55 protein-coding genes, 2 tRNA genes and 1 other RNA gene (1 of these 58 running past the window's edge) are annotated in these 57,139 nt (G+C 49.6%); 33 read left to right on the forward strand and 25 right to left on the reverse strand.

Features of this window, described 5'->3' with window-relative positions:
- Positions 1-63 precede the first annotated feature (63 nt).
- The 4 genes from ACN0R8_RS06670 to ACN0R8_RS06685 all read left to right on the forward strand — a co-directional run bounded on the left by ACN0R8_RS06670 (position 64) and on the right by ACN0R8_RS06685 (position 2,173).
- Positions 64-381 carry a DUF6482 family protein gene (locus tag ACN0R8_RS06670; RefSeq protein WP_417596288.1) on the forward strand — a complete coding sequence of 106 codons (318 nt, stop codon included), beginning with the start codon at positions 64-66 and terminating at the stop codon, positions 379-381.
- A gap of 66 nt (positions 382-447) precedes the next feature.
- On the forward strand, positions 448-1,365 hold the full coding sequence (locus ACN0R8_RS06675; protein ID WP_417596290.1) for a ketopantoate reductase family protein: 918 nt from the start codon (positions 448-450) through the stop codon (positions 1,363-1,365).
- 345 nt (positions 1,366-1,710) lie between these two features.
- On the forward strand, positions 1,711-1,878 hold the full coding sequence (locus ACN0R8_RS06680; RefSeq protein ID WP_417596292.1) for a hypothetical protein: 168 nt from the start codon (positions 1,711-1,713) through the stop codon (positions 1,876-1,878).
- 67 nt (positions 1,879-1,945) lie between these two features.
- The gene (locus ACN0R8_RS06685) at positions 1,946-2,173 is read left to right on the forward strand and encodes a hypothetical protein (protein WP_417596294.1); all 228 of its coding nucleotides are present in this window, start codon (positions 1,946-1,948) and stop codon (positions 2,171-2,173) included.
- 296 nt (positions 2,174-2,469) lie between these two features.
- On the opposite strand, the gene ACN0R8_RS06690 is transcribed toward ACN0R8_RS06685, so the two are convergent.
- From ACN0R8_RS06690 to smpB, 3 genes are all read right to left on the reverse strand, one after another.
- A complete protein-coding gene (locus tag ACN0R8_RS06690) occupies positions 2,470-3,312 on the reverse strand; it encodes a hypothetical protein (RefSeq protein WP_417596296.1) in 843 nt (280 codons plus the stop codon).
- A gap of 243 nt (positions 3,313-3,555) precedes the next feature.
- Positions 3,556-3,914, reverse strand: a transfer-messenger RNA (tmRNA) gene (gene ssrA, locus ACN0R8_RS06695).
- A 57-nt stretch (positions 3,915-3,971) separates the two neighbouring features.
- Complete coding sequence (smpB, locus tag ACN0R8_RS06700) at positions 3,972-4,454, reverse strand: SsrA-binding protein SmpB (protein ID WP_078320553.1); 483 nt, start codon at positions 4,452-4,454, stop codon at positions 3,972-3,974.
- A gap of 190 nt (positions 4,455-4,644) precedes the next feature.
- On the opposite strand from smpB, the gene ACN0R8_RS06705 reads away from it, so the two are divergent.
- Positions 4,645-5,079, forward strand: a complete 435-nt coding sequence (locus ACN0R8_RS06705) for a type II toxin-antitoxin system RatA family toxin (protein ID WP_417596298.1) — start codon at positions 4,645-4,647, stop codon at positions 5,077-5,079.
- A complete protein-coding gene (locus ACN0R8_RS06710; protein WP_417596300.1) occupies positions 5,069-5,380 on the forward strand; it encodes an RnfH family protein in 312 nt (103 codons plus the stop codon). Before ACN0R8_RS06705 ends, ACN0R8_RS06710 begins: the two co-directional genes overlap by 11 nt.
- Positions 5,381-5,481: 101 nt before the next feature.
- Here the strand turns inward: ACN0R8_RS06710 and ACN0R8_RS06715 are convergent, their stop codons facing one another.
- A complete protein-coding gene (locus ACN0R8_RS06715; RefSeq protein ID WP_160055243.1) occupies positions 5,482-5,796 on the reverse strand; it encodes an outer membrane protein assembly factor BamE in 315 nt (104 codons plus the stop codon).
- 82 nt (positions 5,797-5,878) lie between these two features.
- On the opposite strand from ACN0R8_RS06715, the gene fur reads away from it, so the two are divergent.
- Positions 5,879-6,289 (forward strand): ferric iron uptake transcriptional regulator, encoded by a 411-nt coding sequence (gene fur / locus ACN0R8_RS06720; protein ID WP_078320557.1) that lies wholly within the window; start codon positions 5,879-5,881, stop codon positions 6,287-6,289.
- Between the two features lie 88 nt (positions 6,290-6,377).
- On the opposite strand, the gene ACN0R8_RS06725 is transcribed toward fur, so the two are convergent.
- Both ACN0R8_RS06725 and ACN0R8_RS06730 read right to left on the reverse strand, forming a co-directional pair.
- Entirely contained in the window at positions 6,378-6,692 is a 315-nt protein-coding gene (locus ACN0R8_RS06725) for a hypothetical protein (RefSeq protein ID WP_417596303.1), read from the reverse strand.
- Positions 6,693-6,703: 11 nt separating this feature from the next.
- Positions 6,704-8,032, reverse strand: a complete 1,329-nt coding sequence (locus tag ACN0R8_RS06730) for an NAD(P)/FAD-dependent oxidoreductase (protein ID WP_417596305.1) — start codon at positions 8,030-8,032, stop codon at positions 6,704-6,706.
- 172 nt (positions 8,033-8,204) lie between these two features.
- Here ACN0R8_RS06730 and ACN0R8_RS06735 point away from each other — a divergent pair, with 172 nt between their 5' ends.
- Positions 8,205-8,771 carry a rhodanese-like domain-containing protein gene (locus ACN0R8_RS06735; protein ID WP_417596307.1) on the forward strand — a complete coding sequence of 189 codons (567 nt, stop codon included), beginning with the start codon at positions 8,205-8,207 and terminating at the stop codon, positions 8,769-8,771.
- Between the two features lie 37 nt (positions 8,772-8,808).
- Here ACN0R8_RS06735 and recN read toward each other — a convergent pair whose 3' ends face one another.
- A complete protein-coding gene (recN, locus tag ACN0R8_RS06740) occupies positions 8,809-10,494 on the reverse strand; it encodes a DNA repair protein RecN (RefSeq protein ID WP_417596309.1) in 1,686 nt (561 codons plus the stop codon).
- 321 nt (positions 10,495-10,815) lie between these two features.
- Between recN and grpE the strand changes: the two genes are divergently transcribed.
- From grpE to greA, 8 genes are all read left to right on the forward strand, one after another.
- Positions 10,816-11,403, forward strand: coding sequence for a nucleotide exchange factor GrpE (grpE, locus tag ACN0R8_RS06745; protein WP_417596311.1), 588 nt, complete (start codon positions 10,816-10,818; stop codon positions 11,401-11,403).
- 148 nt (positions 11,404-11,551) lie between these two features.
- A complete protein-coding gene (gene dnaK, locus ACN0R8_RS06750; RefSeq protein WP_417596313.1) occupies positions 11,552-13,483 on the forward strand; it encodes a molecular chaperone DnaK in 1,932 nt (643 codons plus the stop codon).
- Positions 13,484-13,590: 107 nt separating this feature from the next.
- Positions 13,591-14,736 carry a molecular chaperone DnaJ gene (gene dnaJ, locus ACN0R8_RS06755; protein WP_417596315.1) on the forward strand — a complete coding sequence of 382 codons (1,146 nt, stop codon included), beginning with the start codon at positions 13,591-13,593 and terminating at the stop codon, positions 14,734-14,736.
- Between the two features lie 144 nt (positions 14,737-14,880).
- Entirely contained in the window at positions 14,881-15,681 is an 801-nt protein-coding gene (gene cysE / locus ACN0R8_RS06760) for a serine O-acetyltransferase (protein ID WP_417596317.1), read from the forward strand.
- A gap of 56 nt (positions 15,682-15,737) precedes the next feature.
- Complete coding sequence (gene dapB, locus ACN0R8_RS06765; protein WP_417596319.1) at positions 15,738-16,541, forward strand: 4-hydroxy-tetrahydrodipicolinate reductase; 804 nt, start codon at positions 15,738-15,740, stop codon at positions 16,539-16,541.
- A 272-nt stretch (positions 16,542-16,813) separates the two neighbouring features.
- Complete coding sequence (carA, locus tag ACN0R8_RS06770; protein ID WP_417596321.1) at positions 16,814-17,959, forward strand: glutamine-hydrolyzing carbamoyl-phosphate synthase small subunit; 1,146 nt, start codon at positions 16,814-16,816, stop codon at positions 17,957-17,959.
- Between the two features lie 78 nt (positions 17,960-18,037).
- Positions 18,038-21,262 (forward strand): carbamoyl-phosphate synthase large subunit, encoded by a 3,225-nt coding sequence (carB, locus tag ACN0R8_RS06775; protein WP_417596323.1) that lies wholly within the window; start codon positions 18,038-18,040, stop codon positions 21,260-21,262.
- Positions 21,259-21,735 (forward strand): transcription elongation factor GreA, encoded by a 477-nt coding sequence (gene greA / locus ACN0R8_RS06780; RefSeq protein ID WP_078320568.1) that lies wholly within the window; start codon positions 21,259-21,261, stop codon positions 21,733-21,735. The genes carB and greA overlap by 4 nt, the downstream gene beginning before the upstream one ends.
- 116 nt (positions 21,736-21,851) lie before the next feature.
- Here greA and yhbY read toward each other — a convergent pair whose 3' ends face one another.
- Complete coding sequence (gene yhbY / locus ACN0R8_RS06785; RefSeq protein WP_078320569.1) at positions 21,852-22,175, reverse strand: ribosome assembly RNA-binding protein YhbY; 324 nt, start codon at positions 22,173-22,175, stop codon at positions 21,852-21,854.
- Between the two features lie 110 nt (positions 22,176-22,285).
- Here yhbY and rlmE point away from each other — a divergent pair, with 110 nt between their 5' ends.
- The 15 genes from rlmE (at position 22,286) to pnp (ending at position 37,443) form a co-directional block, all read left to right on the forward strand.
- Complete coding sequence (gene rlmE / locus ACN0R8_RS06790) at positions 22,286-22,906, forward strand: 23S rRNA (uridine(2552)-2'-O)-methyltransferase RlmE (protein WP_417596324.1); 621 nt, start codon at positions 22,286-22,288, stop codon at positions 22,904-22,906.
- Between the two features lie 96 nt (positions 22,907-23,002).
- The gene (ftsH, locus tag ACN0R8_RS06795; protein WP_417596325.1) at positions 23,003-25,003 is read left to right on the forward strand and encodes an ATP-dependent zinc metalloprotease FtsH; all 2,001 of its coding nucleotides are present in this window, start codon (positions 23,003-23,005) and stop codon (positions 25,001-25,003) included.
- A 75-nt stretch (positions 25,004-25,078) separates the two neighbouring features.
- Complete coding sequence (gene folP, locus ACN0R8_RS06800; protein ID WP_417596326.1) at positions 25,079-25,930, forward strand: dihydropteroate synthase; 852 nt, start codon at positions 25,079-25,081, stop codon at positions 25,928-25,930.
- 2 nt (positions 25,931-25,932) lie between these two features.
- Positions 25,933-27,279: a phosphoglucosamine mutase gene (gene glmM / locus ACN0R8_RS06805; RefSeq protein ID WP_417596327.1), complete on the forward strand. Its 1,347-nt coding sequence runs from the start codon at positions 25,933-25,935 to the stop codon at positions 27,277-27,279.
- A 68-nt stretch (positions 27,280-27,347) separates the two neighbouring features.
- Positions 27,348-28,094, forward strand: coding sequence for a triose-phosphate isomerase (gene tpiA / locus ACN0R8_RS06810; protein ID WP_417596328.1), 747 nt, complete (start codon positions 27,348-27,350; stop codon positions 28,092-28,094).
- Between the two features lie 15 nt (positions 28,095-28,109).
- Positions 28,110-28,475, forward strand: a complete 366-nt coding sequence (gene secG, locus ACN0R8_RS06815) for a preprotein translocase subunit SecG (protein ID WP_417596329.1) — start codon at positions 28,110-28,112, stop codon at positions 28,473-28,475.
- 76 nt (positions 28,476-28,551) lie between these two features.
- A tRNA-Leu gene (locus ACN0R8_RS06820) sits at positions 28,552-28,638 on the forward strand.
- A gap of 99 nt (positions 28,639-28,737) precedes the next feature.
- Positions 28,738-28,814 (forward strand) — tRNA-Met (locus ACN0R8_RS06825).
- 86 nt (positions 28,815-28,900) lie between these two features.
- Positions 28,901-29,362, forward strand: a complete 462-nt coding sequence (gene rimP, locus ACN0R8_RS06830; RefSeq protein ID WP_078320576.1) for a ribosome maturation factor RimP — start codon at positions 28,901-28,903, stop codon at positions 29,360-29,362.
- Positions 29,363-29,385: 23 nt separating this feature from the next.
- Positions 29,386-30,879: a transcription termination factor NusA gene (gene nusA, locus ACN0R8_RS06835; protein WP_417596330.1), complete on the forward strand. Its 1,494-nt coding sequence runs from the start codon at positions 29,386-29,388 to the stop codon at positions 30,877-30,879.
- Positions 30,880-30,906: 27 nt separating this feature from the next.
- The gene (infB, locus tag ACN0R8_RS06840) at positions 30,907-33,369 is read left to right on the forward strand and encodes a translation initiation factor IF-2 (protein WP_417596331.1); all 2,463 of its coding nucleotides are present in this window, start codon (positions 30,907-30,909) and stop codon (positions 33,367-33,369) included.
- A 39-nt stretch (positions 33,370-33,408) separates the two neighbouring features.
- Complete coding sequence (gene rbfA, locus ACN0R8_RS06845) at positions 33,409-33,825, forward strand: 30S ribosome-binding factor RbfA (protein WP_417596332.1); 417 nt, start codon at positions 33,409-33,411, stop codon at positions 33,823-33,825.
- A 6-nt stretch (positions 33,826-33,831) separates the two neighbouring features.
- Positions 33,832-34,743, forward strand: a complete 912-nt coding sequence (gene truB / locus ACN0R8_RS06850) for a tRNA pseudouridine(55) synthase TruB (protein WP_417596333.1) — start codon at positions 33,832-33,834, stop codon at positions 34,741-34,743.
- 149 nt (positions 34,744-34,892) lie between these two features.
- Complete coding sequence (gene rpsO, locus ACN0R8_RS06855) at positions 34,893-35,162, forward strand: 30S ribosomal protein S15 (RefSeq protein WP_078320581.1); 270 nt, start codon at positions 34,893-34,895, stop codon at positions 35,160-35,162.
- Positions 35,163-35,322: 160 nt separating this feature from the next.
- The gene (gene pnp, locus ACN0R8_RS06860; protein ID WP_417596334.1) at positions 35,323-37,443 is read left to right on the forward strand and encodes a polyribonucleotide nucleotidyltransferase; all 2,121 of its coding nucleotides are present in this window, start codon (positions 35,323-35,325) and stop codon (positions 37,441-37,443) included.
- 182 nt (positions 37,444-37,625) lie between these two features.
- Here pnp and ACN0R8_RS06865 read toward each other — a convergent pair whose 3' ends face one another.
- The 11 genes from ACN0R8_RS06865 to dksA all read right to left on the reverse strand — a co-directional run bounded on the left by ACN0R8_RS06865 (position 37,626) and on the right by dksA (position 50,048).
- The gene (locus tag ACN0R8_RS06865) at positions 37,626-38,804 is read right to left on the reverse strand and encodes an acetyl-CoA C-acetyltransferase (protein ID WP_417596335.1); all 1,179 of its coding nucleotides are present in this window, start codon (positions 38,802-38,804) and stop codon (positions 37,626-37,628) included.
- Between the two features lie 153 nt (positions 38,805-38,957).
- The gene (gene panD / locus ACN0R8_RS06870; protein WP_417596336.1) at positions 38,958-39,338 is read right to left on the reverse strand and encodes an aspartate 1-decarboxylase; all 381 of its coding nucleotides are present in this window, start codon (positions 39,336-39,338) and stop codon (positions 38,958-38,960) included.
- A gap of 113 nt (positions 39,339-39,451) precedes the next feature.
- Positions 39,452-40,312, reverse strand: coding sequence for a pantoate--beta-alanine ligase (gene panC / locus ACN0R8_RS06875; protein ID WP_417596337.1), 861 nt, complete (start codon positions 40,310-40,312; stop codon positions 39,452-39,454).
- Positions 40,309-41,103 (reverse strand): 3-methyl-2-oxobutanoate hydroxymethyltransferase, encoded by a 795-nt coding sequence (panB, locus tag ACN0R8_RS06880; RefSeq protein ID WP_417596338.1) that lies wholly within the window; start codon positions 41,101-41,103, stop codon positions 40,309-40,311. Before panB ends, panC begins: the two co-directional genes overlap by 4 nt.
- Positions 41,104-41,210: 107 nt before the next feature.
- Positions 41,211-41,720, reverse strand: a complete 510-nt coding sequence (gene folK, locus ACN0R8_RS06885; protein ID WP_417596339.1) for a 2-amino-4-hydroxy-6-hydroxymethyldihydropteridine diphosphokinase — start codon at positions 41,718-41,720, stop codon at positions 41,211-41,213.
- Complete coding sequence (pcnB, locus tag ACN0R8_RS06890; protein WP_417596340.1) at positions 41,717-43,135, reverse strand: polynucleotide adenylyltransferase PcnB; 1,419 nt, start codon at positions 43,133-43,135, stop codon at positions 41,717-41,719. Before pcnB ends, folK begins: the two co-directional genes overlap by 4 nt.
- Before the next feature lie 770 nt (positions 43,136-43,905).
- Positions 43,906-45,348: a sigma-54-dependent transcriptional regulator gene (locus ACN0R8_RS06895; protein WP_417596341.1), complete on the reverse strand. Its 1,443-nt coding sequence runs from the start codon at positions 45,346-45,348 to the stop codon at positions 43,906-43,908.
- The gene (locus ACN0R8_RS06900) at positions 45,348-48,317 is read right to left on the reverse strand and encodes an ATP-binding protein (protein WP_417596342.1); all 2,970 of its coding nucleotides are present in this window, start codon (positions 48,315-48,317) and stop codon (positions 45,348-45,350) included. Before ACN0R8_RS06900 ends, ACN0R8_RS06895 begins: the two co-directional genes overlap by 1 nt.
- On the reverse strand, positions 48,307-48,477 hold the full coding sequence (locus tag ACN0R8_RS06905; RefSeq protein WP_417596374.1) for a hypothetical protein: 171 nt from the start codon (positions 48,475-48,477) through the stop codon (positions 48,307-48,309). The genes ACN0R8_RS06900 and ACN0R8_RS06905 overlap by 11 nt, the downstream gene beginning before the upstream one ends.
- Positions 48,478-48,564: 87 nt before the next feature.
- Positions 48,565-49,503 (reverse strand): tRNA glutamyl-Q(34) synthetase GluQRS, encoded by a 939-nt coding sequence (gluQRS, locus tag ACN0R8_RS06910; protein ID WP_417596343.1) that lies wholly within the window; start codon positions 49,501-49,503, stop codon positions 48,565-48,567.
- A 107-nt stretch (positions 49,504-49,610) separates the two neighbouring features.
- Positions 49,611-50,048 carry an RNA polymerase-binding protein DksA gene (dksA, locus tag ACN0R8_RS06915; RefSeq protein WP_417596344.1) on the reverse strand — a complete coding sequence of 146 codons (438 nt, stop codon included), beginning with the start codon at positions 50,046-50,048 and terminating at the stop codon, positions 49,611-49,613.
- Positions 50,049-50,348: 300 nt separating this feature from the next.
- On the opposite strand from dksA, the gene ACN0R8_RS06920 reads away from it, so the two are divergent.
- Together ACN0R8_RS06920 and sfsA are read left to right on the forward strand one after the other, a co-directional pair.
- Positions 50,349-51,527, forward strand: coding sequence for a pyridoxal phosphate-dependent aminotransferase (locus ACN0R8_RS06920; protein WP_417596345.1), 1,179 nt, complete (start codon positions 50,349-50,351; stop codon positions 51,525-51,527).
- A 27-nt stretch (positions 51,528-51,554) separates the two neighbouring features.
- A complete protein-coding gene (gene sfsA, locus ACN0R8_RS06925; RefSeq protein ID WP_417596346.1) occupies positions 51,555-52,313 on the forward strand; it encodes a DNA/RNA nuclease SfsA in 759 nt (252 codons plus the stop codon).
- Here the strand turns inward: sfsA and ACN0R8_RS06930 are convergent.
- The 6 genes from ACN0R8_RS06930 to ACN0R8_RS06955 all read right to left on the reverse strand — a co-directional run.
- Entirely contained in the window at positions 52,304-52,663 is a 360-nt protein-coding gene (locus ACN0R8_RS06930; RefSeq protein ID WP_417596347.1) for a Rieske (2Fe-2S) protein, read from the reverse strand. The genes sfsA and ACN0R8_RS06930 overlap by 10 nt on opposite strands.
- A 171-nt stretch (positions 52,664-52,834) precedes the next feature.
- The gene (locus tag ACN0R8_RS06935) at positions 52,835-53,185 is read right to left on the reverse strand and encodes a pentapeptide repeat-containing protein (protein WP_417596348.1); all 351 of its coding nucleotides are present in this window, start codon (positions 53,183-53,185) and stop codon (positions 52,835-52,837) included.
- 50 nt (positions 53,186-53,235) lie between these two features.
- On the reverse strand, positions 53,236-54,813 hold the full coding sequence (locus tag ACN0R8_RS06940; protein ID WP_417596349.1) for an AAA family ATPase: 1,578 nt from the start codon (positions 54,811-54,813) through the stop codon (positions 53,236-53,238).
- A 166-nt stretch (positions 54,814-54,979) separates the two neighbouring features.
- Positions 54,980-56,263, reverse strand: coding sequence for a glutamate-1-semialdehyde 2,1-aminomutase (gene hemL / locus ACN0R8_RS06945; RefSeq protein ID WP_417596350.1), 1,284 nt, complete (start codon positions 56,261-56,263; stop codon positions 54,980-54,982).
- Between the two features lie 143 nt (positions 56,264-56,406).
- Positions 56,407-57,090 (reverse strand): thiamine phosphate synthase, encoded by a 684-nt coding sequence (gene thiE, locus ACN0R8_RS06950; RefSeq protein WP_417596351.1) that lies wholly within the window; start codon positions 57,088-57,090, stop codon positions 56,407-56,409.
- A 40-nt stretch (positions 57,091-57,130) separates the two neighbouring features.
- A protein-coding gene (locus ACN0R8_RS06955) for a hydroxymethylpyrimidine/phosphomethylpyrimidine kinase (protein ID WP_417596352.1) crosses the window boundary here: on the reverse strand, positions 57,131-57,139 show its end. It continues 789 nt past the right edge of the window; 9 of the gene's 798 nt are visible here — the last part of the coding sequence; its start codon lies off the right edge, out of view — the gene reads right to left on this strand; the stop codon is at positions 57,131-57,133.

Consider the following 57,139-nt stretch of genomic DNA (forward strand, 5'->3'; position numbering starts at 1 on the left):
TTATGTCGCTCCGATTCAGTGTCCATGACGTATAGGTCTGGAAACTGAACTGAGGATGGCCTTATGACAATCAGTCTGAAAAACCTTCAAAAGCAGGTAGAAATCGAGAAAGTTATTATTCACTCACTGGACTGTGCCCTGTACCAGGTTTCGGTGATTATTCACGGGCAGGAGCTATACCTTGCTGACGAGCAGGGAAAACTTCTGCGCAGCCATAACAAGATGAGCCTGCAAACGCTATTTACCGGACTACCGGTGAAGCGGATGGTGCTTCGCCAACAGAGTGCCTACGATGAGATGGTGGGGCAGCCTTTACGTGCTGGTGATAACTGTCTGGAAGTATCACTCGGTAACAGCGAAATGGGAACTGTAGACCGCTAAAGCATTGAAACCTGCTTTCGCCGGACTAAACTGTCAAGCTCAGTTTAAAGCCAAGGCGGAGCAAGCATGAGAATTCTGGTGGTCGGCGCAGGTGCTGTGGGTATTTTATTTGGTAGTCAGTTGCGGCAACAGGGTGTGGATATCTCACATCTGGTACGCCCCAAGCGCGCAGCTGAACTCGCGGAAAAGCCCTTTGAAGTTTGTTTGCCAGAGGCGGAATTTCAGCTATCACCTGCATGCCTTACCCAACCGGAACTGGCAGCCGCTGCTGCCTTTGATCTGATTATTCTCACCAACAAAGCCTACGGATTGCCTCAAGTGATAACGGATGTTGCTCCTGCAGTGGGTGACAACACCTTAATCCTTCCCCTGCTCAACGGCCTTCGCCATCTTGACCTGTTAGACAAAGCTTTTGGTGCAGAGAGAGTATTGGGTGGTATCGCTAAAACTGTCGCTACGCTTAAAACTCCGTGGCAGGTTCGAGTTGCCACTGGCTATAACAGCATCACTGTTGCGGCCCGCCAGCCTTCTCAGCAAGCTGCGGTAACGGAGATCATTCAGCTGTTCCAGCAGTCCGGTCTTACCGTTGAACAGACCGACGACATTATGGGGCAGATGTGGGATAAATTCTGTCGTATGGCAGGCTTAGGGGCGGTGAACTGTCTGCTACAGGGGAACGTGGGTGAATATATGCAGAGTGATCGCGGCGGCGAAATCGCCCTGCAGATCTTTGATGAATGCAGTCAGGTTGCTACTGCCTCTGGTCACCGACTGACGGAAGAGTCAGTACAGGGCTTTCAGCGTATCCTCACCAACCCCAAATCCAGCTTTAACTCCTCCATGTATCGTGACATGCGTAATGGCTTGCCCATCGAAGGTGACCACCTTGTCGGTGATATGGTTGTCCGGGGCAAAGAGGTTGGAGTCGCCACCCCAATGCTCGAAATTGCCGAGACCGTACTGCAGGTTTATAGCCGGCGCTAACTTCACGCTTTGCAGCCACAGGGCGGGCAAGGGGGTTTTGCATTTCATCACATATCAGGCGCAGCTTTGACCGCCTGCGCTCACATCCGCTTACCGTTCCGGCCATCAATGCGGAAGTCCATTTTCCATCCTGAATCAGACTTTTTTATAGCCACGGTAACTTCTTGTTTAACGTGATAAAAAGTCTTAAATGTCAGCAAAAGACCACAAAACTACCATAAATGGTCAACTTCACAGTTGGCTATTGTCGCTTATAGTCGATAAAATAGTAACCAAGGGGTCATTAGTGGCCCAGAAGTAAACTAAGTGCTGCTAGGTAAATACCAGCAGACAAAGGAGCATCGCATGAGCGCGCATGTTGCTGAGCTGAGAAACAGCCCAAAACAGGTACGCAAACCTGTCAAAATGTTTGACCGTGATCGGGTTGAAAAGTCCCTCAACGGTAAAATTACCGAAATTCCAAAAGGACTCTCTTTTGAAGAGTTCTGCGGCTTAGTTAAGAACGCTAAGTAATCCTGAATAGGTCTGTATGGGTACGAATTATCGTGCATCCTTTGGGGTGCAGTTTCAAAAGGAGTTTGTGAACTACCCGCTAGACCAAAAGAAAGCTGTCTATGAGTTTGTACAGACTTATCAGGAACATGGCCTTGGTGACTTCAGTAGGTTTCAAGGAAAGATTGCCGCAAGTTGGCGTAATGCGACTCCTGAAGATGAAGCCTACGCCAGAGAACATAACCTCTGGCATTATCACGTAGGGTTGCCGATTTATGAGCCGTCGCAATACGGTGATTACATGACGTCTGACTGACTGCTCCACTTTAAGTGGGAAAGCAACGAACACATTATCTTGGTTGATATCTTCCAGTACAGCCAAAGCAGCGGGAAATTCTACCTGCCCAGCCCTACATACTTGGCAACAGAATAAACCACCTTGCGGGGTGGTTCTTTTTCGCCTGTATATCCTAGGGTGAGGTTTTACCGATACTCACGGGGGCAGTATGAATCAGAATCGTAAAGCAGAGCTAAAGCGTCTAAAAGCCGTACAGTTTCAGAAGGCCGCTGCTAAGTTTAAAGAGGCTGTTAGGGCTGGCTCGGTTAGAATTATTAGCTGATCTCATATGCGGCCTGCAAGTCGGCTATTTTTTTAATGAGGGTTTCAAGTTGACCTTTTGCACTGCTCAGCTCATTTTCATGAGCATCATCTGAATAAAACTTATTCGTTGTTTTTAAAATTTCGATGTTGAAAATGCTTCCTTTGATGTCTCTTCTTATTGACTTTAGTTGACCTGTAATCTCTATAAGTGTTTTTCTTAATTCTTGCCTTTCAGGTCGGTTAAATTCTTTTTTTGTAAATTCTATTTCACGTATGTAACCATTTACTGCGCGTGTATAACATGTTGATAAAAATAATATTTCAGATACCTTTTGCGTTAGCTTATCTGTTTTTTTTGTAAATAAATCATAGAGTTCCAATGATTTATTATATACCTCATTAGTTAACTGAGAGAATTTTTTAAGCTTGGATAGTTGTTCATCAGCTGACAGACTTGCGATAAGAACCTCTTCCAAATCTTCTGTCCTTTCTCTGCTATGGCGGCTTTCACCCTTTTGGTGTAGATAAGATAAACCGGCGAATATCACACCTATACCCGTTAGAATTCCACCAAAGTAGCTGCCAAAGTTAGCTAAATCATTAGCATCGGTACTAAAAGAGTTGTTCCAGTAATATAGGCTTATTACCCCTATAACTAATGTGATACCAATAAAAATAGGGGCATATAGGAGCAATTTCGGCTTAATTTTGGCAGAAAACCAAACTAGAAAGTGGGCGACTCTTTTTAAAGAAGCCCTGATTACACCGGCCACATGAATCGGCGCACTCAGCACTACCCCTATCAAAATTAAGGCTGTCAGCTCATAAGGGCTTAATGCTTCCCAGATGCTCAAATCTAACCCCCTGATAAATCAGCTTTTTCCTACAAAACTTTAATCTAACCTTCCTGATCCCTTAGCCGATACGCAGGAACCAGCGAAATAGCATTTTTGCGGCAATTACCCAGTTTTGAGTTGATCCGCTTGCAGCAAATTTAAGATCGAATATTTATACGGCTAAGGCTATCACAGGAAAGGTTGATATAAAGGTACAAAAACAAAAAAGGCCCAGCTGTTTCCAGCTGGACCTTCGATGTTTGGTGGAGGTGGGGGGAGTCGAACCCCCGTCCGCCAGTCCTCTGCCATCGGCTCTACATGCTTAGTTTCGTTTTTTAGTTTAACGCTTGGCACTCCAACGAACAGGATTGCCTAGCGCGAGTCTCGAAAAGTTTTAGAAGCGCGGCCTGAGACGGACGTTGCTTCGAGCCTGTTTCGCGGGCTCATACCTCGTCTAGAAGATACAGGCATCTTCCGTCTGAGGGAGCAGCAATTAAGCTGCTAGAGCGTAGTTTTCGTCGTTTGCGACTATAAAATTGTAACGCGGTATTTACGAGATACGTTACCCTCTCGACATGCACCTCAGGGTTTGAAACCGGCGTCGAAGCCATGTCACCCCCAAAGAAGTGGGGCATTCTAACAGAATTCCCCTTTGATTGCCTAATTATAAGGCTATCTTATCCTGCGTGTTCCCGCACAATACGTTGTTTCTGGCGACCCCAGTCACGGTCTTTCTCAGTCGCGCGTTTGTCGTGCAGTTTTTTACCGGTTACCAGTGCGATCTCGCATTTTACTTTGTTATTTTTCCAGTACAGAGCGGTTGGCACACAGGTGTGACCTTTCTGCTGAATTGCTGCAAAGATTTTAGCGATCTCTTTCTTATGAAGTAAGAGCTTCCGGTTGCGGGTTGGTTCCGCAAGAACATGGGATGAAGCGCTGATTAATGGGGTAATGTGCGCGCCCATCAGCCACACTTCCCCTTTGTGCATAATGACGTAGCCCTCGGTAATCTGGACCTTGCCTGCACGGAGACTTTTTACTTCCCATCCACCCAGAGACAAGCCCGCCTCGAACTTTTCATTGATATGAAATTCGTGGCGTGCACGCTTATTCAGAGCGATGGTTGAGCTGGTTGCTTTTGCTTTCTGTTTCTTAGCCATAGATCTTATTATAAGGCTAAGAAAGGCAAAGGGCTATCAGGCGAAACCGTTAAAAATCAAAATCATGCTACAATTCTGCCTTTAAGTGGACAGTAGCTTCTGTTGCTGCCCGATTTTGCTACCGATTTGACCTGTTTGCTGTCGGCTTTTCCCCGGCAGGGTCAAGATGAAGAGAGCGAGAGCGTCATAAATGACAACGGTGACCCGAAGCGCGCTGGTTATGCATTCCGCCCGTGAGATGTATGACCTGGTAAATGATTGTGAGTCCTACCCGAAATTTCTTCCCTGGTGTGGCGGTGCTACGTTGATTGAGTCATCCGAGAGCCATATGGTCGGTAGGCTGGAGATCTCCAAGGCGGGCATTAAGCACAGCTTTACCACCCGTAATACGCTGGAGGCACCGCATCATATTCATCTGCAACTGGTGGATGGCCCTTTCAAAAAACTGGAAGGGGACTGGCGATTTGAGGCGCTGTCAGATGAGGCTTGTAAGGTCACTCTGACCATGGAGTTTGAGTTTGCCGGAAAGCTGTTAAGTATGGCTCTTGGTGGGATCTTTAATCAGGCGGCAAACACGATGGTTGAAGCATTTTGTAAGCGGGCGGACGAGGTTTATGGTCGATAATATGGATGCTAAGCAGATTCGGGTAGAAGTTGTATATGCACTACCGAATGAGCAGAAGATTATAGAGCTTTACGTTCCTGAAGGCACAACTGTACTGCAGGCAGCAGAACGCTCTGGCCTGAGCCAGCATTACCCTGAGATTGATTTAGCCACTGTTTCGCTGGGGATTTTCAGTAAACTGGTTAAAGCGCCGAAGGAGCAGGTTTTAAGGGAAAATGACCGGGTTGAGATTTACCGTCCACTTATTGCTGATCCCAAGAAAGTACGGGCCAACCGCGCCGCTAAACAGAAGAAAACCTGATCGGTTAAAGATGTGCTTACTGGAATCCTGTAAAGTCCCGGGGCTGGCTTTGTTCGCCGGCCCGGGGAGCTTATAAGTAGCCCAGTTTACTGGCTTATCGCTCAGGGTGTTTTATTGATTTCAACCAACCGGTTGTTATCAAACACCAGGCTTACTTTTTGTTGGGTGACATTATCTCTGGGATCTTTAGACCAATAGATATAGTCCCAGCGATTTGGATTGATAGTGGAGGGTGTCAGGGGATTCCCCATCACATAAACCACTTGCTCCCGGGTAAGCCCCGGCTGGAGTTGATTGATCATCTCATCGGTCATAACCTGACCTTGCTGCAGCTCCCGTTTGTAAACGCCAGGGAAAATACAGCCGGAAAGTGTGACTAACGACGAAAAGATGACTAAAATGATCAGTCTTTGCATATGAGAATATCTTTCACCTTGTTGTGCAAGTTTGGGATAATACCGGAAATAAGCACCAACTGCGAAGCGAGACGGGAAAAACATGGCAGATGAAAATCAGGAATTGAAAAAAGCAGGTCTGAAAGTAACCCTGCCACGCATTAAAATTCTTCAGCTTCTGGAGAATGCGGCTGCGCATCATATGAGTGCAGAGGATGTGTACAAGGCGTTACTGGAAGCGGGGGAAGATGTAGGTCTTGCTACTGTATACCGTGTATTGACTCAGTTTGAGTCTGCAGGCTTGGTTGTACGTCATAATTTTGATGGCGGCCATGCGGTCTTTGAGTTGGCAAAAGACGAACATCATGACCATATTGTTTGTGTCGACAGTGGTGAGGTGATTGAATTCTTTGATCCTGAGATCGAACGTCGTCAGCATGAAATTGTCGCTGAGCACGGTTACGAATTAGTGGATCACTCATTGGTTTTATATGTCCGCAAGAAAGACAGTTAATTTTTCATGCGGCACCTGAAAGCCCGTCCCCTGCAAGGGGGCGGGCTTTTTTTTGGCTATCGTAGTCGTTGGGGGAAATGAGTCGGTATCAGACCCGGTGCTTTGTTAGCGGCGAAAGCAGTAATACTGCATAGAGACTGGCACCCAGTGCTACGGCAACTAATGCCAAAACATCTGTTGTTGTTTGGACATAGCTGAGCTTTGACAGTGTTAGCGCTGGTGCAAGCAGCGCCGCGATGATACCGATGCCCGCGCTTAGCCAATAAACATAGCCAGGTACTGAGCCCTTTTTGTTTCGTCCCACCCATTGGGTGATCAGCAATAACATGACCAGCAGTAATAATAGCGGCCAGTAGGGTTTAAGGCTGTACATTACAATGGTGATGATGCCTGAAAATGTCATGGTTTAGCCTCCTATACCTGACCGTTAAGCATGGCGTAATACGCGGGTTGCAGCATCTTCTCTTTCATCACCCATACCGCCCATGATTCTTCTGTCGGATCGATAAAGGAGAAGGAGGGCATCAGTTCACCGCCATAACCAAATTCAGCCAGTATCGCTTTGCCGATGGACGTAATTAGCGGGCATGAGGTGTAGCCATCGTATTTAGCGGCTAAAGGGCGATCTGCCAGGTAAGACAGAATATTGGCTTCAGCAACCGGAGCCTGTTTTTTGACGCTGGCTGCGGTTTTGCCGAAAGGTGTGCCGATTACGTCGCCAACCCCGAAGATTTCCGGGTAGCGGCGGTGCTGCAGGCTGTATTGATCAATCTCCAGCCACTGGTGCGCCATAGGCCCTTCCTGCCAGGCAAGCACACTGTATCGGATCGCATCCGGTGCGCTCATGGGTGGGACGATGTGAATAAAGTCATAGGCTTCCTGCTGGCGTTGACCGTTTGCCGTGGTGAAGGTGGCTTCTTGTTTCTCCACGTCAATGGCGGTGAGCACACGCTGGTCATATAGATTCACATTTTGTTCCTGCCAGCGATTCAGAACAAAATCGTTGTACACAGGGACAGAGAAAACCTTGTTTTGGAACGGTGTAAAGAAGTCGACCTGAAAAGCATCCCGTTTGCCGGTATCCTCAAGACGGGACAGCGTGGTGAAGATCATTTTCAGCGGTGCACCGGCACATTTGATCGGGGTGTCGCTCAGGGTGAAGAGCGCCCGGCCTTCTCCTGCACTGATCAGGGATTCAATCTGCCGGTTAGTGGCTGTAGCACCTTCGGCGCTGGCGTAGACGCTGCCAATACCCTTTTGCCCAACCAGATCCGGGCTCATCCCTTCAATCTCAGAGTAGTTCAGCTGACAGCCGGTAGCGATCACCAGCAGGTCATACTCCAGAGTCTGACCATCTTCAAGTCTGACGGCACGTTTAGCCGGAAAGAGCTCTGCCACATCTGATGGGATCCAGCTTATCTCAGAAGGCAGCCAGTTACGGGTTGGCGTGGCGACTTGCTCTGTTTGCCAAAGGCCGGAGGCGATCAGGGTATAGCCTGGCTGGTAGTAGTGTTGCGGGCGTTTACCGACGATGGTGATGCTGGCACCGGACAGGGCGTTATTCAGGCGGTTGGCCATAGCAGTCCCGGCGGCCCCCGCTCCTAAAATCAGAATGCGGGCCTGGGTTTTCTGTCGGGCAAAAGCGATACCAAAGGGCAGAACCGAAGCTGCAGCCCCGCCTATTCCCCATTTGATAAATTGCCGACGTCCGGGATTGTAGCTGGGGTGTTTCAATGGGGGCATTTGAGCTCCTCCGTTGACGTTCATATTTTATTTAGTTATATCTTTATTAGAATTAGTTTTAATAAGCTTAGATTATGGATGCTTGATGTGAAATCTCAAGTTTTCCGCCTAGTCATTTTGTCGCACCCGTCAGATAGACAGGGGCGACTCAGAAAAGCAAAGAGGTTTTCAGGTGAAAAAACGAATGATGGTTTTGGCTCTGATCTCATCGTCTCTGATGTTTTGCGGAGCACTGTGGGCATCTGAGCTGGGAGTAACGCCCGTGCAGGCGTATGAGATGAACAAAGATGGGCAGGCACCGGTGTTGCTGGTTGATGTACGTGATCCGGTAGAGATTATGTTTGTTGGCTTTACCGATGAGGTGGATCTGAATATTCCCTTTCTGATGGTGGATCGCCAAGAGTGGGATGAGAAGAAAAACCGTTTTCGCCTTTACCGTAATCCTGATTTTGTAGAGCAGATTGAACAGGCGCTTAAGGCGAGGGGGCTGGATAAAACAGCGACAATTATCACGATGTGCCGTTCCGGTAGTGAACGAGGTTTGCCAAGTGCGCAATATCTAAGAGATCAGGGGTTTAAAAATGCCCGCTATGTGATTAATGGTTTTCAGGGTGGTTCGCTGAAAGCCGGTGAGCACAAGGGTATGCGGATTAAAAATGGCTGGCAAAACTCAGGCCTGCCTTGGGGCGCAAAACCTAATCCGGATAAAATATATCGGGCAGATAAGAGACAGCCCTGACTTATTTTTATTACTTTTATAAAAGCTGCCCGGCGGGTCAGACCTGTGTCTTCTCTTTGCTGGTGGACAGCATCTCGGCGGCGTGAGCCAGAGTTTGTTCGGTAAGATCTACACCTCCCAGCATACGGGCCAGCTCTGTTACTCTGTCCTGATCGGTCAGCCAGTTCATCTGAGACTTCGTGGTGTCTTTTGTGCTGTGCTTGCTGATATGCAGGTGCTGATCACCCTGGGCAGCGACCTGTGGCAGGTGGGTTACCGACAGAATTTGACCCTTTTTTGCCAGGTTGTGCAGGAGTTTGCCGACAATTTCCGCTGTACCACCGCTGATGCCCACATCCACTTCATCGAACACCAGTGTTGGAATGGTTGACGTTTGGGCGGTGACCACCTGTATTGCCAGGCTGATACGGGACAGCTCGCCGCCGGAAGCGATCTTGACCATGGGCTTTGCAGGTTGGCCCGGATTGGTGCTGATCATAAATTCCACATCATCTGTGCCGGTGGGTTGGAACTGCTCACTGTTTTTGATCGAAACTTCAAAGTGAGCATTGCTCATGCCCAGCTGAGCCAGTTGTTCGTTGATGTTCTTATTCAGCTTCCGGGCAAATTGTTGACGCTTCTGGTTGAGTTTTGCAGCATGCTCTCGGTATTGATGGGTGAGCTGATCCAGTTGTTCTGCAAGTTGATCGATGTTTTGGGGGCCGCTCTCGATATTGTCCAGTTCTGCTCTCAGGGTCAGGCTGTGGCTGTATAATTCTTCTGGGGTAATGTGGTGCTTGCGAGCCAGTTGATAAATGGAGGAGAGGCGCTCTTCCACAAACTGCAGGCGCTCCGGGTCCAACTCGCAGCGTTCAATAAAGTAGCTGAGCTCCCTGGATGCTTCCTCAACCTGAATTAGGGCATCATTGAGCATTTGGGCAACATTAGTCAGCTGCGGGTCCTGTGAGGGGATCTGTCCCAGACGTTGACAGGCATGATTTAATGCCTGACGGGCGCCACCATCATCGCCATCACAGAGATCAAGGGTCGCCTGACCCTCAGAGATCAGTGTTTCAGCATTGGCCAGTGCCTGTTGCTCATTTTCAAGCCCCTGAAGTTCGCCTTCCTCAAGCCCCAGTTGCTCCAGTTCTTCAACCTGATAGCGCAACAGCTCAAGGCGAGCCTGTTGCTCGCTGTCCTGGGCTTTCAGTTGTTCAAGCTGTTTGCGTACCTGTTGCCAGTCTTTATACAGAGAGCGCTGCCGGGTGACGTTTTTTTCCAGATGCCCGAACTCATCCAGTAGGACCAGATGAGTCTCCTTGCGCAATAGTGACTGGTGCTCATGCTGGCCATGAATATCGATCAGATGACTGCCGAGTTGTTTCAGTAGTTGAGCTGAACATGGCTGACCGTTAATCCAGGCTTTGGAGCGGCCGTTCGAATGAATAATGCGGCGAAGTACGCATTCACACGCGTGCTCTTCATCGGTGAGCTCCTGTTCCTGTAGCCAGTGTTGAGCTTGCGGCAGAGCTGTAATATCAAAGTGGGCGTGAATTTCAGCTTTTGATGCGCTGTGCCGCACGCTGTCAGCGTCTGCTCGGTCACCTAATGCCAAGCCCAGGGCATCCAGCAGGATCGATTTACCAGCACCGGTTTCACCTGTGATTACGGTCATGCCTGAGGGCAGATCGAGCTCCAAGTGTTCTACTATAGCCAGATTATTGATCGCCAAATAGGTCAGCATCAGTGCATCCTCGTGCCGGCTGCTTACGCCGGATTCATAGATAAAGCCGCATTAGTTGGGGTGTTCAGTCCGTGATCATCGCTTAAAGGATTGATCATGGCTATTTATACAGTATTTTTACTGTAAGGGGCAAACATTGACATCAGGAGGGTGGCAGCTTATTTCTCCTCTGTCTCTGAGAGTCTGCCCCAGAAAGCATTTTTTAATCAAATGCTGCATTTCTGGGGAATTAGCCCGGTATAAGGGTTGAAAAAAAATGGGCCAACCCAATATAGCTCAGCAATTGGTGATAACAGATCTGAAGTGAGAGAAACTGACGCAATGACAACTGAAGAGCAGAAAAAGACCGCACAGGACGAGCTGGATCAGGCTCAGCAGACTGCCGAAGATGCGCAGGCTACCCCGGAAAATCTTATTGAAGGTGATGTGGTAGATGCTACCGCAGAAGCTGATACCAACGAGGTTGCAGCCCTTGAGGAACAGCTTGCGCAGGCTAAAGATCAGGTACTGCGTGCTCATGCTGATGCTCAGAACGCCCGTCGTCGTGCTGAACAGGATGTGGAAAAAGCACATAAGTTCGCACTGGAAAAGTTTACTAAAGAATTGCTACCCGTTATCGACAGTCTGGAGCGTGCCATTGAGGCTTTCGACCAGAACGATGCCCCTGCGGCACTTCGGGAAGGTGTAGAGATGACGCTGAGTATGTTTGTCAGCACTCTGGACAAGTTCAATGTGGAGCCCGTTAATCCACAAGGTGAACCCTTTGACCCTCAGTTCCATGAAGCGATGTCGATGGTGCCTAACCCTGAGGTGGAGCCAAATACTGTAATTGCGGTTATGCAGAAAGGCTACCTGCTGAATGGCCGCTTGGTTCGCCCTGCGATGGTGATGGTTTCCAAGGCGGCGTAGTGTCGGAATAAATGTAAGAAAATTAATCTGCAGGCCTTGAAAGAAATCGCAAAGGCCGCATATAGCAGTTAAATGCAAAGAAAAGTGGCGAAAAGCGCAGCTAAAGCCGCTAAGTCTACAGAATTAGATTGAAAGACCGGAGAATATTATGGGCCGCATTATCGGTATCGACTTAGGTACAACCAACTCTTGTGTTGCTGTAATGGATGGCGAAAAAGCCAAGGTGATTGAGAACGCTGAAGGCGATCGCACCACCCCATCAATTATCGCTTTCACTGAAGACAACGAAACACTGGTAGGCCAGTCTGCCAAACGTCAGGCAGTGACAAACCCGAATAATACTCTGTTTGCGGTTAAGCGCCTGATTGGCCGTCGGTTTGAAGATGATGTTGTACAGAAAGACATCAAAATGGTGCCTTATACCATCTCTAAAGCTGACAATGGCGATGCCTGGGTTGAGGTAAAAGGCGACAAGAAAGCACCGCCTCAAATCTCTGCAGAAGTTCTGAAGAAAATGAAGAAAACTGCAGAAGACTATCTGGGTGAAGAAGTAACTGAAGCTGTTATTACGGTTCCTGCATACTTCAACGACTCCCAGCGTCAGGCTACTAAAGATGCCGGTAAGATTGCCGGTCTGGAAGTTAAGCGGATCATCAATGAGCCAACCGCTGCTGCTCTGGCATACGGTATGGACAAAGCCCGTGGCGACCGTACTGTAGCGGTATACGATCTGGGTGGTGGTACGTTTGATATCTCTATCATTGAGATCGCAGAAGTCGACGGCGAGCACCAGTTTGAAGTGCTGGCGACTAACGGTGACACCTTCCTGGGTGGTGAGGATTTCGATCTGGCGGTGATCAACTACCTGGCAGACGAATTCAAGAAAGAGTCCGGTATCGATCTGCATAATGATCCTCTGGCTCTGCAGCGTTTGAAAGAAGCAGGCGAGAAAGCGAAGATCGAACTTTCTACCAGTCAGCAAAGTGATGTGAACCTACCGTATATTACGGCTGATGCAACAGGTCCTAAACACTTAAACGTTAAACTGACCCGTGCGAAACTGGAGTCTTTGGTAGAAGATCTGGTTCAGCGCTCTCTGGCACCGTGTGAAATCGCTCTGAAAGATGCGGGCCTGTCCACGTCTGAAATTGATGATGTGATCCTGGTAGGCGGTCAGACCCGTATGCCTCAGGTGCAGGCGAAAGTTGCTGAGTTCTTCGGCAAAGAGCCACGTAAAGATGTTAACCCTGACGAAGCGGTAGCAATCGGTGCTTCAATTCAGGGTGGTGTACTGGCCGGTGACGTGAAAGACGTGCTGCTGCTGGACGTAACACCTCTAACGCTGGGTATCGAAACCATGGGTGGCGTTGCGACCCCTGTTATCGATAAAAACACCACGATTCCGACTAAGAAATCTCAGGTGTTCTCGACTGCAGACGACAATCAGACCGCTGTAACTATTCACGTGGTGCAGGGTGAACGTAAGCAGGCGACTCAGAACAAATCTCTGGGCCGTTTCGATCTGGCGGATATTCCACCGGCTCCACGTGGTGTGCCTCAGGTTGAAGTTACTTTCGACATCGACGCGAACGGTATTCTGAATGTTAGCGCGAAAGACAAGGCGACCGGTAAAGAGCAGTCCATTGTGATTAAGGCTTCTTCTGGTCTGTCGGATGACGAAGTAGATCAAATGGTTCAGGATGCGGAAGCAAACGCTGAAGCAGATAAGAAGTTTGAAGAACTGGTGCAAACCCGTAATCAGGGTGACACCATGCTGCATGCTACTAAGAAAACCTTAGAGGAAGCTGGCGACAAGGCGACAGCTGAAGAGAAAGAGAAGATCGAAGCGGCGATTAAAGATCTGGAAGAAGCACTGAAAGGTGATGATGCGGACGATATCAAAGCTAAGACTAATGCTCTGACGGAAGCTTCCGGTGAGCTGGCTCAAAAGCTCTACGCTGAGCAGGCTGCTGAAGCCCAGCAGGGTGAAGGTGGCGAGCAGGCTGCTGACCAGGGTTCTGCTAAAGCAGATGATGTGGTTGACGCTGAGTTCGAAGAAGTTAAAGACGACAAAAAATAAGTCGTTTTAAGCTAAGGAATGTAAGAACGCGGGAGACTCTCCCGCGTTCTTGTATCCGAACCTTTTTCAGCTCCCTTTCCTCTTTCATAACCTATGGTTAGCTAGCAATGTCAAAACGTGATTACTACGAGATTCTGGGTGTTTCCAAGGATGACGACGAAAAAGCCATTAAAAAGGCTTATCGTCGCTTGGCGATGAAATATCATCCGGACCGTAACCCGGATGACGAAGAAGCGGCGGAGAAATTTCGTGAAGCGACTGAGGCTTACGATGTTCTGACGACCCCGGAAAAACGTTCAGCTTATGACCAGTATGGCCATGCCGGTGTTGATGGTCAGGCAGGCTACGGCGGAGGTGGTTTCGGTGGCGGCGGTGCCGGTGGTTTTGGTGATATTTTCGGTGACGTATTCGGTGATATTTTTGGTGGTGGCGGTGGCCGTCATGATCCGAGTGCACCTCAGCGTGGATCTGACCTGAGGTATCGCCTGGACCTGAATCTGGAAGAAGCTGTACATGGCACAACGGTCAGCATTAAAGTGCCGACACTGGTCGAGTGCGATAGCTGTCATGGTTCCGGCTCTGCAGACGGTTCTGCTCCTGTGACCTGTTCCACCTGTGGTGGTCATGGTCAGGTGCGTATGCAGCAGGGTTTCTTCTCTGTGCAGCAGACTTGTCCGAGCTGTCATGGTCGGGGTACTGAAATTAAGAACCCTTGCCGCAAGTGTCATGGTGATGGTCGCATCCAAGAGCAGAAGACCCTGTCCGTTAAGATTCCGCCAGGTGTTGATACCGGTGATCGCATTCGCCTTTCCGGTGAGGGTGAAGCGGGTGCCAATGGTGGGCCTGCCGGTGATCTTTATGTTCAGGTTAGTGTGCGTCAGCATGAGATTTTTGAGCGTGATGGCCGAGACCTGTACTGTGAAGTGCCGGTTTCCTTTGTGGATGCTGCTCTTGGTGGTGAGCTTGAGGTGCCGACTCTGGATGGTCGCGTTAAGCTGAAGATTCCGGCGGAAACTCAGACAGGTAAGCTGTTCCGGTTACGGGGTAAAGGCGTTAAGCCTGTTCGTGGTGGTGCGCAGGGTGATCTGTTATGTAAGGTTCTGGTGGAAACGCCGGTGGATCTTACGGACCGCCAGAAAGAGCTGCTGCGTGAGTTCAAGGAAAGCATGGAAGATACCCAGGGCCGTCATTCACCAAAAACCAACAGCTGGTTTGATTCGGTGAAAAAGTTCTTTGAAGACTTTAAGAACTAAGCGTTAAAATCAGGCTAAGCAGGAAGCATTGTTCGTAGTGATAGTTTTGTATCATTGTGGACAGCTTCCTGTTTTTATTTCTGTATTATCTTTTGGTATTTGTTTTCTCCCCCCGGTTAAGGGGTATCTGACTTGAGGTGAGTTATGGCACCTGTTCAACTGGATTCACAGGCCTTATGGCGTGAGATCCAAGAGGAAGCCCGCCTGGAAGCTGAGCGGGAGCCGTTCCTGGCAAGTTATTTTCACAGTACCATCATTGGGCATAATGATCTTGCCGGCGCGTTATCCTATCTGTTGGCGATGAAGCTTGGCGATGATGTCCTGTCCGCTGTCAGTGTTCGTGAGCTGATCGAAGAGGCCTTCGAAAGTGAGTGCCAGATTATTCGTTCAACCTGTCAGGATATTGTGGCGGTTCGTGAACGCGATCCGGCAATTACTAAGCTTTCTACTGTATTGCTCTATCTGAAGGGCTTTCATGCGTTGCAGGCTTATCGCGTAGCGCACTGTATGTGGTGCCATGGCCGTCGCTCTATGGCGCTTTATCTGCAGAGTCGCATCAGTCAGGTATTTCAGGTTGATATTCATCCGGCGGCTAAAATCGGACGCGGCGTAATGTTTGATCATGCAACCGGTATCGTGATCGGTGAAACCTGTGTGATCGAAGATGATGTTTCTATTTTGCAGAATGTCACCTTGGGTGGAACCGGTAAAGATTGTGGTGATCGTCATCCTAAAATTCGTGAAGGCGTCCTGATTGCGGCAGGAGCCAAGATCTTCGGTAATATTGAGATCGGTGCCGGTGCCAAAGTCGGTGGCGGCTCTGTGGTGCTGGAAGATGTACCGCCGCACACAACGGTTGTGGGCGTGCCGGCGAAAATTGTGGGCAGCTCAGGCTGCGAGAAACCTGCGCTGGATATGAATCAGCAAATCTCTAATTCCGAATAGCCACGTAAGCTGCTTTATTAAGCGTTTTATCAAGAGAAGTATAAAAGGATATCAAGATGATTAAAGTAGCCGTAATCGGTGCCGCAGGTCGTATGGGTAAAACCAATATTGAAGCGATCACACAAGCTGAAGGCGTTACGCTGGGTGCCGCTATTGTCGAGTCGGATAGCAGTCTGATCGGTGTTGATGCCGGTGAAATGGCGGGTGTTGGTAAGCTTGGGGTATCGGTTGTTGGTTCTCTTGAGGCCGCGAAGGATGACTTCGATGTCCTGATCGATTTTACCGCACCCCAGGTTACCCTGGCTAACCTGGCCTTCTGTGCTGAGCATGACAAAAAGATTGTTATTGGTACGACAGGGCTGAACGAGCAGGAGAAGGCTGAGCTGGAATCCTTTGCTGATAAAGTAGCGATCATGTTTGCACCTAACATGAGTGTGGGCGTGAATGTCACTTTGAAATTGTTGGAAATGGCGGCCAGTGTGTTGGGTGATGATTATGATGTGGAGATTATCGAGGCCCACCATCGTCATAAGGTAGACTCGCCATCCGGCACGGCACTTTGTATGGGTGAGGCCGTAGCTGATGCCTTGGGTCGTGACCTGAAAGAGTGCGCCGTGTATGGTCGTGAAGGCCAGATTGGCCCGCGTACGCAAAAAGAGATCGGTTTTGAAACGATTCGTGCCGGTGATGTGGTTGGAGATCACACGGTTCTGTTTGCTACTGAAGGTGAGCGAGTAGAGATTACTCATAAAGCCTCCAGTCGTATGACGTTTGCTAAGGGTGCTGTTCGTGCCTGTAACTGGCTGGCCAATAAAGAAAAGGGCCTGTTTGATATGCAGGATGTGCTGAGCCTGAAGTAAAGTTTGGTTCAGTGTGAACTGGCTGCAGCCCCTATGTTTTCAGGCTTCCTGAAAAATAAGGCAAAGGAAGTCATGGACGCGGCGGGCGAAATTGCCTAAAATATGGCGGATTACTGGCCAGACTCAGGGCCAAATCACACCAAATTATAAAAAAGCGGGATGGAACTATGTTTCATCTCGCTTTTTTGCAGCTGTAGGTCGAGGTTTTGCAGTAATAACCTTTACAGTGCAGAGCTTATCAGATCAGAATCGCGCGACGGGAGGAGGTTGACTTGAACAGACCAGCCATATTGGCCCTTGAAGACGGAAGTGTATTTCAGGGTGTGGCCATTGGTAATGATGGCATCACCAGTGGTGAGGTGGTATTTAACACCTCAATGACCGGATATCAGGAAATCCTGACGGATCCATCCTATACCAAACAGATTGTTACCCTCACGTATCCTCACATTGGCAACACGGGCACGAACAGCGAAGATGTTGAGTCTGATAGTGTTTGTGCTTCTGGCCTTATTATTCGTGATCTGCCTCTGCTGGCCAGCAGCTTCCGCAACCAGAAATCACTGGATGACTACCTGAAAGAGAACGGCATTGTTGCGATAGCTGATATTGATACCCGCCGCCTGACCCGGATTCTTCGTGAAAAAGGCTCACTGCGTGGTGCTATCGTTGCCGGAAGTGATGTTTCTGAAGCACAGGCTCTGGAAGCGGCTAAGGCGTTTCCTGGTCTGAAGGGCATGGATCTGGCCAAAGAAGTGACTACCCGTCAGTCATACCGCTGGAACCAGTCAAGCTGGGAACTGGGCAAGGGTTATGCTCATCGCGATGACAGCGATCTACCTATGCATGTGGTGGCCTATGACTACGGTGTGAAATACAACATTTTGCGTATGTTGGTTGAGCGCGGCTGCCAACTGACCGTTGTTCCGGCACAAACTCCTGCGAGTGAGGTTTTGGCACTTAATCCGGATGGTGTTTTCCTGTCCAACGGCCCCGGTGATCCGGAGCCATGTGATTACGCCATCACAGCGATTAAAGAGCTTCTGGAAACCGATATTCCTGTATTTGGCATCTGTCTGGGCCACCAGCTGCTGGCGCTGGCCAGTGGTGCGAAAACTGAAAAAATGAAGTTCGGTCACCACGGTGCCAACCATCCGGTGCAGAGTCTGGACGACAAAACGGTCATGATCACCAGTCAGAACCACGGTTTTGCGGTTGACGAAAGCAGCTTGCCAGGCAATCTGCGTACGACGCACAAATCGCTTTTTGATGGTTCTCTGCAAGGTATTGAGCGTACCGATAAGAAAGCGTTCAGCTTCCAGGGGCACCCTGAAGCAAGCCCCGGCCCACGCGATGTAGCACCTCTGTTCGATCGTTTTATCGATAACATCAAGGACTATGTGGAAAAGCGCGGTTAACAGTATTTGATGCGACCCGGTTAGCCGGGTTCATGATGCTGAACTGATACCAACCGAATTTTTAGTGTGTGAGCGACCATGCCAAAACGTACCGACATAGAAAGTATTCTGATTCTGGGCGCAGGCCCAATCATCATTGGTCAGGCCTGTGAGTTTGACTATTCCGGCGCACAGGCTTGTAAAGCCCTGCGTGAAGAGGGTTACCGTGTCATTCTGGTGAACTCTAATCCGGCAACGATTATGACCGATCCGACGATGGCGGATGCAACCTACATCGAGCCAATTACCTGGCAAACCGTTGCGAAGATCATCGAAAAAGAGCGCCCGGATGCTGTTTTGCCGACCATGGGTGGCCAGACTGCTCTGAACTGTGCGTTGGATCTTGAAAAGCACGGTGTTCTAGAAGAGTTTGGCGTTGAGATGATTGGCGCGAATGCCGATACCATCGATAAAGCAGAAAATCGTGAGCGTTTTGACCAGGCGATGAAAAACATCGGTCTGGAGTGCCCGCGTGCAGATATTGCGCATACCATGGAGGAAGCCTGGGATGTACAGTCCACACTGGGCTTTCCGTGCATTATCCGTCCTTCTTTCACTATGGGTGGTACCGGCGGCGGTATCGCGTATAACAAAGAAGAATTTGAAGAGATCTGTACCCGTGGCCTTGATCTGTCACCCACCAGTGAGTTATTGATCGACGAATCTCTGATCGGTTGGAAAGAATACGAGATGGAGGTTGTACGTGATAAAAACGACAACTGCATCATCGTATGTGCCATCGAGAACTTTGATGCTATGGGTGTACATACCGGTGATTCCATCACTGTTGCCCCGGCACAGACCCTGACCGATAAAGAATACCAGATCATGCGTGACGCCTCCCTGGCGGTACTGCGTGAAATCGGTGTAGAGACTGGTGGTTCTAACGTTCAGTTCGGTATGGATCCCAAAACCGGTCGTATGGTCGTAATTGAGATGAATCCGCGTGTTTCCCGCTCGTCGGCGCTGGCATCAAAAGCAACAGGCTTCCCTATTGCTAAAATTGCCGCAAAACTAGCAGTGGGTTATACCCTGGATGAGCTGCAGAATGATATTACGGGTGGTCGTACGCCTGCATCATTCGAGCCGTCTATTGATTATGTTGTGACTAAAATCCCTCGTTTCACCTTCGAGAAATTCCCTCAGGCTAACGACCGCCTGACTACTCAGATGAAATCTGTGGGTGAAGTGATGGCCATTGGTCGTACACTTCAGGAGTCGATGCAGAAAGCGCTGCGTGGTTTGGAAGTAGGCTCTAACGGCTTTGATCCGATTCTGGATACTTCTGAAGAAGATCATCTGGACAAGTTGAAAGGTGAACTGCAGAACCCAGGTGCCGATCGTATCTGGTATATCGGTGACGCTTTCCGCCTGGGTATGACCGTTGAAGAACTTTATGCGGTAACCGGTGTTGATCCATGGTTCCTGGTTCAGATCGAAGACATTATTAAAGATGAACAGCGTGTAGCTAAGATGGGCATGGCAGACCTGTCTGAAGATGTGATCTTCCGCCTGAAGCGTAAAGGCTTCTCAGATGCTCGTCTTGCTGACTTACTGGATGTTTCTGAAAAAGAGTTCCGTAAACTGCGTCAGAAGCTAGGTGTTCGTCCGGTTTACAAGCGCGTTGATACCTGTGCTGCAGAATTCGCTTCCGATACCGCTTATATGTACTCCACTTATGAAGAAGAGTGTGAGGCAGACCCAAGTGATCGTGAGAAGATCATGGTAATTGGTGGTGGCCCTAACCGTATTGGTCAGGGTATCGAGTTCGACTACTGCTGTGTACATGCAGCTCTGGCCGCCCGTGAAGACGGTTACGAAACCATCATGGTGAACTGTAACCCAGAAACGGTTTCCACAGACTACGATACTTCTGATCGCCTGTTTTTCGAGCCGATCACTTTAGAAGATGTGTTGGAAATTGTTGATAAAGAGCAACCAAAAGGCGTGATCGTGCAGTTTGGTGGCCAGACGCCACTGAAACTTGCCCGAGAACTGGAAGCGGCTGGTGTACCTATTATTGGTACTACGCCTGATGCAATTGACCGGGCAGAAGACCGTGAGCGCTTCCAGAAAATGATTGAGCGCCTGGAGCTTAAGCAGCCGCCTAATGCGACAGCCCGTAGCCTAGACGAAGCACTGTTGCTGGCTCAGAAAATCGGTTATCCACTGGTTGTTCGCCCGTCCTATGTTCTGGGTGGCCGTGCGATGGAGATCGTATACAGCGATGAAGAGCTGAATCGCTACATGAATACTGCAGTTAAGGTGTCTAATGACAGCCCGGTTCTGCTGGATCACTTCCTGAATGCTGCGATTGAAATTGATGTTGATGCGGTTTCAGACGGTAAGCAGGTGGTTATCGGCAGTATTATGCAGCACATTGAGCAGGCCGGTGTTCACTCCGGTGACTCAGCTTGTTCTCTGCCTCCTTACAGCCTGCCATCTGATGTTCAGGATCAGATGCGCGATATGATTAAACGGATGGCTTTGGAGCTGGGTGTTGTCGGTCTGATGAACGTTCAGCTGGCGTGGCAGGATGGTGAGATCTATGTGATCGAAGTGAACCCTCGTGCATCCCGTACTGTGCCATTTGTTTCCAAGTGCATCGGCACATCGCTGGCGAAAATTGCGGCGCGTTGTATGACAGGAATATCTCTGGAAGAGCAAGGCTTTACCAAAGAGATCATTCCAACATTGTTTAACGTAAAAGAAGCTGTATTCCCGTTCAACAAGTTCCAGGGCGTTGATCCGATTCTGAGCCCTGAGATGAAGTCTACCGGTGAGGTGATGGGAACTGGTGATACCTTTGCTGAGGCTTTCCTGAAAGCTCAACAAGGTGCCGGTGAACAGATGCCACGGGATGGTGGTCGTGCCATTCTTAGTGTTCGTGAAGCCGACAAGGCAGCGGTTCTGGACGTTGCTAAATCTCTGCAGAAGCTGGGTTTTGAACTGCTGGCAACCCGTGGTACTGCAAAAGTTCTGGAAGATGCAAATATTCCGGTTCAGGTTGTCAACAAGGTGAACGAAGGCCGTCCTCACCTGGTGGATATGCTGAAAAATGATGAAATTTCCTATGTGCTGAATACGACCGAAGGCCGTAAAGCGATTGCTGACTCGTCTACTATACGTCGTACAGCGCTGCAGCATAAAGTTGCTTATACGACAACGCTGGCGGCCGCTAAAGCAGTATGCATGGCACTGGAGTATGGTGACGAGATCAATGTACGCCGCCTGCAGGACATCCACTCAGGAGTAAACGCATGAAGCGATATCCAATGACGGTCGATGGCGAGAAACGTCTTCGGGCAGAACTGGACGATCTGAAATCTGTTCAACGCCCAAAGGTTATTGAAGCCATTGCCGAAGCCCGTGAACATGGCGACCTGAAAGAGAATGCTGAGTATCATGCCGCACGCGAGCAGCAAGGCTTTATTGAAGGTCGTATCCAGGAACTGGAAGGCAAGCTGTCTACCGCTCAGGTTATTGATATTTCGACAATACCTAAAAGCGGTAAGGTAATTTTTGGCACTACGACAGATCTCTATAATCTGGATACTGAAGAAGAAGTGCGCTACCAGATTGTTGGTGATGATGAGGCGGATATTAAAGCCGGTAAAATTTCGGTGAATTCCCCCATTGCACGAGCTCTTATTGGCAAGGAAGAAGGTGATGTCGTTGTCGTCGTCACGCCGGGTGGTGAAGTGGAGTACGAAATTTCAGAAGTGCACCACATCTAAAAATAAGGGGGGCAATTTGCCCCCTTATTCTATTTTCACCGTAGAGTGTCTGAGAGGTTACAGGGAGTACGGATTGCGTTCGTATCCTGTTAAGCTAAACGGTGACAGGTCCGGTGTTAGCGGTTCAGGTAATGCTGGTAACGTACCAGATTGGATAGCTTAGCATTCTGCTCTTTCGCTTTACGGAAGAGTATGGCCATTTTACCTATGGTTTGAACGAGTTCTGCGCCGGTTTCTTTACGGATCTCTTCGATCAGAAGCACTTTACTTTCACGGTCTGCAACGCTGATCCGTACTTTGATGAGTTCATGGTCGGTCAGTGCGCGATCAACTTCGGCCAATAATGCCTCGCTCAGTCCGTTTTCAGAAACAATCACCACTGGATTGAGGTGGTGGGCAATAGAGCGGTACTGTTTTTTAACTGCAGATGTCAGGGACATAAAACTTCCAGAGGTGCTTGCCTTGAATTTGGCTTGTGTAAAACCCACATTGTAGCTAAGTGCGGAGCGGATGGTAATCTCTGACAGAGGTTTGTTTACAGGAAATTTTTGTGGCTAGATCAAAAACCAGCGCCGGTTGGCTGAAAGAACACTTTGATGACCGTTATGTGCAAAAATCCCGGGATGATGGTTATCGCTCCAGAGCCAGCTATAAGTTGTTGGAACTGGATGAGAAAGACCGGCTTTTCCGATCCGGCATGACGGTTGTGGATCTTGGAGCAGCCCCTGGTGGCTGGTCTCAGATTGCCATTGAAAAAGTGGGTGAGTCGGGTGTGGTTATCGCCTCAGATATTCTTGAGATGGAGCCCATCGCTGATGTGACCTTTATTCAGGGAGACTTTACTGAAGATAAGGTTTACGACGAGATTATGGCGGCTATCGGAAATCGACCGGTGGATATGGTTATTTCTGATATGGCACCCAATTTGAGTGGCATGTCGGCAATGGATCAGCCTCGGGCGATGTATCTGGTAGAGTTGGCGCTGGACTTAGCTTCCCGCACACTCAAAAAAGAAGGTACATTTCTGGCCAAGGTTTTTCAGGGGGAAGGCTTCGATGCTTACCTGAAAGAACTGAAAAGCCAGTTTAAAACAGTGATTACAAGAAAGCCGGATGCCTCAAGGGCAAGGTCCAGAGAAGTTTATCTTCTTGCGAAAGGATTTAAAGGCTAAACCCTGGTCGGATGGTTGAACCGATTGGAGTATAGTATTGTCTATTAAGGATCCTGAAATGCAGGCAATCAAAGCGATCAAACAGAGGGTGAGCCCTTGAACGATATGGCAAAAAATTTAATTCTGTGGTTGATTATCGCTGCAGTGTTATTAACAGTTTTTAATAATTTCAGTGTTGATTCATCACCGCTGCGCATGAACTACACCGACTTCATTGAAGAAGTTCAGCGTGATCAAGTGCGCAAAATTGTGGTGGACGGTTATGTGATCTCCGGTGAGCGCATTGACGGTAGTCGTTTTGAGACGATTCGTCCGGCGGTTCAGGATCCTAAATTAATGGATGACCTGATTCAGCATCAGGTGACGGTTGAAGGTCGTCAACCCGAACAGCAAAGTGTCTGGTCCCGTTTGCTGGTGGCCAGTTTCCCTATCCTGATTATTCTTGCGATCTTTTTCTTCTTTATGCGCCAGATGCAGGGCGGTGGCGGTGGTGGCAAAGGCCCCATGAGCTTTGGCAAGTCTAAAGCACGCCTGCTGCCACAGGATCAGATCAAAACGACGTTTGCTGATGTCGCTGGTGTTGATGAAGCGAAAGAAGAAGTTAAAGAGCTAGTGGACTTCCTGCGTGATCCTGGCAAATTTCAGCGCCTGGGCGGTAAGATTCCTCGTGGTGTGCTTATGGTTGGGCAGCCGGGTACCGGTAAGACGATGCTGGCAAAAGCGATTGCCGGCGAAGCCAAAGTGCCGTTCTTTACCATTTCCGGTTCAGACTTTGTTGAAATGTTTGTGGGTGTGGGTGCATCCCGTGTCCGTGATATGTTTGAACAGGCTAAGAAGCAGGCACCTTGCATCATCTTTATCGATGAGATTGATGCGGTAGGTCGTCAGCGTGGTTCCGGCATGGGTGGCGGCCATGATGAGCGTGAGCAAACACTGAACCAGTTGCTGGTTGAGATGGATGGTTTTGAGGGTAACGAAGGCATTATTGTTATCGCTGCAACTAACCGTCCCGACGTTTTGGATTCGGCGCTGCTACGCCCCGGTCGTTTTGACCGTCAGGTAACCGTTGGTTTGCCGGATATTCGCGGTCGTGAGCAGATTCTAAAAGTACATATGCGTAAAGTGCCGATTGCGGATGATGTTGATCCGGCGATTATCGCCCGTGGTACGCCCGGTTTCTCCGGTGCTGATTTGGCAAACCTGGTGAACGAAGCGGCGCTGTTTGCTGCACGGAGTGATAGCCGTCTGGTGCGCATGGCTGAGTTTGACCTGGCTAAAGACAAAATCATCATGGGTACTGAACGTAAGACTATGGTGATGTCCGAAAAAGAGAAGCTGAACACGGCTTATCACGAAGCCGGGCACGCCATCGTTGGCCGGGTGGTGCCAGAGCATGACCCTGTGTACAAAGTGAGCATTATTCCTCGCGGCCGGGCCTTGGGTGTCACCATGTTCCTGCCGGAAGAGGATCGTTACAGTCAGAGCCGTACCGGTCTTCTGAGCCAGATCTGTAGTCTCTATGGCGGTCGTATTGCTGAAGAGATGACGCTGGGCTTTGATGGCGTTACAACCGGCGCTGCCAATGACATTAAGCGTGCTACAGAAATTGCCCATAGTATGGTGACAAAGTGGGGGCTTTCCCGTGAACTGGGCCCGCTGATGTATGACGAAGATGAGTCTCACCAGTTTCTGGGCGGCGGCGGTGGCGGCGGAGCGGGTAAGTTCTCCTCGGCCGAGATCTCCAGCAAGCTGGATAAAGAAGTACGCAGTGTAATCGATCAGTGCTATGAGCGGGCGATGCAAATCCTGACGGACAACCGGGATAAGTTGGATATGATGGCAAATGCTTTAATGAAGTATGAAACCATTGATGCCAAACAGATCGATGCGATTATGGAAGGTCGTGAACCGGATGCTCCTGAAGGCTGGACAGAAAAAGGTCACGCTGCTGCTGAGTCAAAACCAGATGCAGCAGAGGCATCAAATGTTGCCCCGATAAGACCTGAGGCAGAGGCTGAGAAGCCAGCTGAGGATCCTGCTGCAAAGGCGGAACCTGAATCAGATTCTGATAGTGAGAAGCCTAAAGATCAGGAGTAATATCTGAGTTTCTAATTGCTTGCCTAAGCAGAAGGGCGTGATTTAAAGTGTTTGATTTTAAAGCGGGAAAGCTTGATGTCGAACCTTGAATCACGCCCTTTTTTATTTGGCCGTCATGCGCTGGATCTGAACCAGGTTCAGGTGATGGGCATCCTCAATGTTACACCGGATTCATTCTCTGACGGCGGCCAGTATAACGGACGTGATGCTGCGCTCCGTCACGCTGAAACCATGATCAAGGCAGGGGCAACCCTTATAGATGTTGGTGGTGAGTCTACGCGGCCTGGGGCGGTGGCTGTTTCTGAACAGGAGGAGCTGGATCGTGTGCTACCTGTTGTCGAAGCATTGGCTGGGGAGCTTGGAGCGCTGGTTTCCGTCGATACCAGTACTGCCTCTGTTATTCGCGAATCCGCAAAGGCCGGTGCCAGTCTGATTAACGATGTACGGGCATTGGAAAAAGAGGGTGCTCTGGAGGCAGCCGCAGCCAGTGGGTTACCGGTTTGTCTGATGCATATGCAGGGGCAGCCGCAGACCATGCAGGTTGCACCCTCCTATGCCGATCTGCTGCAGGAAGTAACTGGCTATCTGCAGAAGCGGGCCAATGCCTGCCTTGAGGCGGGCATTTCCCGAGATCGGATTATTCTTGATCCCGGTTATGGCTTTGGTAAAAGTGTTGAGCATAATTGCAGCCTGATTAAGCACTTAAAAGATATTCAGGCGTTAGGCTATCCGCTTCTGACCGGGACATCGAGAAAAAGTATGTTGGGTGCTATTACAGGTAGAGAGATACCTGCAGAGCGCATTACAGCAAGTGTCGCGAGTGCCCTGATCTGTGCCCAGCAGGGTGCATGGATTTTGCGGGTGCATGACGTGGAAGAAACAATTGATGCACTGAAAGTTTATCAGGCAGTGCAGGGAGCAGAATAATAATGAGTCGAAAATATTTTGGCACGGATGGCATTCGGGGGCGTGTAGGTGAAGGCGCTGTGACGGCTGAGTTTATGCTGAAGCTGGGCTGGGCAGCGGGTAAGGTCTTTAACCAGAAGGGTTATAATAAAATTCTGATCGGTAAAGATACCCGCATATCTGGCTATATGTTTGAGTCTGCCCTTGAAGCTGGCCTTTCTGCTGCAGGGGTTGATGTTTACTTGTTAGGGCCGATGCCTACGCCGGGTATTGCCTATCTGACCCGAACATTTCATGCTCAGGCAGGTATTGTGATTAGCGCATCCCATAATCCGTTTGAAGATAACGGTATTAAGTTCTTTTCAGCTCAGGGTACTAAGTTGCCCGATGATGTTGAGGCTGCCATTGAGGCGCAGCTTGATGAAGCTATGGTGACTGTGAGCCCCGATAAGCTAGGAAAAGCGAAGCGGATTGCTGATGCCGCAGGTCGGTATATTGAATTTTGTAAGAGCACATTCCCGAATGACTATGACCTTAATGGTCTGAAGATAGTGCTGGATTGTGCGCATGGTGCGACGTACCACATTGCGCCTTCTGTATTTACAGAATTGGGTGCGGAGGTTGTTGCCATTGGTGCTCAGCCTGACGGGTTGAATATTAACAAAGACGTTGGCTCAACTTCACCGGCAGCCCTGCAGGCCGCTGTGCTTGAGCATCAGGCAGATCTTGGTATTGCGTTTGATGGTGATGGTGATCGGGTTGCCATGGTCGATCAGCAGGGCCATATTCTGGATGGCGATGATCTGCTATATATTATTGCGACGGATATGCAGCGGGAAGATATGCTCTGCGGAGGTGTGGTCGGCACCTTGATGAGTAATTATGGCCTTGAAAAAGCTTTTGCGGAGCTGAATATTCCTTTTAGACGGGCCAAAGTCGGCGATCGATATGTGATGGCTGAGTTAAAAGCAAACGACTGGCGGGTTGGGGGTGAAAACTCAGGCCATATTGTTTGCCAGCATGTGCAGACCACCGGAGACGGTATTGTGTCGGCCCTGCAGGTAATGGCTGCTGTTGCCCGTAGCGGAAAATCGCTCTCTGAACTGCTTCGGCCGTTAAACAAGTTGCCTCAGGTACTGATTAATGTTCGTCTTGGTCAGGCTTCTGCTGAGAATGTGCAGAAATCGGCAGCAGTTAAAGCTAAAATTGCTGAGGTAACACAGGCCCTGGACGGAAGAGGTCGGCTTTTGCTGCGCCCATCCGGTACCGAACCGCTGATTCGAGTGATGACAGAGGGTGAGGACAGGGTTGAAGTAACAGCTCTTGCTGAGGGTCTGGCTGCAATTATTGAGCAAGAAGTCGCCATATAAAGCGGCTTCGCCTTGTCAGTCGGGTTGGCATGAAGTAATATTTTGCGCCCTGAAATACAGGAATTGATATGCGTAAGAAAATTGTCGCCGGTAACTGGAAGATGAATGGCTCCATGGAGCTGTTAAGCACTCTGGTTCCTGCTCTGGCTGAAGAGGCCAAACAGTCGCAGGCTGAGATTCTGGTTTGTCCGCCAGCACTTTATTTAGGTGATGTGCAGCGGAGGGCTGGTGATTATCTTTTGGTTGGGGCTCAGAATTGTCATGAAGCCCAGTCCGGGGCTTTTACTGGCGAGATTTCCGCTGGAATGCTGGCGGAGATGCAGTTAAGCCATGTTCTGGTCGGTCATTCAGAGCGCCGGGCAATTTATGGCGAGACAGATCAATTGATTGCAGCAAAGACTCAGGCCGCGATTGCCTCAGGCTTAGTTGCGGTTCTTTGCGTAGGTGAAACACTGGATGAGCGTGAGAGTGGCCGTACATTGGACGTTGTACTTGGTCAGGTCAACGCTGTTGTGAGCCAGCTGGGTCTTGCTGACTGGTCTCGTCTGGTGATTGCCTATGAGCCTGTATGGGCAATTGGTACGGGCAAAACGGCAACAGCGGATCAGGCTCAGGACGTGCATAAGGCGATACGTAACGCTCTGGCTGGTTACGGTCAGGATTATGCGGACGCCATGCGAATCCTGTACGGTGGTAGTGTTAAGGCTGCTAATGCAGAGGAGCTTTTTACCTGCCCTGATATTGATGGTGGCCTCGTTGGTGGCGCATCATTGAGCGCAGACGAATTTATTTCAATTTGCCGTGCGGCAAATTAAGCATAGGTTGATATAATGGAAACCGTAATTCTGGCAGTACATGTAGTTTTAGCAATTGCTTTGGTTGGTCTGGTTATGATCCAGCAGGGCAAGGGTGCTGAAGCAGGAGCCTCTTTCGGAGGTGGTGCTTCACAAACCGTATTTGGAAGTACCGGAAGCACTAGCTTTTTAGGTCAGGTTACCGCTATAATTGCGACCCTGTTTTTCGTGACAAGCTTGGCGCTTGCCTTTTATGCAAGTCAGCAAGCGAAGAGCTCAAGCCAATCTGCTGATACCGGTATTGTAACCGAGCAGGCTCAGAAAGAAGCGGTTGGTGGTCTTCCTGCTCTGGAAGATGATTCAGCGATACCTGCAGATAGCGATGTTCCTGCTGAACGCTAATTAATTTGTAGGGTTTTGGTGTTGCAGTCAATGGCGATACCATTGCAGAGTGTTTTTTACTTTGCTTGTTTTATATGCCGAAGTGGTGGAATTGGTAGACACGCCATCTTGAGGGGGTGGTGACCTTATGGTCGTGCGGGTTCAAGTCCCGCTTTCGGCACCAGTTTAGCGCAGCAGTCTGCCCAGACTGTATTTATGACTTGTTTTCAAATAGTCGGTTGACTATTGGATGTATTGGTCATAGAATGTGCACCTTCATTGATGCGGGGTGGAGCAGCCTGGTAGCTCGTCGGGCTCATAACCCGAAGGTCGTCGGTTCAAATCCGGCCCCCGCTACCAATTTTCTATAACAAAAAGCCCCTTTTATAGGGGCTTTTTGTTAGCTGCAAAAAAGTTCAGATTTCTTATTTTTTCAGGGTGATTAGATGGCAAAGAAAGAGACTTTGCTGATCGATCTGGCCAAGCCAGTTGTCGAGGCGCTTGGACTTGAGTTTTGGGGTTTAGAATATAAGCCCCAAGGCAATCATTCTATGTTGCGGGTATTTATCGATGGGCCGGATGGCGTCACAGTGGATCACTGTGCAGAAGTCAGTCGCCAGCTCAGCGGTGTTCTGGATGTAGAAGACCCGATCAGTAGTGAATATACGCTGGAGGTATCCTCTCCGGGTATGGATCGTCCTCTGTTTACCCTGGATCAGTTTGCTCATTACAAAGGCTATAAAGTGGCCCTGAAACTGAACCTTGCGTATGAAGGAAGACGTAAATTTTCCGGCATTCTTAATGGCACCGAAGAAGACGAAGTGTTGGTGGTCGTTGATCAGGAAGAATACTGTTTTCCAATCGAAAATATTGAACAGGCCCGAATAGTGCCGCAGTTTGATAATTAAGGACTTTTTGTTGAGGCAATGGCATGAGTAAAGAGATTCTTCTGGTAGTAGATGCCGTTTCAAACGAGAAAGGCGTTTCCAAAGAAGTGATTTTTGAGGCAATCGAATTAGCTCTGGCTAGTGCCTCCAAAAAGCGTTTCGAAGGCGAAGAGGCGGACATCCGCGTCGCAATTGACCGTAAGACCGGCGACTATGACACTTTTCGTCGCTGGACAATTGTTGAAGATATTGAGCTTGACGATGTGGATTATGAAATCTCATTGACGAATGCTCAAAAGAAAGACTCATCGTTGGACCTTGGCGATGTGATTGAAGAGCAGATCGAATCGGTTGCTTTTGGTCGTATTGCGGCTCAAACCGCTAAGCAGGTTATTGTACAAAAAGTGCGCGAGGCTGAACGTGCTGAGATTGTGCGTCAGTACTCGGAACGTGAAGGCGAAATTGTTAACGGTACGGTCAAGAAAACAACACGGGATGGCGTTATTGTCGACCTAGGCAACAATGCTGAAGCTTATTTGCCCCGTGATGAGATGATCGCCGGCGAAAAATATCGCATGAATGATCGTGTCCGTGCTCTGTTGGCAGAAGTTCGCCCAGATGCACGTTCCGGTCAGCTTCTATTAAGTCGCGCACGATCGCAGTTCCTGATTGAGTTGTTCCGCATCGAGGTACCTGAGATTGCTGAACAGCTGATTGAAATTCGTGGTGCAGCCCGTGATCCGGGCCTGCGTGCCAAGATAGCAGTTAAGACCAACGACAAGCGTATCGACCCTGTTGGTGCCTGTGTTGGTATGCGCGGTTCCCGTGTTCAGGCGGTTTCCTCTGAACTGGGTAACGAGCGTGTTGATATCGTTATGTGGGACGATAACCCTGCACAGCTGGTTATTAACGCTATGGCTCCTGCTGATGTCGCATCTATTATCGTTGATGAAGATAAAAACGAGATGGACGTGGCTGTTGATGCAGAGAATCTGGCGCAAGCTATCGGCCGCAATGGTCAGAATGTTCGTTTAGCGAGTGAGCTGACGGGCTGGAAGATCAATGTGATGACCGAAGAAGAAGCCGAAGCCAAGCAGGGTGAAGAGTTCGACAGCGTTGTTCAGGTCTTTATTAACCATCTGGATGTTGATGAAGAGCTGGCACGAGTACTGGTTGAAGAAGGCTTCGCCAGTCTGGAAGAAGTGGCCTATGTGCCAATTGATGAAATGTTAGCCATTGAAGGCTTTGATGAAGATTTAGTTAAAGAACTGCGCAGCCGTGCAAAAGATGAGCTACTGAATCTGGCGATTGCTGATGAAGAGCAACTGGAAGATTCTGAACCAGCTGAAGATCTGTTGAATATGGAAGGTATCGACAAACACCTTGCATATGTACTGGCAAGTAAAGGTATCTGTACCATGGAAGATCTTGCTGAACAGTCCATTGACGACTTGCTTGATATTGATGGTATGTCTGAGGAAAAAGCCGGCCAGTTAATTATGACGGCCCGTGCACCTTGGTTTGAAGGCGGCGAGTAGCGCAGCAAAGTCACAGGAGAAGAATGAATGGCAGAATCAACTGTAAAAGAGTTCGCTGAAAGTGTTGGCCGACCTGTGGAACGTTTGCTGGAGCAGATGAACGAAGCAGGCTTGCCACATAAAAAGGCAGACCAGCCGGTTTCAGAGCAAGACAAACAGTCACTACTGAACCACCTGAAAGCGAGTCACGGCGGAAAAGCAGCCGAGCCGGGCAAGATCACTCTGAAGCGTCGTGAGACAAGCAAGCTGAAAACGGGCGCAGGCAACAAAAAAACAGTTAATATCGAAGTACGCAAAAAACGTACATACGTGAAGGCTGCTGAAGTAGATCAGGCGGAAGAAGAGAAGAAAAAAGCGGAAGAGGAAGCTAAGCTTCAGGCTGAAAAAGAAGCTAAACGCCAGGCTGATGCCAAGCGTAAAGCTGACGCGCCTAAAGCAAAAGCTCCGGTTGCGACTGACGCTCCGGCAGCAGCTCCAGCACCCGCAGCGGCGCCTAAAGAAGCCCCTGCAAAGAAATTCCGTGATGAAAACAACCCAGGTGGTGCTAATAAGCCAGCGGGTAAAGGTAAGAAAACTTCCGCTAAACCAGAGTATGGCGAGCGTAAGAAAGAAAAAGAGAACGCACCTCGTCGTGGTAAAAAAGAGATGCGAAGCGCTAAGAAAAGCTCCCGTCGTGGCGGTAACCGTGATAACGGCCCTAAACGCGAACATGCTTTTGAAAAACCAGCAGCACCTATTGTACGGGAAGTAGCAATCCCTGAAGCGATCACTGTCGCCGATCTGGCGGATAAAATGGCTGTTAAAGCAGCTGAAGTGATCAAGGTGATGTTTAAAATGGGCGCTATGGTGACCATTAACCAGGTGATCGATCAGGAGACAGCTCAGATTGTTGTTGAGGAGATGGGACATAAGTTCAAGCTTCTGAATGATAATGCGCTGGAAGACGACGTTCTGGATAACATCAGCTACGATGGCCAAGAGGTCACCCGGGCTCCTGTTGTTACCGTAATGGGTCACGTTGACCACGGTAAAACATCCCTGCTGGATTACATCCGTCGTGCCAAAGTTGCTTCCGGTGAGTCCGGCGGTATTACCCAGCACATTGGTGCGTATCATGTAGAAACGGGTCATGGCATGATCACGTTCCTAGATACCCCTGGGCACGCGGCATTTACCGCAATGCGTGCTCGTGGTGCTAAGGCAACTGACGTTGTTATCCTGGTTGTAGCGGCAGATGATGGCGTGATGCCTCAGACGGAAGAAGCGATCCATCACGCGAAAGCGGCTGGCGTTCCTATCGTTGTAGCGGTGAACAAGATTGATAAAGAGCAGGCTGACCCGGATCGTGTTAAGACCGAACTGGCTGCTAAAGATGTTATCCCTGAAGAGTGGGGCGGCGATGTTCCCTTTATGCCGGTTTCTGCGAAATCCGGTGAAGGTATCGACGAGCTATTAGATGCGGTACTGCTGCAATCTGAAATTCTGGAACTGAAAGCCGTTCCTGAAGCACCGGGTAAAGGTGTGGTTGTAGAAGCGCGTTTGGATAAAGGTCGTGGCCCTGTATCAACAGTTCTGGTTCAGAACGGTACCCTGCGTAAGGGTGATATGGTTCTGGCCGGCCTGAACTACGGTCGTGTACGTGCACTGATCGATGAGAATGGCAAGCCGATTGATGAAGCCGGTCCTGCTATTCCTGTAGAGATTCTGGGTCTTGATGGCACACCTGATGCCGGTGACGAGTTCACTGTGGTACAGGATGAGCGTAAAGCCCGTGAAGTAGCGCTGTTCCGTCAGGGTAAATTCCGTGATGTGAAACTCGCTCGTCAGCAAGCGGCTAAACTTGAGAACATGTTCGAGAACATGGGCAAAGGCGAAGTGGCGAACCTGAACATCGTACTGAAAACCGACGTACGAGGCTCTCTGGAAGCGATCACCGCGGCTCTGCTGGATCTGTCTACCGACGAAGTGAAGGTGAACATCATCTCCTCCGGCGTGGGTGGTATTGCCGAGAGTGATGCTAACCTGTCTCTGGCGTCCAACGCGATTCTGGTTGGTTTCAACGTTCGTGCCGATGCAACAGCGCGTACCATTGTTGAGCGTGAAGAGATCGATCTGCGTTACTACAGCGTGATCTATGAACTGATCGACCACGTTAAACTGGCCATGACCGGTATGCTGGCTCCAGAGTATAAAGAAGAGATTGTGGGTATCGCTGAAGTACGCGATGTCTTCCGCTCTCCGAAGCTGGGTGCTATTGCTGGTTGTATGGTTGTTGAAGGTACCGTATTCCGCAACAAGAAAATCCGTGTTCTGCGTGACAACGTTGTTATCTATGAAGGTGAGCTGGAATCCCTGCGTCGCTTCAAAGATGACGTTAACGAAGTTCGTAACGGCGTTGAGTGTGGTGTCGGTGTTAAGAACTACAACGATGTTAAAGAAGGCGATAAGATCGAAGTCTTTGACAAAGTTAAAGTTGAGCGCACCCTTTAATTACCCTGCGTAATCTAAGTGCGCCAAGGATCAGTCTGAATGTCCCGTGAGTTCAAACGAACTGACCGAATTTCCGAACAGCTCCAGAAGGAGCTGGCTCGGATAATTCAGTTTTCAATTAAAGACCCGCGCTTGGGGATGGTGACCGTTAATGATGTGAAGATCAGTCGTGATCTGAGCTTTGCTAACGTTTACATCACCGTTCTGGGTAAAGATAGTGCTGAAGAAGCCAAGGAAGATCTTGGTGTGTTGAACCGTGCTGCAGGTTTTCTGCGTCGCGAGATCGGAAAATCGATCAAGTTGCGCATTGTGCCGCAGCTCAAGTTTGACTATGACTCCAGCCTGGTACATGGGCGTAAGTTGTCCAGTCTGATTGAAGAAGCTGTTGCGGCTGATAAATCACGTACCGATTCAACCGACCCTGAAGGTCCAAAAAACGATTCGGCGGAGGATTAAGCTCCGGTGGCTCGTCGTGGTAAAGGCCGGAATATCTCCGGCGTCCTTCTGCTGAACAAACCAAAAGGCATCTCCAGCAATCGTGCACTGCAACGTGTACGTGCGATGTTTAATGCCAGCAAAGCCGGTCACACGGGCAACCTTGATCCGATGGCGACCGGTCTTTTGCCGTTATGTTTTGGCGAAGCGACTAAATTCTCCAGTTATCTGCTTGATGCTGATAAAGCCTATATCGCCACTGCCCGCTTGGGGCAGATGTCCGATACGGGTGACGCAGAAGGCACGATTATCCAGGAACGTCCTGTCCCGGAACTGAGTGATGCTCAGATTCGTGAGGCAATGGAAGCATTCCTCGGTGATATCGAGCAGGTACCTCCTATGTATTCCGCCCTCAAGCAAAATGGTCAGCCGCTGTACAAGCTGGCCCGCGAAGGTAAAACGGTTGAGCGTAAGGCTCGAGCCGTGACCATCTTTGAATTAGAGCTTGTAGAGTGGAGTGCCCCTGACCTGACGTTCTCTGTTCGCTGCTCCAAAGGTACTTACGTACGTACTTTGGCAGAGGATATTGGAGAGACCCTGGGTTGTGGTGCGCATCTGGTGATGCTGCACAGAACCCATACCGGTGGTTTCGATGCTACCGAGATGCTGGAATTTGACCGTCTGCAGTCTGAAAGAGATCTGGATCAGTCTCTCGACAGTTATCTGTTGGATACTGATATTCTGGTGGCACATTTTCCTAAGAAAAATTTGTCTGCGGAGGAAACTGCGCGTATCCTCCACGGCCAGGATATTACCTGCGACCAGGTGTATCCTGATAAGGTCCGACTGTATGACGAGCAGGAACGATTTATCGGTCTTGCAGAATCAGCGGAAACCGGCAGACTTAAGCCTCGCCGGTTGGTCGTGTTCGAAGAGTAGTGATCCTGCTCTTTGAGCTGCAGATACGATTTTGTTCAGCAGATGATTTTCTGCTTGGACTGCTCTAATCCGGAGCAAAGTTAGGCTAACTGTAAATATGCGCGGTTAGCCTGAATATATGATTCGCATATTTTATCAGGAGAAGCATCATGGCTTTAACTGCAGAAAAGAAAGCAGAAATCGTTAAAGAATACGCACGTGGCGAAGGTGACACTGGTTCTCCAGAAGTTCAGGTAGCCCTGCTGACTTTTAACATCAACGGTCTGCAAGAACACTTCAAAGCGAACAAGCAGGATCACCACTCTCGTCGTGGTCTGATTCGCATGGTTAACCAGCGTCGTAAGCTGTTGGATTACCTGAAGAAAAAAGATCTGGGTCGCTACAGTGATCTGATCAAGAGTCTGGGTCTGCGTCGCTAATTGCTGACGTCGTCCAAAGGACACTGGCTTATTATCAGTACGCAAGTTTTGCATATTGATAATTGATTGCCCTCTGAAGCCCGCTATCGCTTTGATAGCGGGCTTCTTTGTGTGAAAATAGAACACACATGAAAGCAATAGATATTGGAAGGAAATTACCGTGAATCCGGTTACTAAGACATTTAATTACGGCGATCAGGTCGTAACACTCGAAACGGGTCGTATCGCACGCCAGGCTACTGGTTCAGTTATGGTCACTATGGGCAGTACTTCTGTACTGTGTGCTGTTGTTGCTAAGAAAGATGCAGCCCCGGACGCGGCATTTTTTCCATTGTCTGTTCACTATCAGGAAAAAACCTACGCTGTAGGTAAGATCCCTGGAGGCTACTTCAAACGTGAAGGCCGTCCGACTGAGACTGAAACCCTGACTTCGCGCCTGATCGATCGTCCGATCCGTCCGCTGTTTCCGAATGGTTTTATGAACGAAGTTCAGGTTGTTTGTACCGTTATGTCTGCGGACAAGGACAACAACCCGGATATTGCAGCTCTGATTGGCACCTCTGCAGCTCTGGCTGTTTCAGGTGTTCCATTTAGTGGCCCAGTAGGTGCAGCTCGTGTCGGTTTTACTGACGAAGACGGCTATATTCTGAACCCAACCAACGAGAAGCTGGAAGAGTCTCTTCTGGATATGGTTGTAGCAGGTACTGAAAACGCTGTACTGATGGTTGAGTCTGAAGCAGAAGAGCTGACTGAAGACGAGATGCTGGGTGCTGTTCTGTTTGCTCATAAAGAGATGCAGGCTGTTAACACAGCAATTAAAGAGTTTGCAGCTGAAGTTGCTACTCCAGCATGGGATTGGCAGCCAGCAGCAGAAGATACAGAAACTAAGCAACTGGTTTCTCTGGCTTACGCTGATAAAATTAAAGATGCGTACAAGATTACTGTTAAGCAGGATCGTTACGCACAACTGGGCGAACTGAAATCTGAAGCGGTTGAGAAGCTGGCTAACGATGAAGGCCTAACTGCTGACGCGATTAAGTCTGCATTCGCCAGCCTTGAAAAGCAGATTGTCCGTCAGTCTGTTGTAAATGGCGAGCCTCGTATTGATGGTCGTGAGCAGGATACTGTTCGTGGTATCAATGTTGAAGTTGGCATGCTGCAGAAGACTCATGGTTCTGCACTGTTTACCCGTGGTGAAACTCAGGCGATCGTTACAGCAACTCTGGGTACTGCCCGTGATGCTCAGATCAGCGAGTCTCTGGCAGGTGAAGTTCGCGACCCGTTCATGCTGCACTATAACTTCCCTCCATACTCTGTAGGTGAAGCAGGCTTTATGGGTGGTCCTAAACGTCGTGAAATCGGTCACGGTCGTCTTGCCCGTCGTGGTGTTCAGGCGGTTCTGCCGACTGAAGAAGAATTCCCGTACTCCATCCGTGTAGTATCTGAGATTACTGAATCCAATGGTTCAAGCTCCATGGCTTCCGTTTGTGGTGCGTCTCTGGCTCTTATGGATGCTGGTGTACCTCTGAAAGCGCCAGTAGCGGGTATCGCTATGGGTCTGGTTAAGGAAGGCGAAGGCTTCGCCGTTCTGACCGACATTCTGGGTGACGAAGATCATCTGGGTGATATGGACTTTAAAGTGGCTGGTACTTCTGAAGGTATTACTGCTCTGCAGATGGATATCAAGATTGAAGGTATCAACGAAGAGATCATGGAAGTGGCTCTGCAGCGCGCTAACAAAGCCCGTCTGCACATCTTGGGTGAGATGAATAAAGTGATCAGTGAAGGTCGTGAAGATCTGTCTGAGAACGCACCTGCGATGACCACTATCAAGATCGATCCTGAGAAGATCCGTGATGTTATCGGTAAAGGTGGTGCAACCATCCGTTCGCTGTGTGAGCGTACTGGTGCTTCTATCGATATCGACGACAATGGTCTGGTTAAGATCTACGCAGAAAACAAAGCGGCTGCGCAAATGGCGATCAACGAAGTTGCCGGCATCACTGCAGAAGCTGAAATCGGTACAGTGTACAAAGGTAAGGTTGTACGTCTGGCTGACTTTGGTGCATTTGTTAACTTCCTGCCAGGTCAGGATGGTCTGGTGCATATCTCTCAGATTGCACAAGAGCGTGTTAATGCGGTTAGCGATTACTTGAAAGAAGGTGATATGGTTGCCGTTAAAGTGCTGGACGTGGACAACCGTGGCCGCGTTAAACTGAGCATTAAAGAAGTAACCGAAGAAGAGAAAGCAGCAACTCTGGCTGAAGAAGCCGCTGAGTAATCTGTGACCTTCTGATCCGGTGTGTCTTCTGAGGAAGATATCATCGGATACAAAAAACCTCGCAGTGCTTTTATATAAAAGCGAATCTGCGAGGTTTTTTTTGTCCCGATACCTGTGGATTTGTCACGATAGATATCGGGAAAGCACTAAAACCAGAATTTAATGCTCAACAGCTGATAGCCTTAGCGCTCAACTGCCAGTGCAACGCCCTGACCACCACCGATACACAGCGTCGCCAGACCTTTCTTAGCATCCTGCTTAATCATTTCGTGAACAAGGCTCACTAATACACGACAGCCGGAAGCACCAATCGGATGGCCTAAAGCGATGGCTCCACCGTTTACATTGACCTTAGACGTATCCCAGCCCAGCTCTTTATTCACACTCAATGCCTGAGCTGCAAACGCTTCATTGGCTTCAATCAGCTCCAGATCGTTAATATCCCAGCCTGCTTTTTCCAGGCAGCGTTTTGTTGCAGGAACGGGACCGATACCCATAATTTTAGGGTCAACGCCCGCGTTGGAGTACGCAGAAATTTTAGCCAGAACCGGCAGACCCAGCTCCTCAGCTTTCTGTGCGCTACACAATATAACGGCCGCAGCACCATCATTTAGAGTGGAGGCGTTACCCGCAGTTACTGTACCGTCTTTCTTGAAGGCCGGACGCATGCCGGATAGTTTTTCTGCTGTTGTGCCGAAGCGGGCATTTTCGTCCGTATCTATAACAACCGGATCACCTTTGCGCTGTGGAATGGTTAACGGAATGATCTCATCCGCGAAGCGACCACCTTTAATGGCTTCTTCTGCCTTTTGCTGTGACTGGGCAGCGAACGCATCCTGCTCTTCACGGCTAATGGCGTATTTCTCGGCCAGGTTCTCGGCGGTGATTCCCATGTGAATATCGTTAAAAGCATCCCACAGGCCATCAACAATCATGGTGTCCTGCAGTGCCCAGTTGCCCATACGCTGTCCATTACGGGAGTTCGGCAGAATATGTGCTGATTGGGACATATTTTCCTGGCCGCCGGCGATAATCAGATCAGCATCGCCACAGCGAATCGCCTGGGTTGCCAAATGCAAGGCTTTAAGGCCTGAACCGCAGACCTTGTTGATCGTCATGGCAGGAGTGGACTCCATCAGTCCACCTTTAATGGCAGCTTGTCGTGCAGGGTTTTGGCCTGCACCTGCGGTCAGCACCTGACCCAGCAATACTTCGTCTACCTGTTTAGGATCAATGCCGGTTTTTTCCAGCAAGCTCTTAATCACTACGGCACCCAGGTCACTGGCAGAAACAGAGCTCAGACCACCGTTAAAGCTGCCGATTGCTGTACGACCGGCGGCGACGATAACAACGTCTTGCATAGGTATTTCCTTTTTTATCAGATAAAAAATCTCTATTGTGCTTCGCAGCATAGCATTTTTTTATTGCTTCAGAGGTAGAGTACGCCTAAATGATGACAAAAAAAAAGCTGACCTTAGGCCAGCTTTTCATCATCCGTTCGTTATAGTTTCCTGTTAGGCAACCTGAACCGGAATTGCATTACTGGTGTGACTGACGTCATTGCCTTCTGTTATATAGATCAGGGCTGGTTTGAAGTTTGCCAGTTCTGCTTCTGTATAGTTAGCGTAGGCACAAATGATCACACGGTCACCTACTTTAGCCTGATGAGCCGCCGCACCGTTGACAGAAATGATACCTGAGCCTTCTTCGCCACGGATTGCATAAGTGGTGAAGCGTTGGCCGCCTTCAATGTTGTAGATCTGAATCTGCTCGTATTCACGGATGCCGGCCATATCCAGCAAGTTGCCGTCAATAGCGCAAGAACCCTCATACTCCAGTACCGCGTGAGTGACACGAGCCTGATGCAGTTTTGCTTTAAGCATGATGGATTGCATGATGATTAACCTTTATTTCTTTTTGAGACGCTTAATAAGAGCATTCTTGAAATGCTGTAGAAGTACGCAGGTTTGCTGCAAATAGCAGCTAAGTCGCGCAGTATGCCTCAATGTTATTTCTGATTCAACGCAAATGCGATGTTATCAATCAGTCGTGCTTTACCCAGCTGGGCGGCGGCCAGAATCACTAAGTGTGAACTCGTGTTGTCTGCAATTTTTAAATCGGCCTGACGGCGAATGCTCAGATAATCAGGTCTGAAACCCTTCGCCCTCAATTCTGACTTTGCCCGGTCGCAAAGTGTATCAAAATCTGACTGGCCCGCTTCTATCGATTGACGAATTTTGACTAATGTCTGATACAGGGTAGGAGCGACTACCAACTCTTCCTGTGTTAGGTAGCCATTCCGCGAGCTTAAAGCAAGCCCTGACTCCATTCGAACGGTTGGTACGCCTTTTATCTCAAGCGGCATACAGAGATCCTGGGCCATCTTACGGATGATCGCCAGTTGCTGGAAATCCTTCTGACCAAACAGTGCTACATCAGGTTGAACAATATTAAACAACTTGCTGACTACTGTGGTAACGCCGGTAAAGTGACCGGGGCGAGTTGCGCCACAAAGCTCTTCACCCAGTTCAGGCACATTGACCTGAGTCTGGCTTTCCAGACCTGTGGGATAGATCTCGCTGGCATTAGGTGCAAACAGAATATGGCAGCCTGCTTCAGATAGTTTCTCGCTATCCGCTTCCAGTGTGCGCGGATAGGAATCAAGATCTTCATTCGGGCCAAACTGCATTGGGTTTACAAATATGCTGCATACCACCGTATCGCCTTCTTTATGAGCTTCGTGGATCAGGTGAATATGGCCTGAATGCAGATTGCCCATAGTGGGAACGAAAGCGACCTTGCCGCCCTCATTCCGTCGACGCTGCGCAATTGCAGACCGAAGCTCAGCAATGGAGTGACATAAAATCATGAGAAACAGTGCTCCTCAGCAGGGAAGGTGTTTGCTTTCACTTCCTGATGATAGTTACTCAGAGCTTGTTGAATACTGGAAGCATCCGTCATAAAGTTTTTTACGAATTTCGCGGTGTGCCCCAGAGTGATGCCCAGCATATCCTGTAATACCAGAATCTGGCCATCGGTATTAGGCCCGGCACCGATGCCGATAACAGGTACAGCAACGGCTTCTGTCACCAAACGCCCGACTTCTGTCGGTACACATTCCAATAGAATAATACTGGCGCCTGCACCTACCAGCTTTTGGCTGGCAGAGATGATGGCCTGTGCAGCGGCTTCAGTTTTACCCTGTACCTTGTAGCCGCCAAACTGATTGACCATCTGAGGGGTCAATCCCAGGTGAGCGCAAACAGGTACACCGCGTCGCGTCAGTTCGGTAATGCCTTCTGCCAGCCAGGCTTCACCTTCGATTTTGACCATGTGAGCACCAGCCTGCATCAGCTTACCTGCATTGATCAGCATCTGTTCTGTGGAGGCGTTACTCATAAATGGCATATCCGCCATAATCAGGGCACCCTGATTTCCGCGGGCGACACACTGAGTGTGGTAAACGATATCATCAACGCTAACAGGTAGGGTTGTATCATGTCCCTGCAAAACCATTCCGAGAGAGTCGCCAATCAGAAGAACTTCAATCCCTGCTTGGCTGGCTTGCCCTGAAAAGGTTGCATCATACGCAGTCAGGCAGCTGAATTTATCACCTGCCTGTTTTAGCTTATTCAGTGTACTGATTGTCACTGTCTTCATTATTATGTTCCGCCATTACAATAACGCCCACTGCTTTTGGCGGCGGGCGTTTCGGAATGTGTTACTTTGACGTTACCTGCATCTAAAGGTAACAAGCTGCGGTAACTTTACTCTGACTTTGTCAGTATCTGCAAGTCATCTGTAGCGATATTAGACAGAATGTCTGTAATAGAACCTTTACCAGGCAGGGTCAGTTTGGGGCTGATTTCAGCCAAAGGTAACAGTACAAAGCCCCGTTCATGCATGTGAGCATGGGGTACAGTAAGGCGAGGGTGACAGATAACCTGTTCGCTAAACAGTAACAAATCCAGGTCCAGAGTACGTGGGCCCCAGTGGCGCTCACGTACACGTCTGTGGGCTTGTTCCAGTGCCTGAAGTTGGTCAAGTAACGCCAACGGCTCAAGATTGGTTTCCAGTTGAGCAACAGCATTAACAAAGTCCGGCTGATCCTGAGGCCCAACCGGTTTGCTACTATATAAAGAAGAGGCTGCAACCAATCGGGTATCCGGCAGTAAATTCAGCTCGTTCAATGCGGTTTTAAGCTGTTGAACCGGGTCCTCAAGGTTACTGCCAAGTCCAATATAAGCCGTGTTGTTCAGCTTAGTACGCTCTATCATTCCGGGTTGTTCCGGTTACCGCTTTTTGGGTGGCTGTCTTTGCTGTTACTGCGCCGGCGCCGACGACGTTTTTTGGGTGCCTGCTTGTCGTGAAGCTCGTTATGCTGCACTAGATTGCGGCGGGAATGGGAGTCACTTTCCTGGAAGTCAGTCCACCACTGGGCCAATTCATGTACGTTTTCCCCGGTTTCACTGCGTAATACCAGGAAATCATAAGCGGCACGGAAACGTGGATGCTCAGCAGTTTGGTAAGCCCGCTTACCCTGACGTCGCTCAAGGCGTAGCTGGAACTCCCAAATTTCGCGCATTGGCTGGCTGAAACGCTTAGGGATTGAAGTGAAATCCACCTGGGCGGCCGTCGTCTGTTGTCCTGCTTGTTGCATTGCAGGTACCGGAGGCATGCCTGAGCGAATCAAGTCGCCAAAGGCTCGTTGAGCAACTGGCCAAAGAAGTGCAGCAAACAAAAATGCAGGCGTCACAGGTTTGTTCTGCTGAATACGCTTGTCAGTATTGTGCAGAGCTTTAATAATAAAGCTCTCTTTGTCCGGTGTTTCCTGAAGTGCATCTTCTGTATAGGGGAACAGCTGCTCGAACAGGTTGTATTCGCGTAGCAATCTGAAGGTTTCAACAGCTTGTCCGGATAGGAAGAGTTTGAGTACCTCTTCAAACAAGCGGGCGGCAGGTATCTGTCGCAAAAGCGTCGCGGAAGCCCGGATAGGGGCTTCTGTTTTAGCCTCGATATTGAAATCAAGCTTAGCCGCAAAACGAATCGCCCTCAGCATTCGCACCGGGTCCTCACGATAGCGGGTTTCCGGATCGCCAATCATGCGAATCAGCCGTTGTTCAATATCATTAATGCCGCCGGCATAGTCGTGAATTGAGAAATCACGAATATTGTAATAGAGCGCATTGATGGTGAAGTCACGGCGTATAGCGTCTTCTTCTATGCTGCCAAAGACATTATCCCGCACCAGAAGCCCCTGATCTGTTTGAGAGGCGTGAGATTTGGCTGTGCCAGTATCATGGGGGGCACGGAAGGTCGTCACTTCGATGATTTCACGGCCATAGCGCACATGAACAATGCGAAAGCGGCGGCCAATAATACGGGCATTGTGAAAGAGACGGTCAACCTGCTCTGGTGTCGCATTAGTGGCTACATCAAAGTCTTTTGGGTGTAGCCCTAAAAGCGCATCGCGAACACAGCCGCCGACAAGGAAAGCGTCGTAATTAGCTTTCTTCAGGCGATAGAGTACTTTCAAAGCGCTTTCTGAAATGCCGGAACGGCTGATGGGGTGTTCGTCACGGGAAACGATGCGCAATTCGTGTTTTTCGGATTGCTGTTGGCGCTCTGATTTAAGCAGCTGCCGAATTGAATCGCCGGGACGCTTTAGAAAAGAAGGAATTCCTTTTAGCATCGCTGGGTCTTGAATCTCTGAATAGGAGAGGAGAGTGTACCTTAAAAATAAAAGCGGGGCCAAGTTGGCCCCGCCGCAACTGTCCGCATCCTTACGAACGGTATGTCAGACTTCGGTAAATCGCCCTGAATACGCAATGACAGTCTATCGGTGACAAACCTTGGTGGCTTAAGCCTTATTATTTTTGTTTTCCAATGCGAAGTATCACTACTTCTGGTTTGGACCGCCTCGTATTCAAAACAATTATTCCAAGTATTTTTTCTCAGTCCGGTTTTTATTTTTATAATCCGGGCTGGCATCTTAAAGCATTGCTTTTTTATTGTTGTTGCAAGCCTGAGATGCATGAGTTTGCTGTGGTTAACCTCGACCTGATTTATTGTTGTTGTTTCAGGTTTGGCATTTTGTTCGGATATTTATTTTTGTTGTTTCCGATTCTGCCTGATCTTTTCCGCTCTGATTTTTGTTTTTATTGTTTGAGCGTTACAAAATCTGCCAGTTATTATTTTTATTGAGTTGGCTGTTAGTTAACCGTGTTCTTGTTGTTCTTACTCGTATAGATTGCACTTGCTGTGCCATGTTTTAAAAAAGCTATTTAAAACAGTTGGTTATCTGTTTCGATGTAAAGTTTGCTTGTGGCCGAACAAAAGATTGTTACCTGTGAAACCATTATTTTCAGGGTTGCCTGTGTGTTACGGTAACACTCTGTGAAGATCTCTCTTGGGGGCTGGTCAGAATTCTTTTGACGAGGGTCAATAAAAAAAGAGCGGATGTTATCCGCTCTTCTTCGATGCTGCTTTTTTTCTTGGAATCCCAAGGCGTTGACGTCTTTCCCAGAGACATTTTCTGCTGATACCTAGTCGTTGGGCGAGCTCTGTTTCGCTCATCTGGTCCTGATGTTCCAGTACAAAGTGCTGGAAGTAATCTTCAAGAGAGAGATCCTCCGGAGCCTTGGTGCCGTCATTACGTGCAGCAGAACGCTGGGATTGTGGCGTCATGCCAACAGAGGGAAGCGCGGATTGAACCTGGGGCGGCATACGGGTTAAATGCGTTATTTCTGGGACAACGCCCATATCATCACTATGAATGAGATTGCCCTCTGCGAGAATGACGCCGCGTTCGATAGCATTTTCCAGCTCCCGTACGTTACCCGGCCAGTCATGTTGCATGATGGCATCGGAGGCGTGCTTACTGAAGCGCAGGTTTGGGCGATCCATGCGCTTACAGGCTTCCCCTAATAGAAACTCTGCAATCTCCAGGATATCCTCTCCTCGGTCTCGGAGTGCGGGTAGAGCGATCTCCATGACGTTAAGGCGATAGTAAAGATCGAGACGAAACTCACCTTCGCTGGAAAGTTTTTTTAGGTTCCGGTGTGTGGCAGCGACTAAACGAACATTTACTTTTTTTGATTGCACAGAGCCGATACGCCTGATCTCACCTTCCTGCAGTACGCGTAGCAGACGTGCTTGCGCCTCCAGAGGCAGTTCACCGATCTCATCAAGAAACAAGGTTCCACCATCGGCGGCCTCTACTAAACCACTGCGGTTAGTATTTGCACCGGTAAAAGCACCTTTCTCATAGCCAAAAAGTTCGGACTCAATCAGTGTTTCAGGGATAGCCGCGCAGTTCACGGAGATCATCGGCTCTCCTTTGCGGCGGCTATAATTATGAATCGCCTTAGCAACCAGCTCTTTACCAGTACCTGATTCGCCCTGAACCAGTACTGTAGCTTCTGTTGGTGCGACTTTCCTGATGCGCTGGTAAACCACCTGCATGAGCGGGCTATGGCCGATCATGCCCATGGTGCCAGCATCGGTTGATGCTGCTTCTGCTTCTTCAATAACACTGGCTGCGGGCTGTTCTGGCTGATGTTGAGCCAAAATGCGGTTAACCGTCTCCAGCATCTCATCGTGATCAAATGGTTTGGCGATGTAGTCCACAGCCCCTTGCTTCATGGCATCAACGGCGGAGCGCATGCTGGCGTAGCTGGTCATAATCAGGACAGGAGTATCTTCTGCCAGTTTAATCAGATCCGTACCGGGTGCTTTTGGCAGGCGCAGATCCGAAATGACTAAATTATAGTGATTACTCTTTAAGTGGCTCAGAGCATCATCTACCGATGCCGCTTCGCTGACTTCAAAGCTATGGCGCTCCAGCAGTCTTTTAAGAGCTGAGCGAATAATATCTTCATCTTCTACTATCAGAATCTTGCTCATTAGTACTTCCACGCGGATTCGCTTTTGGCTTCAGCATGGTAGAGAGGCAGGGTGATGGTGACCTCTGTTCCACGACCTTGCATCCGATCTGCGGGGCTGCTGATCTGAATATGACCATAGTGTTCTTCTATGATGCTGTAGACCAGTGCTAAGCCGAGACCGGTTCCTTCTCCGGGATCTTTGGTAGTGAAGAAGGGCTCAAATATATGCTCTAACTGTTCTTCAGGAATACCGCAGCCACAATCCGTAACGCTTACCCTGGCTGTATTGTCCTGAATGGTAGCAGTTATAGTAACACTATCACCTGCGTCTGAGGCATCTCTTGCGTTACCCAATAGGTTAACAAATACCTGAATCAGTTTCTGAATATCACCGATGACGTAAAGGTCATCCGGGCATAAATTGCTGAATTCAATATCTTTTCCCTTTGAACTCAAGGAGATAAGGTTAATAGCTTCATCAACAGCGTGCCCGATAAGAAGAGGCTCCTGCGCTGCCTGGTTGGTGTGTTGGCCTGCATGGGCGAAACTAACCAGTGAATGCACGATACGTGTTACCCGTTTAGTCAGCTGTAGAATCTGTTCAGCGGTTTCAGCTATCACCTCCGGGTTATCTGTCTCATATTTCAGGTTCTGAACAAGGGAGGAGATACCGGTAATGGGATTGCCAATTTCATGGGCAACACCTGCTGCAAGCCGCCCGATACTGGCCAGTCGTTCGCTGTGTACGAGTTCCTCTTCCAGCTCCTGAGTTTCGGTATGATCCTCCAAAAGAATCACCGAGCCGCCCATGTGTGACAGTGGTTCTTCAATATGGGCTTTGTGCAGAGAGAACCAGCGGGATTTTCCGTTGTCCTGCTGTACTTTCTGAAACAGGTGAGGTGTATGGCTACTGACAAATTCACCCAACAGGTCTTTCCAGGGTTCCGGTAAGCTGTCAAAGCGGGAGCCCACAACCTGGTCTACGGGGATGCCGGTTAGTTCAGACATGGTGTTGTTCCACATCAGGATTTCATAATCGTTACCCAGGGAACAGACACCGATGGGCAGATACTGCAGCGTCTGCCGGTGGTAGCGGCGCAGTGAGTCCAGCTCTTTAGCCAGGCCGGTCAGTTGATAACGGTAATTCTCCAGCCGGGTTTCAACAAAGTGAATATCTTCAGAGTTATGGCTGTTGGCGCTGGCCTGATAGGGCAGGTGTTGGTCAACAATTTCCTGGGCGATAGCAGGGCCCATCAGACCGGACAAATTGGCTTGGATTCGGTCTCTAAGACGGCGCAGGGCATACGGGCGTCCGTCTGTTGGCATCAGCTCCAAATCCTTCAGCGCATTTCTGACTTCCCGCTCTGCCGTCATTTTCCCCAGTGGAATCGCTAAAAAGCCAATAAAGTCCTCACAGGTTCTGGCAGCCAGTTGCAGGCGATGAGGTCGGGAAAGAGCATCCACCGAGCAAGAGCTTGCCCCGGCCTTCTCTTCATCGCTTGGCTGCAGGAACAAAGAAGTAAAAATGAAAACAACAATATTGATGATGATGGATGCGAGGGCGACGTCATACCAGCCGTCGCCTCCAGAGTGAAAAACCAGATTAGTAGCGGGTAGAGTGACTTGCTCTAAGTTATAAAGCAGAGGAACAACCTGGCCGAAAACCCAGATGCCGATACCCGCACAAAGACCTGCAACCAGGCCAATGCGGTTAGCGGTTGGCCAGTAGAGTACTGCCAGTATTCCGGGCAGAAACTGCAAAATACCGATGAAGGAGGTCAGTCCCAGGCTCGCCAAATCATGTTTTACCCCTAATGTCCGGTAGAACAGATAAGCGGCCAGAATAATCAGGCCTATCAGCAGGCGGCGAAACCAGAGCAGCCAGTTGTAGATATCAAACTTGGCACCGGGCTGATAAACGGGCAGAACCAGATGGTTTAGGGTCATGGCGGCTAAAGCCAGAGTGACCAGAATAATGGTGCCGCTTGCGGCGGAAAGTCCTGCGATAAAAGCAAAGATGCCAATCCAGTTTTCTGCACCACCGGCTCCGACACCCAGTACGGTATATTCTGCTTTCAGAGGGATGCCTTCAGCCATGCCAGCCCAAAGAATAAGAGGTACCGGAAGGCTCAAAAGTAGCAGATAGAGAGGAACAGCCCAGCTGGAACGAAACAGTACATCCGTAGATTGATTTTCGGTAAAAATAATATGGAACATATGTGGCATAGCCACTGCTGCGGCAAAGAATAATAGAAGCATGGTACGCCACTGACCGGCCTCAAGCGGTTTCTGTAATGCCTGTAATTGATCCGAATGAGCTGTTAGCCAGATATCTAAGCCCTGAAAACCACCAAAGACCTCAAACAGGATATAGGCGCCGATGGCCAGCATGAGTACCAGCTTGATAACAGACTCAAAGGCAATAGCAACCACAAGGCTCTCGTGTTTTTCCCGTAGAGAGGTATGACGAGCGCCGAACAAAATAGCAAATAGAGTCATTACCATGCAGAAGCCGAGCGCCAGGGTGTGAGGTGAGGCTTCATTGGTGAGAATATAGATGGAGTCTGCAACAGCCTGAATCTGAAGTGCTAGCAGGGGTAGAGCTCCCATTAGCATAAGTACTGTTACCAAACTGCCAATCCACCGGCTACGGAAGCGAAACGCAAAAAGATCGGCCAGGGATGAGAGCTGATAGGTTCTTGTGATTCGTAGTATCGGCACTAAAAGTACAGGCGCAAGCACAAAAGCACCGGCAACGCCGAGATAGTAAGAGAGGAACCCGTAGCCGTACTGGTTCGCCAACCCAACAGAGCCATAGACGGCCCATGCGCTGGCATAGACTCCCAGAGACAGTACATAAACCAAGGGGTGACGCGTTATTTTTCGGGGTAACCAGCGTCGCTCGGTTGCATAGGCGGCTGTAAATAATAGCAAGAGGTAGCCGACGCCGATGGCGGATACCTGGCCCAGGCTAAAACTAAAGCTCATCCAATTTTCTCTTCTGTTCAAGCCAGATGGAAATACCGATCAGGGCACCCCAAACCAGATAAGGGCGGTACCAGCTGCCGTTACTGTCGCCCCACCAGTCCATCAGAATCGGGGAAAAGAGGTAGCCGGCAAACACCAGAAAGAGAATTAAACGGTACATATACATAGTCGTTTCACTATTTTGTTCTTATTAAGTGTTGTTTGGTGATGTTAAGAGCGTATTTAACAGCCATAAGCTTTAGGTTGATTACGGCAGGCTCGCTTCAGGAATCTCCTGCTTCATAGATAATCGGGATGGGTCCCATTGGTCGGCAGCCCAGTGAAGAATATCAGAGTAAGCGCAGGCCTGTATCTCCTGCTCCGGAAAAACCTGCAGTGCGGCAAGCGCTCTTAGCAGGAGTTGATGCTTCTCTTTGCTATTGATTGCCGGTGCCAGGTTCTGTTTGCTCAGCTTCTGACCATTGGCCTGAACGATCACGGGAATATGGGCATAGGTTGGCGGGCTGATATTCAGGTGTTTCAGCAGTTGCAGCTGGCGCGGGGTACTTTCCAGAATATCATAGCCTCGAACAACCTGATTGACCCCTTGTTCCTTGTCATCCAGCACCACCGCCAGCTGATAGGCAAAGAGTTTGTCTCGGCGTTGAATAATAAAGTCACCCACCTGATCCATCGGCCATTGGCAGGGCCCCTGGATTCTGTCTTCGATACTGAAACTACAACCAGTTTTAAGGCGAACTGCGCATTCGGCGTCAGTAGGTGGCGGGTTTTTACGGCAACTGTTTGGATATACAGTATATCCTTTAAGCTGCTTTCGACTGCACTGACATCGGTAAGCCTGGCCCTGATCAAGCAGTTGATTTACCTGATCCTGATAGCGCTCATTCTGCTGACTCTGATACATCACCTTGCCATCCCAGAAAAGCTCAAAGGCTTCTAGAGCCTGCAGGATTGCATCGCTGGCGCCGGGCTGTTCACGGGGAGGATCGATATCTTCAATACGCATCAGCCATAAGCCGTCGTGAGCCTTCGCATCCAGATAGCTGGCCAGTGCTGCCACCAGCGAACCAAAATGCAGTGGGCCGGATGGCGTTGGAGCGAAACGGCCGACATAAGTGCCTTTCCCCGGAGTGAAAGCAGGATTAATGGTGCTGTTTTGTTGGTTATGGGGCGCATCAGAAAGCATTGGAATCTTTGTTTCTACTGGTTACACGAAGGTTAAAGAGCTGTTGAAACTGACAGACATAAAAAAACCAGCCGGAGCTGGTTTTTGTTGCTGTACATGCTGACGGATTAACCGCCAATCTGACGCTCTTTTATTTCCGCCAGGGTTTTGCAGTCCACGCACAGGGTTGCCGTTGGACGTGCCTCAAGACGGCGAATACCAATTTCAATACCGCAGGACTCGCAGTAACCGTAGTCACCTTCGTCGATATCGTTAAGGGCTTCATTGATTTTTTTGATCAGCTTGCGTTCACGGTCACGGGTGCGAAGCTCCAGACTGAACTCTTCTTCCTGAGTGGCACGATCAGCCGGGTCGGCAAAATTGTTCGCATCTTCCTGAAGGTGCTGAACTGTACGGTCAACCTCTTCCATCAACTCTTGTTTCCACTTCAGCAGAATCTGGCGGAAATGCTCCAGCTGTCCATCATTCATGTATTCTTCGCCGTCTTTAATATCATACGGAACGAATGATTTTAGCTCTGGGTTGTTGGTTGCATTCTCTGGCATACGACTGCCCCATCATATTATGTTGTTGGTGGTCTGGGGGATGCCCGCCGATAAATAGTCCATCATTGGCACCCTCAGCAACGGACAAAATCCTGTCACGTTTTTGAAAGCCATGCTTATTTAGCTGAAAAGTAAGAAAAAAGCAAATTCTGAGGCGAATTTATACAGTTTTTTACATTTCAGAATACCGGCAAAGTGCTGGTAAAGCTGCATACTTGTTTGCTTTTCACTATGATGTTCAGCTCTGTTGAGCGTGGCTTCATAGTTGAAACCCTCTGTTTTAATATTCAGGAGTAGTGTATGTCACTGTCGGATTTCCAATGGGCAAGCCGTGTTGCGGATATTGCGCCTTTCCATGTCATGGCGCTGTTGGGCCGTGCCCGTGAGCTTCAGGCGGAGGGCCGGGACATTATTCATATGGAGATTGGTGAACCAGACTTTTCATCGCCTCCACAGGTGATTGAAGCTGGTCGGCAGGCGCTGGCCGACGGTCATACAGGCTACACTCCTGCGATGGGTATTCCTGAGTTGCGTGAGGCAATTGCAGATCATTACCAGAAAGCCTATGGCGTTAAAGTCGATCCTTCCCGTATTTTGGTAACTCCCGGAGCTTCCGGGGCTCTCTTGCTACTGGCGGCCCTGCTGGTTAACCCCGGTGATCAGGTGATGATGGCCGACCCGACTTACCCTTGTAACCGTAATTTTATGCGTTTGTTTGAAGGTCGGTCACAGCTGGTTCCGGTAGGCGCAGATAGTCACTTTCAGCTTAATGCGGATCATATTGAACAACACTGGAATGCCAAAACCCGTGCCGCCATGCTGGCAACGCCATCCAACCCAACGGGTACCTTGGTGAACCTGGATCAGTTGACGGAAATTTCCCAGGCGGTGAGCGCGAAAAAAGGGGCCCTGATCTGTGATGAGATCTATCAGGGGCTAACCTATGGTGTTGAGGCGCAAACGGCACTGGCGGTGAATGATGACGCTTTTGTTATCAACAGTTTTTCTAAATATTTCGGTATGACCGGTTGGCGGCTGGGCTGGTTGGTGGCTCCTGAGTGCGCTATGCCGGAACTGGAAAAGCTGGCGCAGAATGTATTTTTGTCGGCGACGACGCCATCTCAATATGCTGCCCTGGCGGCTTTTCAGCCGGATACGATTGCTCTGCTTGAGGAACGTCGGGCAGAGTTTGCGCGGCGACGGGATTACCTGTTACCGGCGCTACGTGAGCTGGGTATGTCGATTCCGGTGACGCCGGAAGGTGCGTTTTATATCTATGCTGGTATCGATCACCTGACGGATGATAGCTTCAACTGGTGTCAGGATCTGCTGGAAGAAGAGGGGGTTGCTACAACGCCGGGGCTGGACTTTGGTATTGCCGGTGCGCGTACCACAGTGCGTTTTGCCTATGCTGCCAGCATCGATAAGCTGGAAGAGGCTGTTGAACGTATCGGACGCTTTATTCAGAAACGGGCCTAAACAGAAAACAGATCAGGGAAACCGAATATGCGTTGGTCATCACCACTTCAGTCGGCCACTTTGTTAAAGCGCTACAAACGTTTTATGGCAGATGTGGTGCCGAGAGATCTCTCTGGACAACGGGAGGGTGGTGCGGAGCAGCTCACCCTGCACTGCCCCAATACCGGCTCGATGAAAAACTGTATGGGTGAGAGCTGGCGGGTCTGGTACTCCGATTCCGGGAACCCTAAGCGTAAATATCCCTGTACCTGGGAGCTGTCAGAAACCCCCGACGGCAACCTGATCTGTGTGAACACGGCGCAGGCAAACCGAATCGTCAAGGAAGCGCTACAGAGTAAGGTTTTGGCTGAGCTTGCGGCTTACGACTCCATTAAGCCTGAAGTAAAATATGGCGCTGAAAATAGTCGGATCGATTTCCTGTTGACCGCAGAGGGGCTGCCGAACTGCTATGTCGAGGTGAAGAGCGCTACCTTGTTGGATGAGTCTTTTGGCAAGGGGCAGGGCTTTTTTCCGGATGCGGTTACTGAACGGGGGCGTAAGCATCTGCGTGAGTTGCAGCAGATGGTGGCTGAGGGTCACCGTGCCATTCTGTTGTTCTGTGTGAATCACACAGGGATCGACCAGATTAGTGTGGCGGACCATATTGATCCGGCCTACGGCCGGGTGCTGCGGGAAGCACTACAGGCAGGGGTTGAGGTTCTGGCCTATAAATCGTTGATAGATACTGAAACAATTCAACTTTGGCAATCTGTACCTGTTGTCTTATCTGAGCAGGCTTATTTCTGATCTTCTGCCCTAGTGCGATCAATACTCTCAGCGGTCATCAGCATTACCTCTCCGGTCTCACTGATCTCATAAGGAATCTGGCGTAGCTTTTGTCCTGTACATGGGCCGTGAATGCATTCGCCGGAGTCGATCAGAAATTGTGCCCCGTGCATCGCACACTGAATCAACTGTTTGCTGCTGTCCAGAAACTGATCCTGTTGCCATTCAAGGTTGACGCCAAGATGCGGACACTCATTGGCATACAGATAAAGCTTATGTTTTTTCTTTACCGCAAAGAGAGGGCCTATGGGGGTCTGAAAACCTTTACTGGTTTTGTTGCCGATATCATCCAGATTACAAAGTACGTACATGGTTTTTCTCTAACCGGGCATAAAAAAGCCGTTTGCAGAGCAAACGGCTGAGAAGGTGGTGCGTTGTCTGATTCCGAAGTTGGATAACCTCTATTAGACTGCGCCATCATAGAAAACCGTTATGACTTTAATATGACAGCTGGAATGACAGAGATTATTAACCACTGAGGCTCAGCAGCACCGGTCGTAACGCAACCGGGTGCCATGGTTCAGGGACATCACCAGCTCATCGGCTGAGATCTCTTTCGGAAAAAAGCAGCCGGATATATTGGCCTGAGCGATGCTGGCACCTTCAAGATTTGTCTGGCTGAAGTCTATACCACGCAGATCAGCACCCCGAAAATAAGCATTGCTCATATCCAGTTTGTGGGCATTCATCTCGCGCAGATCCAGTCCTCTGAAGTCACCGCTGCGTAGATCTGTCGTCTCATCGCAGGAGCGGGCTTGATTAAAAGCCCCGATATCTTCTTCTCTTAGTAGCTTATACAGCTTGTTATCAAGCAGGTGGGGTTTTTGACTCATAACCGACTCCTTTTGGCCAATGGCTACTCGCAGTATATTTGAAAGATATGTTACAGCCCAAACTGGCGGCGAATACTCATTAGTAGCTTGGTGCTTGCATTATCTTCGTCAGTATTGATGACGATAGTATAGTCCGTTTCATCTGCGGCGATACTATCCTGCTCTGCCAGCTGCTTATTCAGAACAGAAAGATCCGCTTCAGATGCATCATTGTTTGATGTCAGGCGTTTTTTGATCCGGCGCTCGAGTGTTTGCTCGCTTGCTGTGAATGAAAGTGTCAGAGCGGGAACTCCAAGCTGTTCCGCTTTATCACGCAGAGCATCACGCTGCCAACGTTTCAGGTTGGTGGCATCAATAATCACAGGTGTTGCTGAATAAATGACGCAATCTGCCAGTTCTGCCAGTTTGTCATAGGTGCGCTCTGTGGCTTCCGGAGTATAGATACCGGCATCCAGCTCAGAGTGACTGTCCTGGTGTGCGCTCAGACCAAACAGGCGTTTACGCTCAACATCGGAGCGGATACGTATAACGCCCAGCTCCTTGATGACCGCCCGGCTTATAGAGCTTTTACCTGAACCGGATACGCCATGGGTGATCAGCATAAAGGGCTGTTCAAATACGGTGTAGGATTCCGCCAGGTCGATATAGCTCTGGTAGTCCGCTTCGAGTTTGGCGCGCCCCGCTTCATCAATGGACGGGTCCAGTAGCATAAAGCGCGTTACCTTGGCACGAACCATGGCACGGTAAGCTTTGTAGAACGGCAATAGTTGAATGCCTTCGTAGTCACCGGTCAGCTCCAGGTAGAGGTTGATAAAGTGGCGGGCCAGCTCTTTTTCACCGCGGGCTTCCAGGTCCATCACCAAAAAACCGGCATCTGAGATCACATCGATCCAGCGGAACTCATCGTTAAACTCGATGCAGTCAAACAGAGCAACCTTGTCTTTACCCGTTTCCTGAATCAGGGCCACATTACCTAAGTGGATATCTCCATGGCACTCGCGAATCATGCCGTTGGCTTTGCGTCGGGCAAACAGTGGCTCCAGGCGAGTAAACGTATCCTGCATCCAACCTTCCAGCTGGGTGAGCTGATCCAGTTGTGACTTTTCACTTAGCATCTCGCGGATCTGATCGAAGTTCTGTTGTGCGGGTGCCAGTACTTCTGCTGGGCTGCCGAGCTTCATACTGTCATCAGCCTGGCGAATTTCAGCGTGGAAACTCGCAATCTGGTGTGCCAGTGAATCTATGTGAGCGGTTGTCACCATGCCTTCGGCCTGCAGGTTGCTCAGCAGGCGGTCGCCATCGAATTGCTTCATTCGGATGGCGTATTCAAATGGGGCAGAATCATCACCTAAACGAGGAGCATCTTCACTACCGGAGATCGGTAGAACATCCAGATACAGATCCGGAGCCAGGCGTTTATTCAGGGCTACTTCCTGCTCGCAGAAGAATTTGCGTTTCTCCAGAGTGGTGAAGTTCAAAAAGCCGAAATCCATCGGTTTTTTGATTTTGTAGGCGTAATCACCTGTCAACAGTACCCAGGATATATGGGTTTGGTACAGTTTAAATTCCCCTGTGTTGTGTGGATACAGGGCTGGGTTCTGAAGTGCCTCAATCAGCTGTTGGCTCACAGGCGGTCTCCTTAAAATTCAGTATTCGGGGCTCGTTGTCCGTTCTGTTACACCGGCGTATCGGTCAGCCTTTTTGACCCATAGTGCGTGCTTCAGGTGGCCGGAGCAATCAGCTTAAGGTCTGAGGTGTTTACCCCAGACCCGTTATGATCGGCAAAATTACCTGCTAACTCAGCGCAGCAAACGCCTTACGGGCTGCGGCAAGCGTTTTCTCAATATCGTCATCTGTATGGGCAGAAGATACAAAACCTGCTTCGTAGGATGCCGGAGCCAGATAAACACCCTCTTCCAGCATGGTGTGGAAGAACTTATTGAAGTGGTCATTATTGCATTCCATCACATCGGCAAAACCGGTTACAGCAGATTTGTCGGTGAAGAACACACCGAACATGCCGCCCGCTTTCTGGGTGATGAAGGGAACGCCGGCTTCTTTTGCTGAGGCTTCAAGGCCTGCACACAGTTTATCTACTTTGGCGAACAGGGCATCGTGGAAGCCCGGTTTGCTGATGCTGTCCAGCAGGGCGATACCCGCAGCCATGGCCAGCGGGTTACCGGAAAGGGTGCCAGCCTGATAGACGGGCCCCAGAGGTGAGATATGAGACATGATCTCTTTCTTACCACCGAATGCGCCTACCGGCATCCCACCACCGATAATCTTACCTAGTGTGGTCAGATCCGGCTTAATGTTGAAACGCTCTTGTGCACCGCCCAGAGCAACACGGAAACCTGTCATCACTTCATCAAAGATCAGCACGGTGTCGTGTTCATCACACACTTCACGCAGACATTCCAGAAAGCCCGGCTGCGGCGGAATGCAGTTCATGTTGCCGGCAACCGGCTCCACAATAATGCAGGCGATCTGATCGCCAATCTGTTTGAAACATTCCCGCACATTTTCAATGTCGTTATACGTCAGGGTGATAGTGTGCTCCGCCAGCGCTTTGGGTACGCCTGGAGAGTTTGGTTCACCAAAGGTCAGGGCACCGGAACCCGCTTTAACCAGCAGGGAATCGGAGTGGCCGTGATAGCAGCCCTCAAATTTTACGATCTTGTCACGACCGGTATAGCCGCGGGCCAGGCGGATCGCACTCATGGTGGCTTCCGTCCCCGAGTTCACCATGCGTACCATCTCGATATTCGGCATGATCTCGCAGATACGCTGTGCCATGGTGGTTTCGATTTCAGTGGGGGCACCAAAGCTCATACCGTCATCTAGACGATCTTTTACTGCCTGCAGCACGGTGTCGTTGGCGTGACCTGTGATCATTGGGCCCCATGAACCTACATAGTCAATGTACTGTTTGTCATCTGCATCAAACAGGTATGCGCCTTTCGCGCGCTTGATAAATACCGGCGTACCGCCAACACCTTTGAATGCACGTACCGGAGAGTTAACGCCGCCAGGAATAACGGTTTGGGCATTGGCAAATAGCTGTTCTGACGTAGACATAGGGTTCCCTATAACTGTTGTTTCTTAAAAATTGCTAAAAACGGTTTGAGGAGGCCGCAGCCTCCCGAAAGTAATGCGCCCATCATACCTAGGCATGATGATGTGATACAGCGCTGCTGCACCTTATTAAAGATTGATTGTAGCTAAACGTTGACCTGCAACGGGGCTCTGGGTAAGCAGAACCTGTTGAGTGCCTCTGAAGGATCATGAGTACCGAACAGGCTGTTAACCACAGCAATCATATCGGCACCCTGATCAAACACCTGACCGGAATTGTCTGGATCAATACCACCAATTACGACAATGGGACGCTGAAAGCGAGCCTTTGCCTGCGCAATTAATGCTAATGGTGCCGCCGGTGCATCCGGTTTGGTCGCAGACGGGAAGAAACGCCCAAAGGCCAGATAATCTGCTCCGGCATCCTGAGCTTGTTGTGCCAGCTTCAGTGATGCATGGCAGGTTGCGCCCAGTATCTTATCTTCACCCAGTTTACGGCGTGCATCCGTCAGTGAGCCGTCACTTTGTCCCAAATGGACGCCGTTGGCATCGATCTTCAGAGCCAGCTCCAGGTCGTCATTAATAATGAGAGGCGTATCGTATTGCTGACACAGGTTAAGCAGGCGAATAGCGCGTGCTTCTTTATCCTCAGCGGTTGCGGTTTTTTCCCGATATTGCAGGCAGCCAATTCCGGCTTTTAAGGCCGCTTCGGCCTTTATAAAAAGCTGTTCACCGGGCATCAGTATGCTGTCGGTGATGGCGTAAACCGGGGAGCGTTCAAGGGATTTCAGGAAACGCTGTTGGGAAGATGTTTTTTGAATCGGGCTCATACCTGTCGGGTATCCTGTAGATAACATTTCGGAGCTCGGGTCAGGACCT

This window comes from Oceanospirillum sp. (genome assembly GCF_048265165.1).
Taxonomy (GTDB): domain Bacteria; phylum Pseudomonadota; class Gammaproteobacteria; order Pseudomonadales; family Halomonadaceae; genus Oceanospirillum.

What these genes read in the sequence shown, in the direction of transcription:
- ACN0R8_RS06670 (WP_417596288.1), top strand. Translation starts at nt 64, where the DNA reads ATGACAATCAGTCTGAAAAACCTTCAAAAGCAGGTAGAAATCGAGAAA.
- ACN0R8_RS06675 (WP_417596290.1), top strand. Translation starts at nt 448, where the DNA reads ATGAGAATTCTGGTGGTCGGCGCAGGTGCTGTGGGTATTTTATTTGGT.
- ACN0R8_RS06680 (WP_417596292.1), top strand. Translation starts at nt 1,711, where the DNA reads ATGAGCGCGCATGTTGCTGAGCTGAGAAACAGCCCAAAACAGGTACGC.
- smpB (WP_078320553.1), bottom strand. Translation starts at nt 4,454, where the DNA reads ATGGCTAAGAAACAGAAAGCAAAAGCAACCAGCTCAACCATCGCTCTG.
- ACN0R8_RS06705 (WP_417596298.1), top strand. Translation starts at nt 4,645, where the DNA reads ATGACAACGGTGACCCGAAGCGCGCTGGTTATGCATTCCGCCCGTGAG.
- ACN0R8_RS06710 (WP_417596300.1), top strand. Translation starts at nt 5,069, where the DNA reads ATGGTCGATAATATGGATGCTAAGCAGATTCGGGTAGAAGTTGTATAT.
- ACN0R8_RS06715 (WP_160055243.1), bottom strand. Translation starts at nt 5,796, where the DNA reads ATGCAAAGACTGATCATTTTAGTCATCTTTTCGTCGTTAGTCACACTT.
- fur (WP_078320557.1), top strand. Translation starts at nt 5,879, where the DNA reads ATGGCAGATGAAAATCAGGAATTGAAAAAAGCAGGTCTGAAAGTAACC.
- ACN0R8_RS06725 (WP_417596303.1), bottom strand. Translation starts at nt 6,692, where the DNA reads ATGACATTTTCAGGCATCATCACCATTGTAATGTACAGCCTTAAACCC.
- ACN0R8_RS06730 (WP_417596305.1), bottom strand. Translation starts at nt 8,032, where the DNA reads ATGCCCCCATTGAAACACCCCAGCTACAATCCCGGACGTCGGCAATTT.
- recN (WP_417596309.1), bottom strand. Translation starts at nt 10,494, where the DNA reads ATGCTGACCTATTTGGCGATCAATAATCTGGCTATAGTAGAACACTTG.
- grpE (WP_417596311.1), top strand. Translation starts at nt 10,816, where the DNA reads ATGACAACTGAAGAGCAGAAAAAGACCGCACAGGACGAGCTGGATCAG.
- dnaK (WP_417596313.1), top strand. Translation starts at nt 11,552, where the DNA reads ATGGGCCGCATTATCGGTATCGACTTAGGTACAACCAACTCTTGTGTT.
- dnaJ (WP_417596315.1), top strand. Translation starts at nt 13,591, where the DNA reads ATGTCAAAACGTGATTACTACGAGATTCTGGGTGTTTCCAAGGATGAC.
- cysE (WP_417596317.1), top strand. Translation starts at nt 14,881, where the DNA reads ATGGCACCTGTTCAACTGGATTCACAGGCCTTATGGCGTGAGATCCAA.
- dapB (WP_417596319.1), top strand. Translation starts at nt 15,738, where the DNA reads ATGATTAAAGTAGCCGTAATCGGTGCCGCAGGTCGTATGGGTAAAACC.
- carB (WP_417596323.1), top strand. Translation starts at nt 18,038, where the DNA reads ATGCCAAAACGTACCGACATAGAAAGTATTCTGATTCTGGGCGCAGGC.
- greA (WP_078320568.1), top strand. Translation starts at nt 21,259, where the DNA reads ATGAAGCGATATCCAATGACGGTCGATGGCGAGAAACGTCTTCGGGCA.
- yhbY (WP_078320569.1), bottom strand. Translation starts at nt 22,175, where the DNA reads ATGTCCCTGACATCTGCAGTTAAAAAACAGTACCGCTCTATTGCCCAC.
- folP (WP_417596326.1), top strand. Translation starts at nt 25,079, where the DNA reads ATGTCGAACCTTGAATCACGCCCTTTTTTATTTGGCCGTCATGCGCTG.
- glmM (WP_417596327.1), top strand. Translation starts at nt 25,933, where the DNA reads ATGAGTCGAAAATATTTTGGCACGGATGGCATTCGGGGGCGTGTAGGT.
- tpiA (WP_417596328.1), top strand. Translation starts at nt 27,348, where the DNA reads ATGCGTAAGAAAATTGTCGCCGGTAACTGGAAGATGAATGGCTCCATG.
- secG (WP_417596329.1), top strand. Translation starts at nt 28,110, where the DNA reads ATGGAAACCGTAATTCTGGCAGTACATGTAGTTTTAGCAATTGCTTTG.
- rimP (WP_078320576.1), top strand. Translation starts at nt 28,901, where the DNA reads ATGGCAAAGAAAGAGACTTTGCTGATCGATCTGGCCAAGCCAGTTGTC.
- nusA (WP_417596330.1), top strand. Translation starts at nt 29,386, where the DNA reads ATGAGTAAAGAGATTCTTCTGGTAGTAGATGCCGTTTCAAACGAGAAA.
- infB (WP_417596331.1), top strand. Translation starts at nt 30,907, where the DNA reads ATGGCAGAATCAACTGTAAAAGAGTTCGCTGAAAGTGTTGGCCGACCT.
- rbfA (WP_417596332.1), top strand. Translation starts at nt 33,409, where the DNA reads ATGTCCCGTGAGTTCAAACGAACTGACCGAATTTCCGAACAGCTCCAG.
- rpsO (WP_078320581.1), top strand. Translation starts at nt 34,893, where the DNA reads ATGGCTTTAACTGCAGAAAAGAAAGCAGAAATCGTTAAAGAATACGCA.
- ACN0R8_RS06865 (WP_417596335.1), bottom strand. Translation starts at nt 38,804, where the DNA reads ATGCAAGACGTTGTTATCGTCGCCGCCGGTCGTACAGCAATCGGCAGC.
- panD (WP_417596336.1), bottom strand. Translation starts at nt 39,338, where the DNA reads ATGCAATCCATCATGCTTAAAGCAAAACTGCATCAGGCTCGTGTCACT.
- panC (WP_417596337.1), bottom strand. Translation starts at nt 40,312, where the DNA reads ATGATTTTATGTCACTCCATTGCTGAGCTTCGGTCTGCAATTGCGCAG.
- panB (WP_417596338.1), bottom strand. Translation starts at nt 41,103, where the DNA reads ATGAAGACAGTGACAATCAGTACACTGAATAAGCTAAAACAGGCAGGT.
- folK (WP_417596339.1), bottom strand. Translation starts at nt 41,720, where the DNA reads ATGATAGAGCGTACTAAGCTGAACAACACGGCTTATATTGGACTTGGC.
- pcnB (WP_417596340.1), bottom strand. Translation starts at nt 43,135, where the DNA reads ATGCTAAAAGGAATTCCTTCTTTTCTAAAGCGTCCCGGCGATTCAATT.
- ACN0R8_RS06895 (WP_417596341.1), bottom strand. Translation starts at nt 45,348, where the DNA reads ATGAGCAAGATTCTGATAGTAGAAGATGAAGATATTATTCGCTCAGCT.
- ACN0R8_RS06900 (WP_417596342.1), bottom strand. Translation starts at nt 48,317, where the DNA reads ATGAGCTTTAGTTTTAGCCTGGGCCAGGTATCCGCCATCGGCGTCGGC.
- ACN0R8_RS06905 (WP_417596374.1), bottom strand. Translation starts at nt 48,477, where the DNA reads ATGTACCGTTTAATTCTCTTTCTGGTGTTTGCCGGCTACCTCTTTTCC.
- gluQRS (WP_417596343.1), bottom strand. Translation starts at nt 49,503, where the DNA reads ATGCTTTCTGATGCGCCCCATAACCAACAAAACAGCACCATTAATCCT.
- dksA (WP_417596344.1), bottom strand. Translation starts at nt 50,048, where the DNA reads ATGCCAGAGAATGCAACCAACAACCCAGAGCTAAAATCATTCGTTCCG.
- ACN0R8_RS06920 (WP_417596345.1), top strand. Translation starts at nt 50,349, where the DNA reads ATGTCACTGTCGGATTTCCAATGGGCAAGCCGTGTTGCGGATATTGCG.
- sfsA (WP_417596346.1), top strand. Translation starts at nt 51,555, where the DNA reads ATGCGTTGGTCATCACCACTTCAGTCGGCCACTTTGTTAAAGCGCTAC.
- ACN0R8_RS06930 (WP_417596347.1), bottom strand. Translation starts at nt 52,663, where the DNA reads ATGTACGTACTTTGTAATCTGGATGATATCGGCAACAAAACCAGTAAA.
- ACN0R8_RS06935 (WP_417596348.1), bottom strand. Translation starts at nt 53,185, where the DNA reads ATGAGTCAAAAACCCCACCTGCTTGATAACAAGCTGTATAAGCTACTA.
- hemL (WP_417596350.1), bottom strand. Translation starts at nt 56,263, where the DNA reads ATGTCTACGTCAGAACAGCTATTTGCCAATGCCCAAACCGTTATTCCT.
- thiE (WP_417596351.1), bottom strand. Translation starts at nt 57,090, where the DNA reads ATGAGCCCGATTCAAAAAACATCTTCCCAACAGCGTTTCCTGAAATCC.